Annotated in this window: 44 protein-coding genes, 1 tRNA gene and 1 riboswitch (2 of these 46 only partly in view); of the genes, 22 read left to right on the plus strand and 23 right to left on the minus strand. The window is 65.4% G+C overall.

Annotation, left to right across the window (positions count from 1 at the left end; genetic code table 11):
• The 3 genes from FA87_RS01060 to FA87_RS01070 all read left to right on the plus strand — a co-directional run.
• A protein-coding gene (locus FA87_RS01060) for a M61 family peptidase (protein WP_239709140.1) crosses the window boundary here: on the plus strand, positions 1-1,719 show its 3' portion. 138 nt of this gene lie to the left of the window's left edge; only the last 1,719 of its 1,857 coding nucleotides appear in the window; its start codon lies off the left edge, out of view; its stop codon occupies positions 1,717-1,719.
• Between the two features lie 159 nt (positions 1,720-1,878).
• The gene (locus FA87_RS01065) at positions 1,879-2,718 is read left to right on the plus strand and encodes a LytTR family DNA-binding domain-containing protein (RefSeq protein WP_239709141.1); all 840 of its coding nucleotides are present in this window, start codon (positions 1,879-1,881) and stop codon (positions 2,716-2,718) included.
• A 55-nt stretch (positions 2,719-2,773) separates the two neighbouring features.
• Positions 2,774-2,850: transfer RNA gene (locus FA87_RS01070), tRNA-Arg, on the plus strand.
• A gap of 53 nt (positions 2,851-2,903) precedes the next feature.
• On the opposite strand, the gene FA87_RS01075 is transcribed toward FA87_RS01070, so the two are convergent.
• On the minus strand, positions 2,904-6,170 hold the full coding sequence (locus tag FA87_RS01075; RefSeq protein WP_197062350.1) for a protease pro-enzyme activation domain-containing protein: 3,267 nt from the start codon (positions 6,168-6,170) through the stop codon (positions 2,904-2,906).
• A 173-nt stretch (positions 6,171-6,343) separates the two neighbouring features.
• Here FA87_RS01075 and FA87_RS01080 point away from each other — a divergent pair, with 173 nt between their 5' ends.
• Positions 6,344-7,786, plus strand: a complete 1,443-nt coding sequence (locus tag FA87_RS01080) for an ATP-binding protein (protein WP_052191074.1) — start codon at positions 6,344-6,346, stop codon at positions 7,784-7,786.
• Here the strand turns inward: FA87_RS01080 and FA87_RS01085 are convergent.
• Complete coding sequence (locus FA87_RS01085; protein WP_239708938.1) at positions 7,739-8,449, minus strand: response regulator transcription factor; 711 nt, start codon at positions 8,447-8,449, stop codon at positions 7,739-7,741. The two genes, FA87_RS01080 and FA87_RS01085, sit on opposite strands and share 48 nt — an antisense overlap.
• A gap of 138 nt (positions 8,450-8,587) precedes the next feature.
• Complete coding sequence (locus tag FA87_RS01090) at positions 8,588-9,622, minus strand: aldo/keto reductase (protein ID WP_043691793.1); 1,035 nt, start codon at positions 9,620-9,622, stop codon at positions 8,588-8,590.
• Between FA87_RS01090 and FA87_RS01095 the strand changes: the two genes are divergently transcribed.
• Both FA87_RS01095 and FA87_RS01100 read left to right on the plus strand, forming a co-directional pair.
• Entirely contained in the window at positions 9,621-9,911 is a 291-nt protein-coding gene (locus FA87_RS01095; RefSeq protein ID WP_043691795.1) for a hypothetical protein, read from the plus strand. The two genes, FA87_RS01090 and FA87_RS01095, sit on opposite strands and share 2 nt — an antisense overlap.
• A 23-nt stretch (positions 9,912-9,934) precedes the next feature.
• Complete coding sequence (locus FA87_RS01100) at positions 9,935-10,585, plus strand: MarC family protein (RefSeq protein WP_043691798.1); 651 nt, start codon at positions 9,935-9,937, stop codon at positions 10,583-10,585.
• An 85-nt stretch (positions 10,586-10,670) separates the two neighbouring features.
• On the opposite strand, the gene FA87_RS01105 is transcribed toward FA87_RS01100, so the two are convergent.
• From FA87_RS01105 to FA87_RS01145, 9 genes are all read right to left on the minus strand, one after another.
• Entirely contained in the window at positions 10,671-11,168 is a 498-nt protein-coding gene (locus FA87_RS01105) for a DUF4142 domain-containing protein (protein WP_051944070.1), read from the minus strand.
• Positions 11,169-11,266: 98 nt separating this feature from the next.
• Positions 11,267-11,440, minus strand: coding sequence for a DUF1328 family protein (locus FA87_RS20135; protein ID WP_036116509.1), 174 nt, complete (start codon positions 11,438-11,440; stop codon positions 11,267-11,269).
• A gap of 258 nt (positions 11,441-11,698) precedes the next feature.
• Entirely contained in the window at positions 11,699-12,292 is a 594-nt protein-coding gene (locus FA87_RS01115; RefSeq protein WP_036116508.1) for a hypothetical protein, read from the minus strand.
• 129 nt (positions 12,293-12,421) lie between these two features.
• Entirely contained in the window at positions 12,422-13,249 is an 828-nt protein-coding gene (gene queF / locus FA87_RS01120; RefSeq protein WP_043697110.1) for an NADPH-dependent 7-cyano-7-deazaguanine reductase QueF, read from the minus strand.
• An 87-nt stretch (positions 13,250-13,336) separates the two neighbouring features.
• On the minus strand, positions 13,337-14,329 hold the full coding sequence (locus FA87_RS01125; protein ID WP_043691801.1) for an aldo/keto reductase: 993 nt from the start codon (positions 14,327-14,329) through the stop codon (positions 13,337-13,339).
• Positions 14,326-14,805, minus strand: coding sequence for a MerR family transcriptional regulator (locus FA87_RS01130; RefSeq protein WP_043691804.1), 480 nt, complete (start codon positions 14,803-14,805; stop codon positions 14,326-14,328). The genes FA87_RS01125 and FA87_RS01130 overlap by 4 nt, the downstream gene beginning before the upstream one ends.
• Before the next feature lie 47 nt (positions 14,806-14,852).
• Entirely contained in the window at positions 14,853-15,248 is a 396-nt protein-coding gene (locus tag FA87_RS01135; RefSeq protein WP_036116503.1) for an acyl-CoA thioesterase, read from the minus strand.
• 54 nt (positions 15,249-15,302) lie between these two features.
• Positions 15,303-16,331 carry a ribonucleotide-diphosphate reductase subunit beta gene (locus tag FA87_RS01140; protein WP_036116501.1) on the minus strand — a complete coding sequence of 343 codons (1,029 nt, stop codon included), beginning with the start codon at positions 16,329-16,331 and terminating at the stop codon, positions 15,303-15,305.
• Positions 16,332-16,483: 152 nt separating this feature from the next.
• Positions 16,484-19,000, minus strand: a complete 2,517-nt coding sequence (locus FA87_RS01145) for a ribonucleoside-diphosphate reductase subunit alpha (RefSeq protein WP_043691807.1) — start codon at positions 18,998-19,000, stop codon at positions 16,484-16,486.
• 156 nt (positions 19,001-19,156) lie between these two features.
• Positions 19,157-19,368, minus strand: a riboswitch (cobalamin riboswitch).
• Positions 19,369-19,562: 194 nt separating this feature from the next.
• Between FA87_RS01145 and FA87_RS01150 the strand changes: the two genes are divergently transcribed.
• The gene (locus tag FA87_RS01150) at positions 19,563-22,403 is read left to right on the plus strand and encodes a response regulator (RefSeq protein WP_052191075.1); all 2,841 of its coding nucleotides are present in this window, start codon (positions 19,563-19,565) and stop codon (positions 22,401-22,403) included.
• A gap of 42 nt (positions 22,404-22,445) precedes the next feature.
• Here the strand turns inward: FA87_RS01150 and FA87_RS01155 are convergent, their stop codons facing one another.
• Both FA87_RS01155 and FA87_RS01160 read right to left on the minus strand, forming a co-directional pair.
• A complete protein-coding gene (locus FA87_RS01155; protein WP_043691809.1) occupies positions 22,446-23,351 on the minus strand; it encodes an SDR family oxidoreductase in 906 nt (301 codons plus the stop codon).
• Positions 23,352-23,432: 81 nt separating this feature from the next.
• Positions 23,433-23,942: a DUF2501 domain-containing protein gene (locus FA87_RS01160; RefSeq protein WP_036116497.1), complete on the minus strand. Its 510-nt coding sequence runs from the start codon at positions 23,940-23,942 to the stop codon at positions 23,433-23,435.
• Positions 23,943-24,064: 122 nt separating this feature from the next.
• On the opposite strand from FA87_RS01160, the gene FA87_RS01165 reads away from it, so the two are divergent.
• From FA87_RS01165 to FA87_RS01180, 4 genes are all read left to right on the plus strand, one after another.
• Positions 24,065-26,701, plus strand: coding sequence for an alpha-L-rhamnosidase (locus tag FA87_RS01165; protein WP_197062351.1), 2,637 nt, complete (start codon positions 24,065-24,067; stop codon positions 26,699-26,701).
• Positions 26,702-26,751: 50 nt separating this feature from the next.
• Positions 26,752-28,443 (plus strand): methyl-accepting chemotaxis protein, encoded by a 1,692-nt coding sequence (locus FA87_RS01170; protein ID WP_052191077.1) that lies wholly within the window; start codon positions 26,752-26,754, stop codon positions 28,441-28,443.
• A 43-nt stretch (positions 28,444-28,486) separates the two neighbouring features.
• Complete coding sequence (locus tag FA87_RS01175; RefSeq protein WP_043691811.1) at positions 28,487-30,166, plus strand: AMP-binding protein; 1,680 nt, start codon at positions 28,487-28,489, stop codon at positions 30,164-30,166.
• A gap of 117 nt (positions 30,167-30,283) precedes the next feature.
• A complete protein-coding gene (locus FA87_RS01180; RefSeq protein WP_043691814.1) occupies positions 30,284-32,743 on the plus strand; it encodes a membrane-bound PQQ-dependent dehydrogenase, glucose/quinate/shikimate family in 2,460 nt (819 codons plus the stop codon).
• A gap of 93 nt (positions 32,744-32,836) precedes the next feature.
• Here FA87_RS01180 and FA87_RS01185 read toward each other — a convergent pair whose 3' ends face one another.
• A complete protein-coding gene (locus FA87_RS01185; RefSeq protein ID WP_043691818.1) occupies positions 32,837-34,042 on the minus strand; it encodes an MFS transporter in 1,206 nt (401 codons plus the stop codon).
• A gap of 70 nt (positions 34,043-34,112) precedes the next feature.
• Between FA87_RS01185 and FA87_RS01190 the strand changes: the two genes are divergently transcribed.
• Positions 34,113-34,901 (plus strand): helix-turn-helix transcriptional regulator, encoded by a 789-nt coding sequence (locus tag FA87_RS01190; RefSeq protein ID WP_052191078.1) that lies wholly within the window; start codon positions 34,113-34,115, stop codon positions 34,899-34,901.
• A 5-nt stretch (positions 34,902-34,906) separates the two neighbouring features.
• On the opposite strand, the gene FA87_RS01195 is transcribed toward FA87_RS01190, so the two are convergent.
• Positions 34,907-35,413: a gluconokinase gene (locus FA87_RS01195; protein ID WP_043691821.1), complete on the minus strand. Its 507-nt coding sequence runs from the start codon at positions 35,411-35,413 to the stop codon at positions 34,907-34,909.
• A gap of 86 nt (positions 35,414-35,499) precedes the next feature.
• Between FA87_RS01195 and ltaE the strand changes: the two genes are divergently transcribed.
• Positions 35,500-36,513: a low-specificity L-threonine aldolase gene (gene ltaE / locus FA87_RS01200; RefSeq protein WP_043691824.1), complete on the plus strand. Its 1,014-nt coding sequence runs from the start codon at positions 35,500-35,502 to the stop codon at positions 36,511-36,513.
• Here ltaE and FA87_RS01205 read toward each other — a convergent pair.
• The 4 genes from FA87_RS01205 to FA87_RS01220 all read right to left on the minus strand — a co-directional run bounded on the left by FA87_RS01205 (position 36,507) and on the right by FA87_RS01220 (position 39,628).
• Positions 36,507-37,322 carry an N-acetylmuramoyl-L-alanine amidase gene (locus FA87_RS01205; RefSeq protein WP_239708939.1) on the minus strand — a complete coding sequence of 272 codons (816 nt, stop codon included), beginning with the start codon at positions 37,320-37,322 and terminating at the stop codon, positions 36,507-36,509. The two genes, ltaE and FA87_RS01205, sit on opposite strands and share 7 nt — an antisense overlap.
• Positions 37,286-37,726, minus strand: coding sequence for a hypothetical protein (locus FA87_RS01210; RefSeq protein WP_043691826.1), 441 nt, complete (start codon positions 37,724-37,726; stop codon positions 37,286-37,288). Before FA87_RS01210 ends, FA87_RS01205 begins: the two co-directional genes overlap by 37 nt.
• Before the next feature lie 91 nt (positions 37,727-37,817).
• Positions 37,818-38,933: a cell division protein ZapE gene (gene zapE / locus FA87_RS01215; RefSeq protein ID WP_043697129.1), complete on the minus strand. Its 1,116-nt coding sequence runs from the start codon at positions 38,931-38,933 to the stop codon at positions 37,818-37,820.
• Positions 38,930-39,628 (minus strand): alpha/beta fold hydrolase, encoded by a 699-nt coding sequence (locus FA87_RS01220; RefSeq protein ID WP_043691829.1) that lies wholly within the window; start codon positions 39,626-39,628, stop codon positions 38,930-38,932. Before FA87_RS01220 ends, zapE begins: the two co-directional genes overlap by 4 nt.
• 48 nt (positions 39,629-39,676) lie before the next feature.
• Between FA87_RS01220 and FA87_RS01225 the strand changes: the two genes are divergently transcribed.
• Positions 39,677-40,264 (plus strand): ACP phosphodiesterase, encoded by a 588-nt coding sequence (locus FA87_RS01225; RefSeq protein WP_036116489.1) that lies wholly within the window; start codon positions 39,677-39,679, stop codon positions 40,262-40,264.
• 42 nt (positions 40,265-40,306) lie between these two features.
• On the opposite strand, the gene FA87_RS01230 is transcribed toward FA87_RS01225, so the two are convergent.
• Positions 40,307-40,804, minus strand: a complete 498-nt coding sequence (locus FA87_RS01230) for a c-type cytochrome (RefSeq protein ID WP_036118559.1) — start codon at positions 40,802-40,804, stop codon at positions 40,307-40,309.
• Between the two features lie 355 nt (positions 40,805-41,159).
• Here FA87_RS01230 and FA87_RS01235 point away from each other — a divergent pair, with 355 nt between their 5' ends.
• The 4 genes from FA87_RS01235 (at position 41,160) to FA87_RS01250 (ending at position 51,489) form a co-directional block, all read left to right on the plus strand.
• On the plus strand, positions 41,160-42,419 hold the full coding sequence (locus FA87_RS01235) for an efflux RND transporter periplasmic adaptor subunit (protein WP_043691833.1): 1,260 nt from the start codon (positions 41,160-41,162) through the stop codon (positions 42,417-42,419).
• Positions 42,420-42,490: 71 nt separating this feature from the next.
• Positions 42,491-45,739, plus strand: coding sequence for an efflux RND transporter permease subunit (locus FA87_RS01240; RefSeq protein ID WP_036116487.1), 3,249 nt, complete (start codon positions 42,491-42,493; stop codon positions 45,737-45,739).
• Between the two features lie 133 nt (positions 45,740-45,872).
• Entirely contained in the window at positions 45,873-48,995 is a 3,123-nt protein-coding gene (locus tag FA87_RS01245; protein WP_036116486.1) for an efflux RND transporter permease subunit, read from the plus strand.
• Between the two features lie 256 nt (positions 48,996-49,251).
• Positions 49,252-51,489 carry an NADP-dependent isocitrate dehydrogenase gene (locus FA87_RS01250; protein WP_043691836.1) on the plus strand — a complete coding sequence of 746 codons (2,238 nt, stop codon included), beginning with the start codon at positions 49,252-49,254 and terminating at the stop codon, positions 51,487-51,489.
• Between the two features lie 119 nt (positions 51,490-51,608).
• Here FA87_RS01250 and FA87_RS01255 read toward each other — a convergent pair whose 3' ends face one another.
• Positions 51,609-52,556, minus strand: a complete 948-nt coding sequence (locus FA87_RS01255; RefSeq protein WP_043691839.1) for an aldo/keto reductase — start codon at positions 52,554-52,556, stop codon at positions 51,609-51,611.
• A gap of 64 nt (positions 52,557-52,620) precedes the next feature.
• Positions 52,621-52,818: a hypothetical protein gene (locus FA87_RS01260; protein ID WP_036116483.1), complete on the minus strand. Its 198-nt coding sequence runs from the start codon at positions 52,816-52,818 to the stop codon at positions 52,621-52,623.
• A gap of 120 nt (positions 52,819-52,938) precedes the next feature.
• Here FA87_RS01260 and FA87_RS01265 point away from each other — a divergent pair, with 120 nt between their 5' ends.
• The 4 genes from FA87_RS01265 to FA87_RS01275 form a co-directional block, all read left to right on the plus strand.
• Positions 52,939-53,847, plus strand: coding sequence for a LysR substrate-binding domain-containing protein (locus tag FA87_RS01265; RefSeq protein WP_036116481.1), 909 nt, complete (start codon positions 52,939-52,941; stop codon positions 53,845-53,847).
• Between the two features lie 276 nt (positions 53,848-54,123).
• On the plus strand, positions 54,124-54,297 hold the full coding sequence (locus FA87_RS20595; protein ID WP_156108810.1) for a hypothetical protein: 174 nt from the start codon (positions 54,124-54,126) through the stop codon (positions 54,295-54,297).
• 159 nt (positions 54,298-54,456) lie between these two features.
• Positions 54,457-57,084, plus strand: a complete 2,628-nt coding sequence (gene mgtA / locus FA87_RS01270; RefSeq protein WP_043691842.1) for a magnesium-translocating P-type ATPase — start codon at positions 54,457-54,459, stop codon at positions 57,082-57,084.
• Positions 57,085-57,202: 118 nt separating this feature from the next.
• Positions 57,203-57,671: the 5' portion of a hypothetical protein gene (locus FA87_RS01275; protein WP_043691844.1), read on the plus strand. Its footprint extends 11 nt past the window's final position; 469 of the gene's 480 nt are visible here — the first part of the coding sequence; its start codon is at positions 57,203-57,205; its stop codon lies beyond the right edge, outside the window.

Here is a 57,671-nt window from a genome sequence, read left to right on the forward strand (position 1 = left end):
CCCGCGCAGGCCGGTCCGCTGACCCTGCTGTTCCCCGAGTGGATCCCGGGCCACCATTCGCCGACCGGCCCGATCGACCAGTTCGCCGGTCTCATCGTGACCGCCGGCGGCAAGCGCCTCGAGTGGAAGCGTGACGAGTACAACGTCTACGCCTTCCACGTCGACGTGCCGGCCGGCGCCTCGTCGGTCGACGTCGAGTTTCAGACGCTGACCCCGCAGGACACGCGTCAGGGTCGGATCGTCATGACCCCCGACATCGTCAACGTGCAGTGGAACCAGGTCTCCCTGTATCCGGCCGGCTACCGTGCCGATCGCGTCAACGTCGAAGCGTCCGTGAAGCTGCCGGCCGGTTTCCAGTTCGGCACCGCCCTCGAGGAGGCCAGCAAGAATGGCGACACGGTGACCTTCAAGGAGATCAACTACGACGACCTCGTCGATTCGCCGATCTTCGCCGGTCGCTATTTCAAGCGCGTCGACCTCGACCCGAACGGTAAGTCGCCGGTGCACCTGAACATCGTGGCCGACAACGCGAAGGCGCTCGAGATCAAGCCCGAAGCGCTCGAGATCCACCGCAAGCTCGTCCAGCAGATGGATAAGCTCTACGGTGCGCGTCACTACAACCATTACGACTTTCTGCTGGCGCTGACCGACAAGCTCGGCGGCATCGGTCTGGAGCACCACCGTTCGTCCGAAAACAGCGCACAGCCCAACTACTTCACGGAGTGGGACAAGAGCTGGCTGGGACGCGACCTGCTCTCGCATGAGTACAACCACTCATGGGACGGCAAATACCGTCGCGGCGCCGACCTCGCCACGCCGAGCTTCAACGTGCCGATGGGCGACAGCCTGCTCTGGGTGTATGAAGGCCAGACGCAGTTCTGGGGCAACGTCGTCGCCGCACGCTCGGGCCTCGTTTCGCAGGATCAGGCGCGTGACGTGCTCGCACTCGTCGCCGCTACGTACGACAAGGGTCGCCCGGGTCTGTCCTGGCGCACCATCGGTGACACGACCAACGATCCGACGATCGCGCAGCGTCGTCCGCTGTCGTATCGCAATTACCAGATGAGTGAAGACTATTATTCGGGCGGCCAGATGGTCTGGCTCGACGTCGACACCAAGCTGCGCGAACTGACCAGAAACAAGCGTAGCCTCGACGATTTCGCCAAGGCCTTCTTCGGCATGAAGGACGGTGACTGGAAGGTCAATCCGTATACCTTCGAAGACGTGGTCTCGACGCTCAACGGCATTTCGCCGTACGACTGGGCGACTTACCTGCACGACCGCATCGACGGTCACAAGGGCGACCTGGAAGGCATCGAGCGCGGCGGCTGGAAGCTCGTCTACAACGACAAGCCGTCGGAAGCGGTCAAGGCGTTCGAAGGCCGTCGTCACTACGTCGATCTCACCTATTCGGCCGGCTTCGCCGTGTCGTCCAAGGGCGATATCTCCGACGTGCGCTGGGACGGCCCGGCCTTCAATGCCGGGCTCTCGCCGGGCATGCACATCGTCGCGGTCAACAACAAGGAATTCGATGGCGACGCGCTGAAGGAAGCCGTCACCACCGCGAAGACCGACAAGGCGCCGATCGAGCTGCTGGTCAAGAACTTCGATGACTACAAGACCATCAAGATCGACTACCACGGCGGCCTGATGTACCCGCACCTGGAACGCGACAAGAGCAAGCCCGACTGGCTGGGCGAGCTTTACAAGACCAAGTGATGCACCGAAGGGCCCCGCAAGGGGCCCTTCTTCTTTACGTAGGAGCGCGCCCCGCGGGCGATTCCAACCCGCGACACGGCTATCATCCGGCGGATGGAAGCCACCCCCACACCTCCCGGCAAAGAACTCGACCAGGCTCACCGCCGTCGTCGCCTCTTCATGATCGTCTTCTGGGGCACGGTCTTCGGTGCGGCCGCGATCGGCAACACGATGACCGCGCGGATCGATGCGGACCGTTACGACATCCACGTCGCCACCTGGCAGATCGCCGTCAACGAATTCAGCAGCGTCCTCGTCTCGCTGCTCATGCTGCCCTTCCTGCTGCGTGCGTGCGACCGCTGGCCGCTGCATGCGGATACGTGGCGACGCTATCTGCCGCTTTACTTTGTGGGCAGCCTCGCCTGGTGCGTGGGTCACGTTGTCGGCATGGACCTGCTCCGGCTGCTCGGCTTCACGCTCGGCGGCGCCCACTACGATCCCGGGTCGCTGGGCCTGCAGTTCGTCTACGAATATCTGAAGGACATCCGCACGTTCTTTACGATCGTCGCCGTCGGCCACATGGTCGAGTGGTTCGGCCGACACGTCAAAGGCGAGGCCAGTCTGCTCGACATCCCGGATGAAGGGCCGCCCGTGGAGCCGGTCGACCGCCCGGAGCGCTTTCTCGTCCGCAAGCTCGGACGCGACTTCCTGGTGGCCACCGCCGATATCGAGTGGGCGCAGGCGTCGGGGAACTACGTGAATCTGCGGGTGCGCGGTCGCGACTACCCGCTGCGGACGACCCTGGCCGCGCTGGAGGCCAAGCTCGACCCCGCCGTCTTCGTCCGCGCGCATCGGAGCTACGTGGTGCAACTGGCTCAGGTCACCTCGATCGAGCCGCTGGACGCGGGCGAAGCCCGCCTGCACATGGCCGACGGCACGGTCCTGCCGTGCAGCCGGCGTTACAGGGAAAGCCTTCGCGCCACGGCGGCCGGCGCTGAGCCCCTGGCGGCCAGGGCCTGACACTGAGGCTAGGCCGCCCCGGGGATTCCCGCTACAATGCCCGACCGCAGCATCAGCGCCTGTAGCTCAGCCGGATAGAGTAGTGGCTTCCGAAGCCATTGGTCGGGGGTTCGAATCCCTCCAGGCGCACCATTCAGAAAAGACGGACGGTTTCCCGTCCGCCTCTCCGCGGAACCTCTCCCGAGTCAGTGCGAAACCGCGGCGATCTGCGCCCTGGCGGCGTGCGCGGCGATGGGGTTGGCCACGCCCTGCAAACGGTTCATCTGCACCTTGTAGCCGGCTGGCACCACGTAAGGCGTGCCCGCCCCGTCGGCGACCTGCTGTGAGATGAAGCCGCCGCCGGTGCCCTGCCAGACATACGCCGTTCCCTTGGCGTTGGTCCAGAACACGTCCGCCAGACCGTCACCGTCGAAGTCCTCGATGGTGGCGACGCTGTAACCCGCCGGGCCCGCCGTGGTCTTGCGGCCCGTCACCGTCGTGCCGTCCATCAGCCACCAGCCGATGTTGCCGGTCGCGGCGTTGAACCAGATCAGGTCGGTCCTGCCGGTGCCGGCGATCTCGCCCGCGCCGATCAGGTCGAAGCCGTTCGGTGACGCGTCCGGTGCATCGGTCTTGGTGAAGCGGTCCTTGCCGGTGTTGACCCAGTACTTCACCGCGCGGCTGGCGCCGGTCCAGACGATATCGATCACGCCGTCGCCATTGAGATCGGCCAGATGCGGGGTGAAGCCGGCCGGAGCGGGTACCGTGCGGTCGACGGCCTGCGTGCAGTCCAGATCGTTCAGACGGCCAAACAGGAGGCCACCGCTGCACTTGATCGTCCAGAACGACAGCTGGCTGGTGCTGGCGTTGAACCAGATCTGCTGCGGCGTGCCCGCGTCATCCACATCGCCCGCGCCGACCAGCGTCCAGCCGGCTGGGTACGGAAAGCGGAACGCCTCCCAGCCATAGCTGTAGATCGCGAGGTTCATGGTGTGCGTGGTCGGGTTATCGCTTTCCATCACCGTCTGTCCGGCGAGCGTGCCGCCGAAGATGTCGTACGGAATGGCCTTGATCTGGTCGCCGGCCTGGAAACCGTCGACGATCGTGTCGCCGCCATCGCGGCTGCCCGGGAACCATGTGTCGGTGCTGAGCACCGTGCTGCCGTTCATACGGACAAACGTGGCGTTGCCGGTCTTCGGACCGACCAGCAGCAAGGTGCTCTTGCCGTCGAGGATCGCGTTGAGACCGACGCCGGGGTTGCCGCTGTCGTCGCGGCCGGCCAGATCCCATGTGCGCGAGATTGTCTTGCCGCGTGCCGACCGGGCGGCCACGGCGTTGGCGAGATGGGTCACGTCGACCGAGCCCAGGCCTGTCGCATAGTCGTAGCCCTTGCCGGCCTTCCATGCGGTGACGAGGGATGCACGACCGCCATCGCTGACGATGCCGTACGACTGTCCGCTCTTCACGTAGCAGTCGCCGGTGCCGGCGAAGCAAGGCACGTCGATATCCCCCGTGGCGACGTCGTGGAACACACACGTGGCGTCCGTGGCGGCGCACCCGGTGCCGGGCGAAGCGATGGTGCCGTACTGGCTGCGGGCCAGGCTGTACAGCGTTGGCGCGACGTTACCCAGGCGAGCCGCGCTGGACTGGTTCACCAGGGCCTGCACGCCGGCCATCGCGGGCGCCGCGAACGATGTGCCGCCCGCGCTGTTGTAGATCGAGTCCGTGGGGCTGAGGTAATTACAGGGCGTACCGCCTTCGTCGGCGTCCGACATGCAGAAGATCAGCGCGTGACCGTAAATGCCGTTGGCCGCGAACAGCGAGACGTCCGGTGTGGCACGGGTGACGTTCTGATCCATGCCGGCCAGACCCTGCTGCCAGGTGGGCTGACTCCAGTAGTAGCTTGGTCCGCCGCTTCCGCCCGCCGTGTTGAGGAAGTCGAGCCCGGCGGATGAGTTGCAGGCCGTGTTGGGGTCGCTGTATCCCAGGATCGTATCCAGCTGCGCGCTGGCGCAGGAGTCGTTCCAGGTCTGCTCCGGGATATAGCCGATGGCGCTGGCGCCAAGTTCGCCGTTACCGGGCAGCCAGTACTTGCTGGTCTGCTTGTAGTCGTTGAAGTCGGTACCGCCGACGGCCACGTTATACGGCGTGCTGCCCAGGCCGTTGACGGCTAGGCCGTAGCTGGAAGCCGACTGTCCCTGGTCGCAACCCGCGGATCCGGAGTCACCGGTCGAGACGAACACCGAAACGCCTTCGGCCGCGGCGGTCGCCCACAGCGCGCTGGCCTCGTCGATGTCACCCACCGCCGCGCTGACGAGTTCGCACTCGCCGTAGCTGAGGCTGAGGATCGCTGGTGGGGCGGCTTGCTCAAGCAGGTTCTGCGCGGCGAGAAACGCACCGAAGTCCGCGCCGGTGTCCTGGCACGAGGCGAGCGTGATGTCGGCATCGGGTGCGGCGGCGCCGGCCCATTCCGCGTCGAGCGCGGCCTCACCTTCATCGCCGTTGGTACCGGGATTCACGCAGCTGGTGTCGCCGGTGAAAGCCGCGGGATGAACCTGGGTGAAGACACCTTTGGCATCCGTCGGGAGGAATACCTGGCGGAAGGTCTTGATGTCGGCGTCGAGAACGTTGGTTCTTTCCAGCACGGCCACAGTCTGTCCGGCGCCGCGCACGGGGCTCGCCTGATTCCACAACGGATTGACGTTGTAGATCGTCGCGAAATCCGCGGGTACCAGATCGAAGAACGTCTCTCCCTGATAAACGAAGTTGAAGTCGCCGGAGGGCGCGCCGGCGGCGATCCATGCCCCTTGCTTGTCGCGCTTCACCGGCCGTACGTTCTTCACCTGCGGCTCCGGGAAGAAGTCGGTCAGGGATGCGACGCCACGGACCACCGGTATCAGTGCGGTCGGCAGCTTCTGTTCGGCGGCGTTGGCGAAGTGCGTTTTTCCGTTCGCACTGAAACGGTGCAGCGAGGTACCGAAGGCCTGCTGCACGGCGCCGACCGAGCCGGTGAAACGAATCAGCATGCCGTCGGCGGAGATGGTCTTCACGCCGAGACCCTGGCTGCCCAGCCACGTCTTTACCGCGGCAATGTCCTGCCTGCTCGGACCGAACCGTTCGCCCACCTGGCGCGCGGTCAGCCACTGGTGGAAGTTGGGCGACGAGGGGTTATCCAGCGACGCGAGGTAGGCATCGAACCGCTTCTGCTGTTCCGCGCTGCGCTTCAGTACCAGGGTCATCGAAGGGATGACCTCGGCGGTGCCCATCGGCCCCGCGTCGACACTGGTATGGACTCTCGCCGGGATGCTTCCCGGCAGCGTGGTCATCTGGTGGCTGTCGACCGTTCTGGTGATCAGCGGTGTCGCCGTGGTGCTGCCCGCGGTGTCGACGGAAGCGTGTGCCTCGCACGCGCCGCCGGTGGCGATGAGCATCGCCGCGCCGGCCAGCCAAGGCCTGGAAAGAATTGCTGACATAGTACCCCCGAAGGAAAGAGCCCGTAACGCCGTGACGTCGCTCGTGCCCAGCCCGGAGGACTGCCCCTCGGCACGCTGTCCCACCATAGCTTTACATTCCCGGCAAAGTCACACACGCTCGACTGGCACGTTTCTCACCGAATTCTCACCGTCGGTTGCCTGGGAGCCGCACGATGATGTCCCGTATCCGTCAGTGGCTCGCCGACACGCCGATCCGTGATCCGGTCGACCGGCGCAATGCCACCTTCATGCAGCTGTTGCTGATTTTCGAAGGTGTCCGGATACCGGTGACCAAGCTCTATCTGTTCGGCCTTCACTGGTCGTATCTGCAGGATCGTTTCTACGGCAAGGCACGCATCGGCGCGCCTGCCGCCATGGCGATAGATATCGGTACCGACCTGGCGATGACCGTGTCGGCGTGGCTGGGTCTCTGCCTCATCCGTCGCGGTCGTTTTTCGCAGGCCGTCGCACAATTCGTGGCGACGATGCTTGCGTGCGGCGCGGTGGCCTATGCCGCCTTCGGTTATCGCGCGACCGACGGCAACCTGACGCTGATGATGATTCTGGCGCTGAGCGGTCTGATGCTGGGCCGAAGGGCGCTGTGGATCACTTACGGCGTCGAAGCGCTCATTCTCGTGATGAGCGTGGATCCGCTGAAGGCACCGGCAACCAGCCATCTTCCCGGGATGATGATGGCCGTCTACGACGTCCTGCCCCTGCGCGCTCTGACCAGCTACCTGCTCATCGCCCTGATCGTGGATCGCAGTATCCATGCCTTGCGCGACAGCCTGATCGAATCGGAACACCGGCGCCTGCAACTGGTCCGCGAGATCGCCGAGCGTGAACGTACGCAGGAGCAACTGCTGCACGCGCAGAAGATGGACGCGGTGGGCAAGCTTGCCAGCGGCGTGGCGCACGACGTCAACAACGTCTTCGACATCATCCTGGGGTTTTCCACGGAGCGGGACCGCCTGCCGGAAAGCGACGATCTGCCCCCGGGCGACATGCGGACCATCGCGGATGCCCTCGAAGGGATCGAACTGGCCGCCCGCCGTGGCACCGCGGTGTGTCGCAAGCTGCTCAACTTCAGCCGCCGCGATGTGGCATTCACGGAAGAGTTCGACATGGTCGCGGCATTGCGCGAGCTGCATCCGCTGCTGCGGCAGTCGCTTTCCTCGCACAACGAGTTAAGGCTGCGGCTGCCCGATGCGCCTCGACTGATCCGCTTCGATCGCAGCCAGTTCGAGCTGGCCATCATCAATCTGGTGACGAACGCGCGAGACGCCATGCCGGATGGGGGGTGTTGCACAATCGCCATCGAGGATGGCGCGGAGCACACGGTGCTGTCGGTGAGCGACACCGGGATGGGCATGGCGGAGTCGATACGCGCGCAGGTGTTCGAACCCTTCTTCACGACCAAGCCGGCGGGGCGCGGTACGGGTCTCGGACTCAGCGTGGTGCAGGGGCTCGTAGTACAGGCCGGTGGATGGACCGCGGTCGAGAGCACGCCGGGGCAGGGCACGACGATCCGGCTGTCCTTACCGCGGGCGGGCGTCTCGGCCGTGGAATCAGGCTTCCAGGATGTATCCGGTCCCATGTACCGCGTTGAGGGGTAACGGCTCGCCGATGGCGGCCAGCACCTTGCGGCGCAAACGATGGACCATCGAGTCCAGACGGTGCGGGTCGAAGGCGTGGACGTCATCGGTCAGGGCGGCGATCAGCGCCTCACGCGGCACCACCTCATCGGCGTGTTGAAGCATCGCTTCCAGCAGCTTGCGCTCGTTTTTGCTGAGCATCACGCGCGCACCGGAAGGCGAGAGCAGAAACCATTCGTCCGGACTGAGCGCCCATCGTTCGTGGGTTCGTGGCGAGGGATGCAGACGTCGAGCGACGCTGTACAACGTGGCCACAAGCACGTCGATCTCTACGGGTTTGGACAGGTAGGCGTCGGCCCCTTCGAACAGGCCTCGCACGCGATCCACGTTATTGCTCCGGCCGGTGAGGATGACGATGCCCGCAGCCGGTATCGCCGCGCGCAACCGTCGTGCGACCTCGAACCCGTCGCCGTCCGGCAAGCCGATATCGAGCAGGAAGATATCCGGTACGTTTCGCCGTATCGCCTCATCCAGCGCTGCCGCGCTGGCGTAAGCCGTGACCTCGAACCCAAACTGCGCGAGTTTCGGCGTCAGTACGCGTTCGCGCAGCAGGTCGTCGTCTTCCAGCATGGCCAGCCGCAGCGCATGCGCACGCGCATTCGGCACCGGGTTGAATGTCGTCACGCAAAGACCTCGTAGCCACCAGGGCCCATGGGCTGCCCTCACCGAGATTGCCCGCCCGGCGGGGCTAAATCCAGCGACGCCGTCGCACGTTCGTAGATGGGGCGGATCGCAGGATTCTGCGACCCGCACCGCGATCGCTTACTTGCCCAATGTCACCGGACTCGGATTGCGCGACGCCAGAGTCGCCTGCTGATGCCAGTACGGATAGATCGGACGCGTGGCGCTGGCGTCGTCGAGACGCTTGATCTGGTCGGCGTCCAGCTTGAACGACGTGGCGCCCAGGTTGTCGCGCAGCTGAGTCACGTTACGTGCGCCGATGACGATGCCTGACACGGTGGGACGCGAGAGCACCCAGGCGAGGGCGATCTGGGGCACGCTGTGGCCGGTCTCTTTCTCGAGGGCTTCAAGCACGTCGGTGATGGCGAAGAGGTGCTCGTCCGGCACCGCCCACGTCGCGTCGGTTGCGGCGCGGCTGCCTTCGGCGGGCTTCTTGTGGCGACCGACCTTGCCGGTCAGCTTGGCGCCGGCAAGCGGGCTCCAGACAAGTGCACCTACGTTCTGGTCGAGGCCGAGCGGCATCAGCTCCCACTCGTATTCGCGGTCGGTCAGGGCGTAATAGACCTGGTTGATGACCGGCCTGGTGAAGCCGTGGCGGTCGGCCAGTGCCAGCATCTTCATGAGGTGCCAGCCCGAGTAGTTGGACACGCCGAAGTAACGGATCTTGCCGGCGCGCGTGAGCGTATCGAGGGCATGCAGCATTTCTTCGATGGGCGTGAGCGCGTCGAAGGCATGCAGGTGGTACAGGTCGATGTAGTCGGTACCCAGACGCTTCAGGCTCGCTTCGCAGCTGCGGATGATCTTGTCACGGGACGTGCCGATGTCGTTCGGGCCGGCACCCATGCCCATGCCGGTCTTGGTCGACAGCAGCACCTGATCGCGACGGCCGGCGATGGCCTTGCCGAGAATCTCTTCCGACAAACCGCCCGAATAGGCGTCCGCGGTATCGAACATGTTGCAACCGAGTTCGAGCGAGGCGTCGATCATGGAGGTTGCCTCCTTGACGTCGGTGTCGCCCCATTTCTTGAAGAACTCGTTGCCGCCACCGAAGGTCGCGGTGCCCAGGATCAGGGAGGGAATCTGCAAGCCGGAGCCGCCAAGCGAACGGTATTCCATGGGTCATCTCTCTGTGGTTGGAAGCCCGTCGAGCGTACACCCGTCGAAGTTAGCGGAAGATATCGCTCGCCCCGGGTTGCGCCGATACGGCGCGGGCGGCGTGGATCGCCAGTCCGTAACTTTCCGTGCCCGGGTCGACCGGATCGGTCAGCACCAGCTGGATGTGCTGCTCGTCGCGGGTGGTGGGGCGAAGTCCGTCGACATGGGCGAGGTAACGATGGCTGGCTTCGTGGCGCAGCTGTTACCTGCTATCGGGCAGGCCGTCACTGAGGTATACAACGCTGCATAGTGGCGACCCGGAGCGATGCGCGCATGTGGATGGACATCGGTAAGGCCATCTTCGTCATCGTGGCAGCCTTGCTGCCCATCGTGAACCCGCCCGGCTCGGCGCTGATGTCGCTGGGCATCGTGCCTGTAGCCACGGCGGAAGAGCGCGAGCGCCTTGCGCGACAGGTCGCCCTCAACAGCCTGCTCCTGCTGACCGGATCGCTGTTCATCGGGGCTTATGTGCTCGCCTTCTTCGGCATCTCGATTCCGGTGCTGCGGGTCGGCGGTGGTCTGGTCATCGCCGCCGCTGGCTGGCGCATGCTCAACGGCTCGGACGACGATGATGAGGACGACGCTAAAGTGCACCGGCACCATGGCGACCCCTCGTTCTACCCACTGACGCTGCCGTTCACCGTGGGGCCGGGCTCCATCGCGGTGGCCATCGCCGTGGGTACCGGCTCACCGCGCCATGGCGTCGACTGGGTGCACTTCGGGGCCGCAGCGGTCGCACTCGCTGCGATCAGTGTCAGCATTTATCTGAGCATGCGTTACGCCGACCGGATAGGGCACCGGCTGGGCAAGGAGCGCACCAAGGTCATTCTGCAGCTGCTGGCCTTCGTGATTTTTTGCATTGGCATCCAGTTGCTCTGGGGTGGACTGTCGGAACTGCTGGGTATGCCCAATCACGCCACTTAGGGCTCAACTGCTTCGGTGCTGACATCCGGAGCGTGTGAGTTTCTGAAGCGGCATCCGGCCTGATCGACGGCGCCTCGCGGCGACGTCAGAACGGCGGCAGGCTCTGTGCCAGCTTCTCGTGTTCCTTCAGCATGGGCAACTGGCCGCGCGCGTAATCGCGGATGTCCACGTCTTCGCCTTTTTCCGCTTCGAGTTCGTAGAGGCCTGTAGCCAGCTTGTGGTCCCGAACCATCGCATCGGAGTAAGCGCGGTCGAACTTCGCACCGTCCAGGCCCTTCATCCGGTCGATGTCCTGTTGCTGCGCCGGCTCCGGTGCGACCGCAATCTGCACGCCCTTGCTACCCGCAAGCTTGCCCAGCGACTCGTTCGCCTTCGTGTGGTCGGCGACCATGCGTTCGGCGTATTTCTTCACGTCGCTGGACGACGCCTGATCGGCGGCGAGTTTGCCCAGTGCGATCTCGGTCAGGCTGGCACTGCTGGCGCGCCGGATAAAGTCGGTATCGGTGGCAGTCGTCTTCGCCTGCTGGGCGATGGCGGTGCCGGTCATGGACAACGCAAGCAGCGTCACGAGAATGCGATTCATGGCCTGGGCCCTCAGTGTGCGAAATCCGTACCGCGGACAGAACAACGCCCCGGTCTGGGGCCGGGGCGCTCTTCTTTCTTACCTGGGTGTGTCGAGGCTTATATCCTCGGCCCGCGACGCAGGCCGCCGAACAGCAGCGACAGAATGAACAGGATCAGGAAGACCACGAACAGGATCTTCGCAATGCTGGCTGCGCCGGCGGCGATGCCGGTGAAACCGAAGATCGCTGCGATCAGCGCAATGACGAAGAAGATAACGGCCCACTGAAGCATGATGTTTCTCCTAGGGATGCGGGTTGGTTGATGGCGCCCCGCCGGGCGTCCATCGCCGCGTCGAGTCGGGTGCCATTCGACCATCGCCGGTCTGAAAGGAGCGTCTTCACGCGGTGAGGCGTGTTCTCACCGCTCGCTGACACGGTCTACACGCATCCGGGCGGGCGCGCGACCCTGTTGCCTCATCGGCAATGCACGCCGGACCCAAAAAAAAGGGCAGCTTTCGCTGCCCTTTTCCATCGCATCGGGGTCGATGAATTACTTCTTCTTGACCTCGAAGGCTTCGTTGCCCACGGCCTGGCCGTTGAGCGACACGGTGACCTTGTACTTGCCTTCCGGCCACTCGTTCGGATTCTGAATCTTGAACGTGGTGACGGCCGGGCCGTCGGTGCTGATCGACTGGCTGATGTCGCTGACCGTGGTGGTCGTTTCGCCGTCCTGGAAGGTCCACTTCGCGTTCAGCGTAGCGCCGGCAGTGGTGCCTTCGGTGGCGACCGAAGCGTAGATGGTCTTGTCGCCCGGGGCGAAGGCGTTCTTCGCCTTGGCGACCTTCTTGTCGGCGCCGACGGCGCTGCCGAGGGTGACCGAACCGACCTTCAGCGACTCGCTGGCGGCGGCGGGCGCAGCCGGGGCGGCGGCCGGAGCAGCCGGAGCGGCAGCGGCGGTGGGCGAGGTGGCAGGCGCGGCCGGCGCCGTGGTCGCCGCCGCAGGGGCGGCAGCCGGAGCCGGGGCGGTCGCGGCAGCGGCCGGCGCGGTGTTCTGCTGCTCTTCCTTCTTGCCGCAGGCGGTGAGGACCAGCAGGCCGGCGACGGTGGCCGTGCAGAGGGCGTACGAGCGGAAGGAAAGCTTCATGTCTGGATTCCGGAATGACGAGTCAGGTTCGAACGGGGCGGTATCGGGGCCGATCCCCTTGGCCGCCGCAGAGTACAGGCTACACAACTAAAGGCAAGACCAATGAAGAACGCATGAATGTGTCATTCATTATTGGCGGGCGCCGCGCGGGTTGGCCGGCACGGCGGCCGGGTCCGTGCTGCGGAACGGATTGATGTCCAGGCCGCCACGACGGGTGTATCGGGCGTACACGGACAACTCGCGGGGCGCGCAGCGGGCCGTGACATCCATGAAGATGCGCTCGACGCACTGCTCGTGGAATTCCGTGTGGTTACGGAAGGAGACGAGGTAGCGAAGCAGGCCCGCGCGGTCGATCGGCGCGCCGGTATAGGCGATCTGCACGCTGCCCCAGTCCGGCTGGCCGGTGACCGGGCAGTTGGAGCGGAGCAGGTGCGAAACCAGTACTTCGCGGGCGTCCCCGTCGTTCGTGACGAGGAAATCCGCCCTGGGCGGGCCGTAGCTGTCGAAGTCCAGCTCCTGCGTGTCCAGCAGCAGGCCTTCCGGCTCCGAGATTGGAGTGCCGTCCAGCTCGCCGGGCGCGTGCAGGACGATGCCGACCGGACCACCCGCGGCGGCTGAGAGATCGCGGACCAGTGTCTGGCGCAGTGTCGCCGCATCGGCCACGCGTTCCTGGGCAAAGCTGTTCAGATACAGCTTGAACGACTTCGATTCAACGATGTTGGGCGTCGTCGCCGGAAAGCGGAATTCAGCCACCGCCACGTGCGGCTTGCCGCGTTTATCCAGCCACGAAAGCTCGTAGCCGTTCCACACGTCCACCCCGTGGAAGGGCAACGCGGCTTCCGCCACGCCGATCTCATCGCGCTTGCCCTGGCGGGGAATGGGAAACAGCAGGCCGGCGTCGTAGCGATCCGCGTAGACGGTGGACTTGCCCAGGGGCGAATGTTCGGGGGACGACATGGCGGCAACGGCGGCGGTAAAGGCCGCCATTATAAGGGACGACCGCCCCGCGACCGGGTACCGGTATCGGGGCGGCTGTCCGGGCGTTCAGGCGTTGACGAAGCCCATTATGCTGCTCTGATAACGATCGCCAAGCGCCGCATCCGGCGGGAACACCGCGTCGATCTCGGCGATCTCGGTAGCCGTAAGGCTGACGTCATCGGCGCCGGCGTTTTCCTTCAGGTACTTCACACGCTTGGTGCCTGGGATCGGCACGATGTCCTCACCCTTCGCCAGCACCCACGCCAGCGCCAGCTGACCCGGCGTGCAGCCCTTGTCGGTGGCGAAGCGGCGGACCTTTTCGACGATCTCGAGGTTCTTCGTGAAGTTCTCGCCCTCGAAACGCGGATTGTTGCGGCGATAGTCGTCCTCGGCGAAGTCGTCCGGCGAGGTGATCGCACCGGTGAGGAAGCCTCGGCCCAGTGGGCTATACGCGACCAGCCCGATGTCGTGCTCGCGGCAGGCGGCCAGCGTGCCGGTGGTTTCCGGATCGCGCGTCCACAGGGAGTACTCGCTCTGCAGGGCGGTGATCCGGTGTACGCCCGCCGCCTTGCGGATCGACTCGGCCGAGGCTTCGGAAAGACCGAGGTAACGCACCTTGCCTTCCTCGACCAGCCGCGCCATGGCGCCGACGGTTTCCTCGATGGGCACGTTGGCGTCCACGCGGTGCTGGTAATACAGGTCGATGTGATCGGTCTTCAGGCGGCGCAGGCTGCCTTCCACCGACTCGCGCACGTATTCCGGGCGACCGCTGATGCCGCGCTTCGACGGGTCGTTCGGATCGCGCACGATGCCGAACTTGGTGGCGAGGAACACCTTGTCGCGACGACCGCCGAGAAAGCGGCCAATCAGTTCTTCATTGGTGTGCGGGCCGTAGGCGTCGGAGGTGTCCCAGAAGGTGATGCCCAGATCCAGCGCCGTTTCCAGTGTCGCGATGGACTCTTTCTCGTCGCCGGGGCCGTAGAACTCGCTCATGCCCATGCAGCCGAGGCCCTGAGCCGATACGTCCGGTCCGTTCTTACCGAGTTTGCGTGTCTTCATGCCTGTTTCCTGCGCGGGGAGGTGGGGGTCTTTTCGCGGGGCCGCGCCGTGGGCGGCGGGGGCGCCGTCACGGCGGGAGGCGCCGGTTCAGGGAATGACACACCTTCCTCGCCATACGCGGAGCGGTACATGGCGATCTTCTTGTCCAGCCGCGCGATCGTCTCGGTCAGGGTGACCAGTTCGTCGCGCAGAAAAGCGGCGTGGCGTGCCAGCAGGTCGCCGCGCAGGCGGATGCTGTCGGGCGTCTCACCCTGGCGGCGCAGCTCGGAATACTCCTGCAGCGTACGCATCGACATGCCGGTGGCGCGCATGTGGACGACGAAACGCAGCAGGGCGAGCTCGTGCTCGCCGTATACCCGCTGGCCGCTGCGGCGCGGCACCGGGTCGATCAGGCCGATCTGCTCGTAATAACGCAGGGTATGGACGGTCAGGCCGGTCGCCAGGGCGGCCTCGGCGATGGTCAGGTAGGTGGTCATGCCGAAAGCCTACGCCTTCGAGTGCGCTCTAGGTCAAGCGCCTCTTTTTATGCGGCTGCGGGCAGCGGCTGCACGGGTGTCGGCTTGTACTCGCTGTCCAGCGCGATCATCGTGAACGTACCCCGCGTGCACAGCTCGCGCGCGCCGGTGATCAGATCCTCGGTGTACATCGCCACGTCGATCTTCATCGACGTACGGCCCACCGAAATCACCGTGGCGATCAGCTCGACCATCTGGCCTTTGCGGACGGGCACGTGGAAGTCGACCTGCTCCGAACGGGCGGTGACGACGATCTGGCGGGAGTAACGCGAGGCCGCCAGAAAGGCGGCCTTATCCATCCACGCCAGCGCCTGGCCGCCGAACAGCGTGCCGAGGTGGTTGGTGTGGTCGGGGAAGACGATTTCGAGGACGCGAGCCTCGGTGGGGCGGTCGATAGCGGTCATGGGGGACGAGTCCTGTTGCAGTGCAGCATGCATCATACAGGGTCCCCCGTTCCCTCAGAACGACTGGTCGAACGCGACCTCGCCCTGCACGCCGACCTGGTACGACGACACGCGCCGCTCGAAGAAGTTGGTCAGTTCCTGCACGTCCTGCAGGTCCATGAAGTCGAACGGATTCTTCGAGCCATACTTCTTGGGCATGTCCAGCTGGACCAGACGCTGGTCGGCGCAGTATTCGAGGTACTGGCGCATGTCGTTGACCGACAGGCCGGCCACGCCGCCCGAGAGCACGTCGGCGGCGAACTGGGTCTCGCAGGCGATGGCGTCCTCGAGCATCGCTTCGACTTCCTGGCGCATCTGGTCGTCGAAGAGGTCCGGCTCCTGCTCGCGCACGGTGCGCACGACCTCGAAGGCGAACGCCATGTGGCCGGACTCGTCGCGGAACACCCAGTTGGTGCCCGAGGCCAGGCCGTGCAGCAGCCCGCGCGAACGCAGGTAGTACACGTAAGCGAAGGCGGCGAAGAAGAACAGACCTTCGATGCACGCGGCGAAGCAGATCAGGTTGAGCAGGAACTGGCGACGGTGCTCGCGCGTCTCGAGACGGTTGAGGTTCTGGATCGAGTCGATCCACTTGAAGCAGAACTCACCCTTCTGACGGATCGACGGGATGCTCTCGATCGCGGCGAAGGCCTTGTTGCGCTCGGCCGGTTCCGGAATGTAGGTGTCCAGCAGCGTGAGGTAGAACTGCACGTGCAGCGCTTCTTCGTACAGCTGGCGCGAAAGGTACATGCGCGCTTCGGGCGAGTTCACGTGCTGGTACAGATTGAGTACCAGGTTGTTCGACACGATGGTGTCGCCGGTGGCGAAGAACGCGACCAGACGATGGATCAGGTGACGGTCCGCATCCGACATCTTCGACTTCAGGTCGGTGGTGTCGAGCGAGAAATCCACTTCTTCCACGGTCCAGGTGTTGCGGATCGCCGCGCGATACATCTCGTAGAACTGCGGGTATTTCATCGGCCGCAGGGTCAGCTCGAAGCCGGGATCGAGAATATGGGTATCGCGGGTGACGGGAGAAGCGGACATCGGGCTACCTCGAATTAATTACGTGTAGGAGCGCGCCCTGCGCGCGAAAAACCAACGAAGCGGCGATGCTGGAACGTTTGGCGCAGGCAGCGGCTTCGCGCGCGGGGCGCGCTCCTACAGGGGTGCTGCGCCCCTGTAGGGGCGCGTTGCTTTTATTGGCAGGCTTCGCAGTACTCGGGGTTCTCGAGCGAGCAGAACACCGCGGCTTCGGCCTGTTCCTGCGCATCGGCGACCGGAGCGGCCGGCGTGGGCAGCGAGGCCGACGACGAGCTCACCGTGGTCTTGGCGATGCGGGTGGCGGGACGCGAACGCAGGTAATACGTCGTCTTGATGCCCGACTTCCACGCGTACATGTACATCGAGGACAGCTGACCGATGTTCGGGTTTTCCATGAACAGGTTCAGCGACTGGCTCTGGTCGATGTACGCACCACGCGCGGCGGCGAGATCGATCAGTGCCTTCTGCGGCAGCTCCCACGTCGTGCGGTAGACCTCGCGCAGCGCGGCCGGAATCGCGGCGATGCCCTGCACCGAACCTTCGGCGAGCTTGATCTGATCGCGCACGTCGGCGGTCCACAGGCCCAGCGTCTTCAGCTCATCGACCAGATAACGGTTGACGACGAGGAAGTCGCCCGAGAGCGTCTCGCGCTTGAACAGGTTGGACACCTGCGGCTCGATGCACTCGTAGCAGCCGGCGATCGAAGCGATCGTGGCGGTCGGAGCGATGGCGATGACCAGCGAATTGCGCAGGCCCTTGGCCTTGATCTTCTCGCGCAGCTCGGCCCAGCGGCCCTCTACGCCGGTCGGCGTGGCCGCCGGCCAGTAGTCGAACTGAAGCTCGCCGTTGGCGGCGCGGGTTTCGTCGAAGCCCGGGTGGGCACCGTCGCGCTCGGCGATCTCGTTGGACATCGACAGCGCGTGGAAATAGATCTCTTCCTGGATGCGCGTGGACAGCTTGCGCGCTTCTTCGGAGTCGAAGGGCAGGCGCAGCTTGAAGAACACGTCCTGCAGGCCCATCACGCCCAGACCCACCGGACGCCACTTCATGTTGGCCGTCTTCGCCGTGGCGATCGGGTAGAAGTTGAGGTCGATGACGCGGTTGAGCTGACGCACGGCGGTGCGCACCGTGGTACCGAGCTTCTCGTAGTCGAACTGACCGTCCACCACGTGGCGGGCCAGGTTGACCGAGCCGAGGTTGCACACGGCGGTCTCGCCCTCGGAGGTGACTTCGAGGATCTCGGTGCACAGGTTGGACAGGTGAATGACGTTTTCCGGACGCGCGGTCTGGTTGCTCGTGGCGTTCGAGCGGTCCTTGAAGGTCATCCAGCCGTTGCCGGTCTGTGCCAGCGAGCGCAGCATGCGGGCGTACAGCTCGCGCGCCTTGATCGACTTGGCAGCCAGGCCCTCGGCCTCGGCCTTCTCATAGGCGGCCTCGAACGTCGCGCCCCAGGTGTCGACGAAGTGCGGCACGATCTTCGGATCGAACAGCGACCAGTCGCCGTCGGTCTCCACGCGGCGCATGAAGAGGTCGGGTACCCAGTTGGCCAGGTTGAGGTTGTGCGTGCGGCGCGCGTCGTCGCCGGTGTTCTCACGCAGCTCGAGGAATTCCTCGATGTCGGCGTGCCAGGACTCGAGGTACACGCAGGCGGCGCCCTTGCGCTTGCCACCCTGATTCACCGCCGCGACCGAGGCGTCCAGCGTCTTCAGCCAGGGCACGAGGCCGTTGGAATGACCGTTGGTGCCCTTGATCAGCGAACCGCGCGAACGGATGCGCGAGTAAGCCAGGCCGATACCGCCGGCGAACTTGGACAGTTGGGCCACGTCGCCGTACTTGGCGTAGATCGACTCCAGGGCATCCTGCGGCGAGTCCAGCAGGAAGCACGACGACAGCTGCTCGTGCGCCGTACCGGCATTGAACAGGGTCGGCGAGCTGGCCAGGTATTCCAGCGACGACAGCATGCGATACAGCTCGAGCGTCTCGGCCACGTCGTTTCCGCCGAGCGCGCAGGCGATGCGCATGAAGAAGTACTGCGGCGTTTCGATGACGAAGCGCTTCGTCGGGTGACGCAGCAGGTAGCGGTCATAAACCGTGCGCAGGCCGAAGTACTCGAAGCGGCGCGAACCGGTCGTGTCGATGGCGTCGTTGAGCTTGCGCGCATTGACCTGGACGAAGTCACGCAGACGCTCGTTGAGGATGCCCAGGTCGAAACCGGTGGAGATCGACTGCGAGAACGACTGGATGTCCTGACCGGATACTTCCTTGTCGACGAAGGCGGCGAGCAGGCGTGCGGCCAGTTGGCCGTACTCCGGTTCCTCGGCGGTGAGCGCCGCGGCGGTACGGATCGACAGCTGGTCGAGTTCCTGCGTGGTGGCGCCATCGTAGAGTCCGCCGATAGTCTTCAGGGCGACGCGCATGGGGTCGACCGCGAACAGGCCGTCGGCGCTGCGGGTCACCGCGCGCACGATCTTGTTCACGTCGACGACTTCCTGGCCGCCGTTGCGCTTGGTGACGCGCATCTGGCCAGGGTTGTGCGGGGGCGTCAGCGCGAACGCCGGCGGCGGGTCGTTGCGGTAGCCGGCGGCAGGCGCCTTGTCCGTGGTGTTATTGGCGGAGACGGCGGCATCGGCCGTCTCGGTGCGCTCGCGCGCGGAAGAATCCATCGTGGTCATTGTCTTGGCTCGCCCCAGGTTCTATCACCCGTTCCCGGTCGGCTGGCTCGTGAGGGATGGGGCTGATGCGGGAAACGGCCGGGGACGGAGCGCGCCGCGAAGGGGCTCCGGTCCGCGACGTGCTTCCCCGCGGAAGCCGTCACCACTATCGAGGCCTCCCGGGCACCGATTGCTGGCAGGTCTTCGGACTCATGGACATGGACCTTTCGGTCCGCCTACCCGTCGCTTCCCAGCCCCCGAAGGACCAGTGCATTGAACGGGATCGTTTCCATTTACCGCTGCGGGGCAGTTCCGGATTCGCACCGGATTCCCTATTAAGTCCGACGGGCAGTCGCGCCTCTCCGGACACCAACGGGACACACCATATAGGCGGGGGTTGGCAGCGTCAACACAAGATGTAGGGTGTCGCCGCTATGTGCTTGATCCGCCGCAAGTGATTTTTTGCAACCCCTTTCCCGTCCCGCGACGAAGAGGACCATGAGGGTTTTGTGAAGATCGTCTACACAAAGCGCATGACCTCTAACCGATAACATCTGCGATCCCTCATAGGATCGCTCGCTAGATGACCTTGACGTTCGCGCTGCAGGAACATGCCCTGGTCACCGATGCGTTCGACGCGCTGCCCTTCGGCTTCACCGCCGTCACGGCGGATGGCGAGCTCCTGTATGCCAATGCCTGGATGACGGCACGCCTCCGCGACGCGGGTGCGTGCGGCTTTCTGACCTGGTGGAATGAGGAAAGCCGGTCTCGCCTCGAGACCGCCTTGTCGCTTGCTGACGCCGGGGGCGTCCGAGAGCTGGCCCTGGGCTCTGTGGAGGGCGCCACCTGGCGGGTCTCGATCGAGCCGTGGCGCGCTTCGGCGCTGGGCCAGGCGTCCTTCGTGGTGAGCATCCGCCCGCTGTCCGGGCAGACCGAGGCCGCGCGCACCATCGAAGAGCGTCGTGTGGCGCTGATCGAGGTCAGCGACATCCTCCGCGAAGTCGAAGATCCCGCCGAGATCGCCTACCGCGTGGCCGAGGTACTCGGCCGCGCGCTTCATGTCAGCCGTGCGGGCTATGGCTCGGTGGACACGATCGCGGAGACCATCACGATCGAGCGCGACTGGAACGCGCCGGGCATCGTCACGATCGCCGGTGTCCTCAACTTCCGTGAATACGGCTCCTACATCGACGATATCAAGGCCGGCCGTACCGCGGTCGTGTCCGATGCGTACAAGGACCCGCGCACGATCCATACGGCGGACGCGCTGGCGTCGATCAGCGCCACCTCGTTCATCAACATGCCGGTGACCGAGCGTGGCGGCACGGTGGCGCTGCTCTATCTGAACCACGAAAGCCCGCGGGAGTGGCCGGAAGAAGAGATCGACTTCGTCCGCGAGGTCGCCCATCGCACGCGCGTCGCGGTGGAGCGCCGTCGCGCCGAGGCCGAGCTGCTCGAGTTCGCGCACAGTCTGGAGCGTCAGGTCGCCGAACGTACGCTGGAACGCGACCGCATCTGGCGCCTGTCGAGCGACATCCTCGTCGTCGCCGACACCGACACCCGCCTGCTCTCGGTCAACCCGGCGTGGACCGCGATTCTCGGCTGGAGCGAGCGCGACACCATCGGCCGCTCCTATCTGGACTTCGTGCATCCGGACGACACCGGGCGCACTGGTGAGGAAACCGAGCAGCTGGCCGACGGTGTGGCTACGCTCCGTTTCGAGAACCGCTACCGCACCGCGGACGGTGGCTTCCGGCACCTGTCCTGGCGGGCGGTCCCGAGTGAGGGCATGATCTTCGCCGTGGCGCGTGACGTCACCAGCGAGCGCGCACGCGACGCTGAACTGGATGCCGCCCAGGAACAGCTGCGCCAGGCGCAGAAGATGGATGCGATAGGCAACCTGACCGGTGGCGTCGCGCACGATTTCAATAACCTCCTGCAAGTCATCAGCGGCAATCTGCAGCTGCTTGGCGCGGATGTGTCGGGCAACGAACGGGCCGAGCGGCGCGTCGCCAATGCGATGGCCGGCGTCACCCGTGGCTCCAAGCTGGCCGCCCAGTTGCTCGCCTTCGGCCGGCGTCAGCCGCTCGCGCCCAAGGTCGTCAACATCGGTCGCTTCATCCGCGACATGGACGAACTGTTGCGCCGCGCGCTCGGTGAGGCCATCGAGGTCGAGACCGTCATCGCCGGTGGCTTGTGGAACACGCTGGTCGATCCGTCCAATGTCGAGAACGCGCTGCTGAATCTCGCGATCAATGCACGCGACGCGATGCACGGGCAGGGCAAGCTCACCATCGAAGCCGGTAACGCCTTGCTCGACGAGGCCTATGCCACGGCACACGGCGACCTGCGTCCGGGCCAGTACGTCATGCTCGCCGTGACCGATACCGGTACCGGTATTCCGCACGACATCCTCGACAAGGTGTTCGATCCCTTCTTCACGACCAAGCCGGAAGGGCGTGGAACGGGCCTTGGCCTTTCGATGGTCTACGGCTTCGTCAAACAGTCCGGCGGCCACGTCAAGATGTATAGCGAGGCCGGTGAAGGCACGACGGTCAAGATCTACCTGCCGCGTTCGACGCAGAGCGAAGATCGCGTGGTAGCCATCGAGGAAGAAGCGGTGCGCGGCGGCGACGAAACGATTCTCGTCGCCGAGGACGACGAAGCCGTGCGCGAGACCGTGGTCGGCATGCTGGGTGAACTCGGCTATCGCGTGCTCAAGGCGCGTGACGCGGAGAGCGCCCTGTCGATCATCGAAAGTGGCATCGCCATCGACCTGCTGTTTACCGACGTGGTCATGCCCGGTCCGCTGCGCAGTCCGCAGCTGGCGCGCAAAGCCGTCGAGCGCCAGCCGGGGATCGCTGTGTTGTTCACCTCGGGCTACACGGAGAACGCCATCGTCCACGGTGGCCGTCTCGACGAAGGCGTTGAACTGCTCAGCAAGCCGTACACGCGCGAGCAGTTGGCACGGCGTGTGCGTCAGTTGTTGAGCTCGCGCGTCCCGCGCACGATCGCCGAAACGGTATCGGCACCGGCTGCCGGTTCCTCAGCGTCGTCTTCTGCCGCGCTGCGTCCTCTGCGTGTCCTCGTCCTCGAAGACGATGCGCTGATCCGCATGTCCATTGCGGAGATGCTGGAAAGCCGCGGGCACACGGCGTTCGAGGCGGGCGACGGCAACGAGGCGATCCGCCTGCACGGTGTCGAGGGCATCGACGTGCTGCTCGCCGATGTGGGCCTGCCCGGCATGAGCGGTGTCGAAGTGGCGGAGCGCCTGCGCGAGAACCAGCCGGAGCTTCCGGTGATTTTCGCTACAGGCGATCACCTGGCGAATGGCGTTCAGCGCGATTCGCATACGGCGGTCATCATCAAGCCCTACGGCGTCGCCGATCTGATGGAAGCGCTGGGACGGATTACCCGGGGCTGACGGCGGCCAGTACACCGGCCGCCACGAGGACGACACCGGAAGTCAGGGCAGGGTATTGCCCCCCGTCACCCCGTACGTCTCACCGGTAATGAAGCTCGACTCCTGGCTGGCGAGCAACACGTACAGTGGCGCACATTCCACCGGCTGGCCCGGACGTCCCAGCGGTACGTTCTTGCCGAACTCCACCACCTTCTCCTGCGGCTGACCACCGCTCGGCTGCAGCGGTGTCCAGACCGGACCCGGCGCCACGGCATTCACGCGGATGCCCTTCTCGATCACCTGCTTCGACAATGCCTTGGTGAAGGCGACGATCGCCGCTTTCGTCGGCGCATAGTCCAGCAGGATGTCCGACGGCTCATAAGCCTGAATCGAGGCCGTGTTGACAATCGTCGCGCCCGGCGGCATGTGTTCCAGCGCAGCCTTGCTCAGCCAGAACAGCGCGAAGACGTTGGTGCGGAACGTCGCTTCGAACGACGCGGTGTCCAGTTCGTCGATCGACTTACTGAACTGCTGACGGCCTGCCACGTTGGCGAGGATGTCGAGGCCACCGAGTTCCTTCACGGTGCGCTTGACCAGATCCTTGCAGAACGCCTCGTCGCTCAGGTCACCCGGCACGGCGACGATGGTGTGACCTTCGCCGCTGAGCAGCGCGACGACCTCGTCGGCATCCTTCTGTTCGGACGGAAGATAGTTGATCACCACACTGGCACCTTCCCGCGCGAACGCGATCGCCGCCGCGCGGCCGATGCCGGAATCACCGCCGGTCACCAGTGCCTTACGGCCTTTCAGGCGACCGTTACCGCGATAGCTGGTTTCGCCGTGATCGGGTTTCGGTGACATCTCCTTTGCGAGACCCGGCGCGGGCTGCGGCTGTTTGGAGAAGTCGGGTTGCGGATACTGCGTGCGTGGGTCGCGCATCGCATACGGGTCGTTCATGACATCGGTCATGGGGAAGTCCTCTTGGGTGGGGAGGACGTCAGGTGTACGGGGCGGCGCGTCCATGCGCCGTCCACGCACTGTCAGTGTTCGTTACATGCCGGCCATCTTCCTGCCTTGCTTCAGTACGGCGTCGCACACCTTGCGGGTGAGCTGCGCCTTCAGGTCACCGTTGCCCGATGACGCGCCGCTGGCGCCACCCAGATTCAGCGACTTGCCGTCGCCCGACGTCAGGATGCCCCGTGCGCCATCCAGGTACCCTTTGTCCTGGGTGGGCGCGGTGTCGGTTTTCGTGTTCGATCCGCCCGTAAATTTGCCGAGCATCGAGCGGGTCGAGGAGCTGCCGGCGTCGTTGTCCGCCGCCTGGTGGTCGCCGCTCAGGCTGCCGAGCAGCTTGTCCTTGACCCCGCTGGCGCCGCTGTCGCCACCGAGGTAGTTGTTGGTCATGCAGTACTGGAGAATGCCTGCGGCGTTGCTGGCGCTGCCCGAGGTGAGCGATCCGGATCCTCCCATCATGCCCTTGAGGCTGTCGAGCTGGGCTGCGGCGGCGCCGCCCGAGGCAAGCGTGGCGGCGAGGACGATGCCGGCAATGGCGGTCTTCATGACGTGGCTCCGGTGGCGAAGGTGGGAAAGGGATAAACCTTTTCACGTTAGATGGATGTATGCGGTCTCCTCACTGCGCCTTCGCGATATGCTCGGAAGTCATCGCGCCCGAGGCCATCCGCTTGCACGCACTCCGCCGGTTCGCTTTCGTTCTTCTGCCCTTCGCTCCGCTGGCCCATGCCACCGTCAGCGTCCATGCGCCACGTGTCGAGCGCAGCGACACTCCCACGTATGTCGACGTGGCCAAGCCACGTTTTTCGTGGATCGTCCGGAGCGATCGCAACGGCACGGTGCAGACGGGCTATCGCATCGTCGTCACGCAAGCCGGAAGAACCGTGTGGGACAGCGGCGACGTACGTTCGACCCGATCCTTCGACATCGACTACGCGGGACCCGCGCTGGCACCAGGCGAACGTTACGACTGGCGTGCGCAGGTGCGTACGTCGGACGGCCAGGGTGTGGTGAGCTCGCACTTCGACACCGCGCTCGATGACTCAGGCTGGCAGGGCGCGCGCTGGATCGGCAAGGCGGACGCCACGAGCCTGCCCGCGCCGCTGTTGCGCAAGACGTTTCGGGTAAACGGCAAGGTCGATCGCGCCACGCTCTACGTGGCGGCTGGCGGATACGCGGATATGTCGATCGACGGGCAGCCCGTGAGCGACGCGGTGCTGTCGCCCGGCTTCACCGACTACGACAAGCGCGTGGAAGTCGTCGCCACCGACGTGCGGCTCGATGCCGGGGAGCATACGCTGAGTGCCGAGCTCGGCCGCGGCTTCTATGGCATGACCAACCCCAACGTCTGGCATTGGGAGAAAGCCCCGTGGCACGGGCAGCCGCGCTTGCGAGCACTGCTGCGCATCCGCTATGCCGACGGTCACCGGCAGGACATCGTCAGCGACGCGGGGTGGAAGCTCGCCGATGGCCCGACACGGCTCGACGATCTGTACGGCGGCGAAAACTACGATGCGCGTCTCGCATCCCCGTCGACATGGGCCGCCGCAAGTGAGCTGCCCGCCCCGCGCGGAACGCTCGTCGCGCAGACCGAGCAGCCCATACGGGTCGTGGATACGTTGAACGCCGTCGAGGTGACGGAGCCGAAACCCGGTACGTATGTTTTCGCTTTTCCGCGCGTTATCGCCGGCTGGGCGACGTTCGACGTGTCGGGACCGTCGGGAGCGACGGTCACGGCGCACTACGGTGAGAAGCTGATGCCCGACGGCACGGTCGACGCACGCGATGAGCATCATTATTTCAGGCAGGGTTTCCAGACCGACCGGCTTACCCTGGCTGGCGTGCGTGAGCACTGGCATCCGCATTTCTCGTACAAGGGCTTTCGCTATGTACAGGTCGATGGATGGCCTGGCGGCAAGCCGCTCCCCGGCGCGGTGACCGCACAGGTCATACACACCGACGTCGCCGAGACCGGGCACTTCGACAGCGCGAATGCGTTGCTCGACTGGATCCACCGCGCGGCCGTCGACACCATGCTCAACAATCTCTACGGCATTCCGACCGATACGCCGATGTACGAGAAGAATGGCTGGACCGGTGACGGCATGGTCGGTGCGGACATGTTCCTGCGGAACCTCGACACGGGACGCCTGCTGGCGAAATGGGTCCGCGATATCGCCGACACGCGCGGGCCCGATGGTGCCCCGTTGCTGATCGCACCCAACCCCGGCTGGGGCAAGGTGCGCGCGCCCACCTGGCACTCGGCGTACGTGTTCATCCCCTGGTCGCTGTGGATGCAGACGGGAGACCGTCGACCCATGGAGGAACACCTCGATGGCATCTCGCGCTATGTCGCGATGGAGGATGCCCGGTCGCCGGGAGGCATCGCGGACACCGAACTGGGTGACTGGGTCAGTCCCGAGACCGACCCGGGTGGCGAGAACGCGCCCGAGGACAAGCATGTCGCAGCGACAGCGTACCTCTACGGCATGGAGCGTACGGTGGCGAGCATGTATCGCCTCCTCGGCGACACGAAGCGCGCGGATGGTTTCGACGCGAAGGCTGAGATCGTGCGCGACGCGTTCAATGCGCGCTTCCTCGACCGCGACGCCGCCCGATACCGTGGGGAAGGAGACAGCGGCTACCGCCAGGCGCACAACCTGCTGGCGCTGTCGTTCGGTCTCGTGCCAGACGCGTTGCGCGAGCGGGTCGCCGCCGGCGTGGCGGCGGATGCGAAAACGCGGGGCGATCACCTCGACACGGGTGCGCTCGCGACGAAGGTGATTCTGCCGGTGCTCACCGCGACCGGTCACGCCGATGAAGCCTGGCGTATCGCGACGCAGACGACGTTTCCGAGCTGGGGGTTCTGGCGCGACCACGGGGCGACCAGCTTGTGGGAGCACTGGAAGCTCGCATCGCGCTCCAGGGGCCATTACTTCCTGGGCACCGTGGACGACTGGCTCTTTGGCGATGTCGCGGGCCTGCGTCCGCTGGAGGCGGGATGGCGCCGGTTCGAGGTGCGTCCCGCGCTGACAGCATGGCTGGACCACGCATCGGCATCGGTGATGACGCCTTATGGCGAGGCCTCGGTGGCCTGGAGCAAAGAGGGTGGGAAAGTGGTGGCCGAGGTGCTTGTGCCGGTGGGGGCGGAGGCGGTGGTGCGGTTACCGGGGCGGGGCGAGGTGGTGGTTTCCTCGGGGAGGCATCGCTTTTCCACGCCGCAGGTGAGTCGCGTGAGGGAGGCGCCTGCTCTTTACCGGATGATGCGCTGCCGCATTGTCCCTTCACATCTCTGCAATAAAGTTTGACGCCCGGCTTGCCGATAACGCCTATACGGGGAATCACGGGGGTGAGGGGCATGTCGTCGATAAAAAACTGGTTTGGCCGCACGCGGCTGAATACGCGCGTTTGGATGGTGATGACGGTCGTGGTGCTCGGCCTCTTGGCGCAGACCGTGATGTCGGGCATCGAAAGCCGCGCGGTGCAGATGCGCGACCTGCAGGACACGCTGACCCAGCACGTGGACGCGGCGATCGCCATCGTCGACGGCTACCACGCGCGAGCCGCCCGGGGTGAGATGAGCGACGTGGAAGCCCGTGTCGCCGCCCTTGAGGCGGTCGAGTCGATGCGCTGGGACGACGGCAAGGGCTACGTGTTCGCTTTCGATTCGACGCTGGCCATGCGTATGCATCCTCTGCGCCACGACGAGGTCGGCCAGAACATCCGCGACGATGCGGATGGCAAGGGCTTCCACCATTACGAGGCCATGCTCAAGGCGGATATCGCCGCCGGCCACGGCGTCACGCGTTACACGCAGATCATGCCCAAGACGAAGGAGCTGCGCGACAAGATCAGCTACTCGTCGTGGTACAAGCCGTGGGATCTGCATCTGATTTCCGGTGCCTACTTCGATGATATCGACGCCGCCTTCGCCGCGCAGCTGAAACGCGACCTGATGAAGTCGGGCATCATCGCGGTGCTCGCGATGTTCATCGTCTGGCTGTCCATGAGCAGCATCCGTACCACGGTGGGCGGCGAGCCGCGTGACGCGGTGGAGATCGCCGGGCGTATCGCCGGGGGCGATCTGCGCACCGATGGCACCACGTTCGCGGCCGCCAGCCTGCTCGGCGCGCTCGAGCGCATGCGCGCCACGCTGTCGTCCATCGTGACCGAGGTACAGGAAGGCGCACATGTCGTGTCGACCACCTCGGGCGAGATTGCCCGTGGCAACGACGACCTGTCGCAGCGCACGCAGGAACAGGCGTCCAGCCTCGAAGAAACCGCCGCGTCGATGGAAGAGATGACCGCGACGGTGAAACAGAACGCGGAGAACGCCGTCGCCGCGGATCGCCTCTCCCGGCATGCGCGTGGCGAAGCGGAGAAGGGCGGCGACGTCGTCGCCCAGGCGATGGACGCGATGATCCAGATCGGCGATTCCAGTCGTCGCATCGCCGACATCGTCGGCCTGATCGACGAGATCGCTTTCCAGACCAATCTGCTGGCATTGAATGCGGCGGTGGAAGCGGCACGTGCCGGCGAGCAGGGGCGTGGCTTCGCGGTAGTCGCCGCCGAGGTGCGCCGCCTGGCTCAGTCCAGCGCGTCCGCGTCCAGGGAGATCAAACGCCTGATCGTCGAAAGCGGCGAGCGTGTCGAAGCGGGTGCCTCACTGGTCGAGCAGTCGTCGACCGCCCTGACGAGCATCGTCGCCAGCGTCAAGAAGGTCACCGATATCGTCGCGGAGATCGCCGCCGCGAGTGCCGAGCAGTCGGCCGGCGTGGATCAGGTCAATACCGCGATCGCACAGATCGATCAGGTCACCCAGGAAAACGCGGCACTGGTCGAGGAGGCCGCGGCCGCCGCCAAGTCGATGCAGGACCAGGCCCAGTCGCTGCGCGATCAGGTGGCGTTCTTCACCGTGGACGCGGTCGAGCGGCCGGCGCTGAAAGCCTCGCCCGCCGAACGCGCCGCGCACGATGCCCGTTTCGGTCAGGTCGGCAAGGCGACCGCACCGGCCGCGACCGGCAGCGACGCCTGGGTGGAGTTCGCCTGAGGGTGTTTTATGCTGGTGCCATCGCACCGGCACGAGACCCCGCATGCACCACGCTCCCAGCTACGTCCACGGCGCAAGCGCCACGCCCCTCCTCGGGGAGACGGTCGGTGCGCTCCTCGACCGTATCGCCGGGCGCTGGCCCGACCGGCCCGCGCTGGTCGTGCGTCAGCAGGGTGTGCGCTGGACGTATGCGGAGTTCCAGGCCGAAGTCGCCCGCGTGGCGGCCGGGCTGCTCGCCCTCGGTCTGGATCCGGGCGATCGCGTCGGCATCTGGGCGCCCAATCGCGCGGAGTGGGTGGTGGCCCAGTTCGCGGCGCCCAAAGCCGGACTGATCCTGGTCAACATCAACCCGGCCTATCGTTCTCACGAACTGGCTTATTCGTTGAACAAGGTCGGTTGTCGCGCGCTGATCCTGCCCCGCGTCTTCAGGAGTTCGCATTACCTGGAGATCCTTACCGGTCTCGCGCCCGAGATGGCCTCCGCCCCGCCGGGCGGTCTGCGTGCGGCTGCGTTGCCCGATCTGCGCCACGTCATCCTGCTGGACGATGAAGCCGCCCCCGGCACGCTGCGTTGGCAGGACCTGCGCGCGGATGACGCCGCACGTGCCCGACTGCGGGCGATCGAACCGGAGCTGGGTTTCGACGACGCGGTGAATATCCAGTTCACCTCCGGCACCACGGGTGCGCCCAAAGGCGCCACGCTGACCCACCACAACATCGTCAACAATGGATTCTTCATCGGTGAGGCGATGCGTCTGACTGAGGAAGATCGTCTGTGCATTCCGGTGCCGTTCTATCACTGCTTCGGCATGGTGCTGGGTAATCTGGCCTGCGTGACGCACGGCGCCTGCATGGTCATCCCGGGCGAAGGGTTCGACGCGCTGACGACGCTGGAGACCGTGGCCGAGGAACGATGTACCGGCTTGCACGGCGTGCCCACCATGTTCATCGCGGAGCTCGAGCATCCACGCTTTCACGAGTTCGATCTCAGCACGCTGCGTACCGGCATCATGGCGGGCTCGCCCTGTCCCATCGAGGTGATGCGACGCGTGGTTCGTGAGATGCACATGAGCGAGGTGACCATCGCCTACGGCATGACCGAGACCAGCCCGGTCAGTTTCCAGACCATTCCGGAAGACCCGCTCGACCTGCGTGTGTCGACGGTGGGCCGCGTACACCCGCATGTCGAGGTGAAGATCGTCGACGAGCAGGGCCGCGTGGTACCGCGAGGCATGACGGGCGAACTGCTGACCCGCGGCTACTCGGTCATGCGCGGCTACTGGAACGACGATGCGAACACGCGCATGGCGCTCGACGAGGCGCGCTGGATGCACACGGGCGACCTGGCGACGCTGGACGATGCCGGTTACTGCACCATCGTCGGCCGGCTGAAGGACATGATCATCCGCGGTGGCGAGAACATCTATCCGCGTGAGATCGAGGAGTTCCTCTACGGCCACCCGGACATCCAGGACGTGCAGGTGTTCGGCGTGCCCGACCCGCGGCTGGGTGAGCAGGTATGCGCCTGGATTCGTCTGCGTGAAGGCTCGCCGGCCACGGTCGCTTCGATTCAGGACTATTGCCGCAAGCATCTCGCGTACTTCAAGGTGCCGCATTACGTGCGCTTCGTCGACGCGTTTCCGATGACGGTCACTGGCAAGGTGCAGAAGTATCTGATGCGGGACACGATGATCGCGGAGCTTGCCGGAGGCGAGGCGATGTAAGCCCCGCGAAAGGATGTTTCTGGGCACGATCCGGATCATCCGCGCCTCCACCTCGGATTCACGTCTTCCGCACGAATCTGTCCGCCAGGGGAGGGCCGACGCCATGAGTGAGTCCGTATGAACCGAGTCAGGAGATTCCACCCGGCGACGCTGTTCAGCGCGCTGGTCTTCGCCCTCTGGGGTGCCGTGATGCTGCTGGGCGGCATCCGCCTCTTCGGATCCGGCGGCTCCGTGTATTACCTGGCCGCGGGCGCGATCACGTTGCTGGTCGCCGCGCTGCTGCTGTTCCGCGTGCGGCTCGCCGTACCGATCTACGCCCTGCTGCTGATCGCCACCGCGGCCTGGGCCGTGTGGGAAGTACGGTGGGACTGGTGGCAGCTTCTGCCGCGCCTGGATGTCTGGTTCGTGCTCGGCCTATGGCTCTTGTTGCCCTGGCCGCGACGCGGGCTTGGCCACGATCGCTTTGGCGAAACGGCACGCGGCACCGGCGGCGGTTTTCTCTTTCTATCGTTGCTGATCGTCGCCGCCGTCGGCATCGTCGGTGCGCTGCATATCGATCACGACCTGCCGGGCGAGCTTCCGATGGCCGATGTCTCGGGACCGCAGGGCGACCGTGCCGCGCGTCCGGACAGCGACTGGACCGACTACGGCGGCTCGCCCTACGGTCAGCGGTACTCGCCGTTGAAGCAGATCACCCCCGATAACGTCGGCCAGCTGCAGGTGGCGTGGAAGATCCAGACCGGCGACGTGCCCGGCCCGGATGATCCCGCCGAGACCACGGCCGAGAACACGCCGCTGAAGATCGGCGACACCGTGTATCTGTGCACGCCGCACAGCAAGGTGATCGCGGTGAATGCGGCCACCGGTGAGAAGCGCTGGGAGTTCGACCCGAAGATCCAGAGCCCCGTCGGCTTCAAACACTGGGAGCACATGACCTGCCGCGGCGTGTCCTATCACGACGATGCGAAGTATGCGGCGGCGGTGATTCCCGCTCCGGCGACCACGGCGGCCGGGGTACCGGCGGTCGCATCGACCGCACCGCTGCCGCCGTCGGCCATCACCACGGCAAGCTGCCCGCGCCGTCTGTTCCTGCCGACGGCGGATGCGCGCCTGATCGCGCTCGACGCGGACACCGGCCAGCCGTGCACGGACTTCGGCCAGCAGGGGACGGTGAACCTGCGGACGAACGTCGGCCCGTTCACTCCGGGTGGCTATTACTCGACGTCGCCACCCGCGGTGACGAAAGACCTCGTGATCATCGGCGGTCACGTGACCGACAACGAGTCGACCAACGAGCCGTCCGGCGTGATCCGTGCCTTCGACGTGCATGACGGTCACCTCGTCTGGAACTGGGATCCGGGCAATCCGGACGCGACCGCGCCGATCGGGCCCGACGGCATCTACACGCGCAACTCGCCTAACGTCTGGTCGCTCTTCAGCGTCGACGAAGGCCTCGGCATCGTCTATCTGCCGATGGGCAACCAGACGCCGGATCAGTTCGGCGGCGGTCGTACGCCGACGTCGGAAAAGTACAGTGCAGGTCTCGTCGCCCTCGACGTCGCCACGGGCAAGGTGAAGTGGAACTACCAGTTCACCCACCACGATTTGTGGGACATGGATGTGGGTGGCCAGCCGACCCTGATCGACCTGCAGACCGCGGACGGCGTAAAGCCCGCGGTGATCGCCTCGACCAAGCAGGGTAGCGTGTACGTGCTGGACCGCCGCGACGGGACACCGATCGTGCCGATTCAGGAAGTACCGCGCCCGCAGGGTGCCGTGGCGGGCGACCATACGGCACCCACGCAGCCGTTGTCCGACCTGAACTTCGCGCCGCCGCAGGTACGCGAGAGGGACATGTGGGGCACCACGCCGCTGGATCAGCTCTGGTGCCGCGTACGTTTCCGCTCGCTGCGTTACGACGGTATGTTCACTCCGCCCTCGCTGCAGGGATCGCTGGTGTTTCCGGGTAACTTCGGCGTGTTCGACTGGGGTGGCGTGTCGGTCGATCCGACGCGCCAGCTGATGCTGATCAATCCGAGTTACATGGCCTTCCAGTCGAAGCTGATTCCAAAGGAAGAGCTGGCGAAGATGGAAGTCGGCCCGGCGAAGAGCGAGACCGAGGGCGTCAAGAAAGCCGAAGGCATTCCCTACGGCATCGAGCTGTCGGCCTTCCTGTCGCCGCTGGGCATTCCGTGCCAGGCACCGCCGTGGGGCTATGTCGCGGGCGTGGACCTGCGCAGCGGCAAGATGATGTGGCGGCACAAGAACGGCACCATCGTCGACAGCGCGCCGCTGCCGATCCCGATGCCGCTTGGCGTGCCCAGCCTTGGCGGTATGGTGACCACGGCTGGCGGTGTCACCTTCCTCAGCGGCACGCTCGACTATTACGTGCGTGGGTACGACGTCCGTACGGGCAAAAAGCTCTGGGAATCGCGTCTGCCGGCCGGCGGCCAGGCAACGCCGATGACCTATGCCGACAGCAGCGGCCGGCAGTACCTGCTGGTGGTCGCCGGCGGACATGGTTCCCTGGGCACGAAGCAGGGCGACTGGGTGATCGCTTACGCGTTGCCGAAGTAAAAAAACGTCGCGGGGCCCGCTCCTGTAGGAGCGCGCCCCGCGCGCGACCGGTCTGCCATGCCGATGTCGCGCGCAAGGCGCGCTCCTGCAGGATCAGGCCTTTCTGGGCTCCGGCAAGAACGCCGCCAGCAACCCGATCAACGGCAAGAACGCACAAACCTGATACACCGCCTCGATCCCGAGGTGGTCGGCCAGCTCGCCCAGCCCCGCGGCACCCAGCCCGCCCATCCCGAACGAAAAGCCGAAGAACAATCCCGAGATCATCCCGACCTTACCCGGCACCAGCTCCTGCGCGAACACCACGATCGCCGGAAACGCCGAGGCCAGAATCAGCCCGATCGCCACCGTCAGCGGCGCCGTCCAGAACAGGCTGGCGTGCGGCAGCAACAGGGTGAACGGCAGGGTGCCCAGGATCGAGAACCAGATCACCCGCTTGCGCCCGAAACGGTCGCCCAGCGGACCACCCAGCACCGTCCCGACCGCGACCGCGCCGAGGAAGACGAACAGGTGCAGCTGCGCGTTCTGCACGGACACGTTGAAACGGTGGATCAGGTAGAAGGTGAAGTAACTCGTCAGACTCGCGAGGTACACGTACTTGGAGAAGATCAGCGCGAGCAGGACGGCGATGCCGCGCTTCGCATCCTTGCTGCTCGGCGCGATGGACGCGTGCTTGCCGGCGCTCGCCTTGAGGCGTGGCAGGCCGTGATGGCGATACCACTGGCCGACGTTCCACAGCACCGCGCCGGAGAGAAGGGCCAGCATGGCGAAGAAGGCCAGGCTCGACTGGCCCCAGCGGACCACGACGATCGCCGCGGCAAGCGGACCCAGTGCCTGCCCGGCGTTGCCGCCGACCTGGAACAGTGACTGGGCCAGACCATGACGACCACCCGAGGCCATCCGCGCCACGCGCGAGGATTCGGGGTGGAACACGGACGAGCCCATGCCGAGCAACGCCGCGCCGATCAGCAGCATCGGGTAGGTATGTGCCGCCGACAACACCAGCAGACCGGCCAGCGAGAACAGCGTGCCGCCCGGCAGCGCCAGCGGTGTCGGCCGGCGGTCCGCATAAAGGCCCACCAGCGGCTGCAGGATCGACGCGGTGATCTGGTAGGTCAGCGTGATCAGACCGATCTGGCCGAAGTCCAGATGAAAACCGGCCTTCAGACCCGGATAGATGGCGGGCAGCAGCGACTGCATCATGTCGTTGAGCAGATGGCAGAAGCTGATAGCGAAGATGACGCCGTAAACGGTCGGGTCGGCGCGCGGCGTGTCTGCCGCGGCGCTCGCGGGCGCTTGCATGCGGGTGTCCTGGGGCGGGGGAGGCTTATGAGAACACGAGGCCACCCTGTCCCGCGCTAGGATATGGGTCATGAGTATTGGAGATCGGGACACCGCAGACATCCCGTTTCGCGACGTCTTCGACGATACGCCGCGGGCGGTCGTATCGAGCGGCAACGAATACCCCTCGTCGTTCGAGCTGGCGACACACCGGCACCGTCGCGGCCAGCTGCTCTACGCGTCCGCCGGCACGGTCGCCGTGACCACGCCCGACGGGGCCTGGCTGGCGCCGTCCGAACGCGCGGTGTGGATTCCGGCCACCACGCCCCATTCCGTGCGCATGATCGGCACGGTCAGCACGCGCAGCGTCTACATCGAACACGATGCCGCGAGCCCGCTGGGCGATGTCTGCCGTGTACTTGCCGTCTCGCCCCTGCTGCGCGCGCTGCTGGTCGCGGCGGTCGAGGTGCCTCGCGAATACGATCTGGTCGGCCGCGACGGCATGCTGATGTCGCTGCTGGTGGCCGAAGTGGGCAGCGCCCGGACGATACCGCTGGCGTTACCGCTCCCTACCGATACGCGGCTTGCTGCGCGCTGCGCGCGCTTTCTGGAGCACCCGCGGATGACCGAGGGCATCGACGACTGGGCGGATGAGCTGGGTACGCACCGGCGAAGCTTTACGCGGCTGTTCCGGCGGGAAACCGGCATGAGTTTCGCGCAATGGCGGCAGCAGGCATGCCTGCTTGCGGCATTGCCGCGCCTCGGCGCGGGAGCGACGGTGACGACGGTCGCGCTGGATCTGGGCTACGAGAGTCCGGCGAGCTTCTCGACGATGTTCCGGCGGGCGCTGGGCAAGCCACCGAGTCACTACCGCGGCTAGAACCGTCACACGTCCTGCTCATCGTGACACCCCGCCCGGACGATTTTCTCGATCGCCTCGGCCGGAGGCATTCCCACATTGATCCGCAGCGCCTCATCCGCTGACGGTTCCTCCAGCGTCGCCAGCTGACTGTCCAGCAAGGTCGGATCGAAGAAGTGCCCACTACGATGACCGAGCCGTTCCGCCAGCAACTCGCGCGAAGCATGCAGGTAGACGAAGCGCACATCGTCATGTCCATGCCGCAGGAAATCGCGATAGCGTTTCTTCAGCGACGAACACGCCAGCACCATCGATTCGCCGAGCGCGCGATGGCGATCCATCTCGGCGACGATGGCCTCCAGCCAGGGCTGGCGGTCCGTATCGTCGAGTGGAATGCCACGGGCCATCTTGTCGCGATTGGCCTGGGGATGAAGAGGGTCGGCATCCACGAAAGGCTGGCCAAGGCGCGCGGCCAGGCCCTCGCCGATCGTACTTTTGCCACTGCCGGAGACGCCCATGACGATAGTGATCATCGGACAAGCATGCCGCGGCGTCGGCCACTGATTCGTGAACGGCTTCGCGTACCATCGGCGATACGTCTTCCTTGCCGACAACGCTCATGAACCTCATCGATCTGCGCAGCGACACCGTTACCCGTCCCACCGACGCCATGCGCGAGGCCATGCTGCGTGCGCCGGTCGGTGACGATGTCTATGGCGAGGACCCCACGGTCAACGCGTTGCAGGAGCGCCTCGCCGGTGAGCTCGGCTTTGCCGCCGCGCTGTTCGTGCCGACCGGCACGCAGAGCAATCTGCTGGCGCTGATGGCTCACTGCGAGCGCGGCGATGAGTACATCGTGGGTGCGGATGCCCACACCTATCGTTTTGAAGGCGGCGGCGCGGCGGTGCTCGGTTCGATCCAGCCGCAGCCGATTCCGCAGGCCGCCGACGGTACGCTGCCGCTGGATAAGGTCGAGGCGTCGATCAAGCCGGTGGACCCGCACTTCGCCCGCTCGCGCCTGCTGGCGCTGGAAAACACCTGGCACGGTCGGGCATTACCTTTCGACTATCTGGCGCAGGCGCGCGAAGTCGCGACCCGTCGCCGTCTCGGCCTGCATCTGGATGGCGCGCGCCTCTACAACGCGGCCACCGCCTACGGTCGCCCGGCACGCGATGTCGTCGCAGGTTTCGACAGCGTCTCCGTCTGTCTCTCGAAGGGTCTGGGCGCGCCCGTGGGCTCGGTGCTGCTGGGCGACACGGCCCTGATCGAACGCGCCCGCCGCTGGCGCAAGGTCGCCGGTGGCGGCTGGCGTCAGGCCGGCATGCTTGCCGCCGCCGCGATGTACGCGCTCGATCACCACGTGGAGCGCCTCGCCGACGACCATGCCCGTGCCGCGCGACTCGCTGACGGACTGCGCGCAATCGATGGCCTCGATGTCACCGGTTGCCATACGAACATGGTTTTCGTCGACGTTCCGTCCCCGCGGCTGAAGGATCTGGCCACGCACATGGCGAACGCCGGCGTGCGACTGAGCATCGGTTATCTGCCGTCGGTCCGCCTCGTGACCCATCTGGACATCGACGATGAAGGCGTGGACCGGACCATCGCCGCGTTCGCGTCGTTCGCTTACTGACGCGGCGCCATCAGCTTGCGCTGAAGCGAATACAGGATCGCCGCGTCGGTCACGTCCAGCGCATCTGTTTCGGTGGCGCGGTAGTGCCGGTGGAACGCGATGATGGCGCTGCGAGGATTGGATACGTCGTAGCCGACAAGGCGCATGGCCGCGAGGCTGTCGAAGCCGGCCGGTGCGGGTAGCAGCGTGGCATCGGGCCACAGACCGAAGCCGTAGCGTGACAGCGTGGCCCATGGGAAGCGTGCGCTGGGGTCGTTCTTCCGGCCCGGCGCGATATCTCCATGGCCGACCACGGCCTGTCTCGGGATGCCAAGGCGTGAGGTCAGATCGGCGAGCAGGTTGATCAGTGCCTGGATCTGCGGTTCGGTGAAGGGCGACACCCCGTCGTTGTCGATCTCGATGCCGATCGACGATGAATTGAGGTCGGTCATGTCGCCCCAGCGCGCCGCACCCGCATGCCAGGCGCGGTTGCCATCGTCGACCAGCTGGTCGATGCGGCCATCCATTTCCACCAGGTAATGCGCGCTGACGGGGCCTTCGCTGTTACGCGTGCGCAGGACGCGGAGCGCGGCGCTCGCATCGCCGATGGACGTGTGGTGAAGCACGATGAGCTGGGGCTTGCGCGCATTGAAGTTCGGCGACGGCGTCCAATGAGCCAGCGGACTGTGCTGCGGCGCGATGGCCGGCGCGGAGGCGCAGGCCGTGAGCAACAAGGCGAGCAGGACGCCTGAAGCGGCGCGCAGGCGCCCTGCCATCATGGCGCCATGGCCGATCATTCGACCCGGAAGTCGCTGCTGGTGATGACCCATTCGATCTCGTCGCCCGCGTCGCCGATATCGTCTCTGGACGCGACGACGATCTGCAGGTCGACACAGTCGTGCCCTTCGGACAGCCATTCCGTCTTCTCCAGCGCCATGCCGCCTTTCTTCAGGGCCGCGCGCAACGCGGGCATGCTGGTGGGAAGCAGATCGATGCCTTCGTGGGTGAGCTGGCCGCCCATGACCTCGATGTCGCAAAGCTTGTCGTCGAGGAAGCGCAGCCGGACCCAGTCGTTGCCTTCGGCGTCGCTGTATTCGTCTTCATCGTCCCAGATGTTGTCACCACCGGACTTCCAGCCGAGCGCGTCGCGGAGCTTCTTGCGCGTCATGCCAAAGAAAATGTCGGTGTCGCCGCGGCGAATGCCGCGACCCGGAATCAGCTCGCAATGTTCCATGGCGTTCCTCGTCAGGTGGCGCGGGTGACCCCGCCCGTAAAGCATGAAGCCCCAAGCATGCGGCCTTCCAGCCGTCGCTGTCCACGCTGGATCAAGGCTTATGGTCACGCCCGAGGTAGTCCTCGCTCTGCATCTCGATCAGCCGTGACTCGGTACGACCGAACTCCGCGCGCAGCTTCGTTCCGTCATAGAGCTCGGTGATCGGCGCCGCGGCGGATATCACCAGCTTGACGTGGCGGTCGTAGAATTCGTCGACCAGCAGCACGAAGCGCTTGGCTTCATTCTCGGTGAAGACGGTGAACTGAGGCACGTTGGACACGATGACGGCGGGGTAGGCCCTGGCCAGTTCGATGTAGTCCGCGACGGCACGGGGCCCCTCGCAGAGCGCGGCGAAGTCGAACCACACGATGTTCCCGGCACGCTTGCGCACCGGCACCTCGCGTCCGTTGATGGCGAGTTCGCCACCGTCGATCGTGTCGCCCTGCGCCTGACCCGAGAAGATCCGCGTCAGCGAATGCTCGGCTTCCAGGCCGGGCGGCACCAGATAGACGGACGCCTGGCTGAGTGCGCGCAGTCGCCAGTCGCGCGGCGAGACCATCTCGTGGACGACGCAGTGCTTCTCGATCGCCGCGATGGCGGGCAGGAAACGCGCACGCTGCAAGCCGTCCTTGTAGAGCCCGGATGGCGGTGTATTCGAAGTGGTGACGAGCGTGACGCCACGGGCGAACAGGCCGTCGAGCAGCCCGGCGAGGATCATGGCGTCGCCGATGTCCGACACGAGAAACTCGTCGAGACAGAGCACCCGGCACTTCGCGGCGAGCTGCCCGGCCACTTCGTCAAGCGGGTTCTGTCGTTCGCCCAGCTCGCGCAGCATGCCGTGAACCTCCAGCATGAAACGGTGGAAGTGCCGGCGCAGCGCCAGCCCAGGGGCGAGGCTCGAGACGAACAGATCCATCAGGAAGGTCTTGCCGCGACCGACGCTTCCCCACAGGTACAGCCCGGGAACCGCCTGACGCGGCTCGCCGCCGAGCATGTTGCGCAGGCGGCCGAACAAGCCCCCGGCCGGCGCCGATACCGGCGCGCAGAGGCCGGCGTGCAGCCGGTCGAACTCGGTGATCACCGGCAGTTGGGCGGGGTCGGATTCCCACCGGTGGCCGGCGATGCCGTCCCGGTAACGCTCGCCGGGTGTCGCTGCCGTGCCGTTCATGCGGCGTGCGGCGCCGGCGGCCATTCCTTGACCGCGTTCTTGATGGCGCCCCGCAGATCCATGAGACGGCGGTGGAAGAAGTGGCTGGTCTCCTCCATCTTCACCAGATGCGGCCGCTGCGCGTCGGGGATGCTCTCGATCCAGTCGTAGACGGCCTGCGGCTCGACGATTTCGTCGGCGTCGCCCATGACCACCAGCCACGGGCACGCGGGCAGCTCGACCTGTGAGAAATCCCAGCCGCGACCGGCGGCGGGAGGCGCGATGCTGATCAGCGCACGGGCGTCGAGGCGCACGGCGTTGCGGAGGGTCACGTAGCTGCCGAAGGAGAAGCCGGCGAGCCAGAGCGCGGCGCCCGGTCGCGCCTTACGCGCCCAGTCGACCACCGCGGCGAGATCGTCGCTCTCACCCTCACCGCCGTCGAACTCGCCTTCGGACTGACCGACGCTGCGGAAGTTGAAGATGACGGTGTCCAGGCCGGACTCGCGTAGCGCGCGCTCGACCATCGTGACCACCTTGTTATGCATGCTGCCGCCGTCGGTGGACAACGGGTGGCAGATGACGGCGATGGCATCGCGGCGGAGTTCGGCGTCGCTGGGCTTGGCTTCGCATTCGAGCTTGCCTGCGGGACCCGCCAGCGTGAAGCTCACGGTCTCGTCCGGAAAATGCTCCGGCGCTGTAGGTTGAAGTGCGCTCATGCCCTCCATGATAACCGGTGGCCGTTCGCGACGCGGCGGTGACACGCCATGAACGTCCTCGCCCACGCCCTGCTGGCGGGTGACGACGCGGCGTTGCGGCTGGGCGGAACGATGGGGGACTTCGTGCACGGCACCCCCGGCGATCACCTGCCGCCGCGCGTCCGCGACGGGATCCATCTGCACCGGGCCATCGACAGCTTCACCGACCGGCATGAGGAAGTTCGTGCCGCCCGCGAGCGTATGCCCGCGCCGTTCCGCCGCTACGCGGGAATCCTTCTGGACATGTGGTTCGACCATTGTCTGGCGCGCGACTTCGCCCGCTGGTCCGATGTGCCGCTGGAGACCTACTCGACCCGGCTACGCCAGGAGCTGCACGAGGCCGATGCCCTGCTGCCGGACCACCTGAAGCGGTTCCTCGGCTACATGGACGCCAATGACCTGCCGGCGGGCTATCGGAACGCCGAGGCGATCGGTAAGGCGCTGCGCGGGATTTCCCAGCGACTATCGCGGGCGAACCCGGTGGCCGATGCCATGCCGCTTCTGCTCTCGGAAGACGACGCGCTGAAGGGGACGTTCGAGCGTTTCTTCCCGGAACTCAGGGCCTTCGCGGCGAACTGGGTGCTCGGGCGGAGCTGATCGTCCGGCAAGCGGAACGGACCGGGGAAGCCCCGGCCGCGATCACTTGGCCTGGTCGGCCATCCACTTGACGGTGTTGGTGACCTGCTCGTCCGTCAGCGACGGATTACCGCCCTTGGCCGGCATGTGGTTGCCGTCCGGGCCCGTGTAGCCCTCGATGGCGTGCTTGGTCAGGGTCGCGATGCCCTCGGCGAGACGCGCCGACCAGGCGCCCTTGTCACCCAGCTTGGGCGCACCGGCCACGCCGGCCGTATGGCAGCTGTGGCAGAGGTTGTCGTAAATCGTCTTGCCGTCGGTGCTGCCGCCGTAGGCGACCTGCGCGGCGGCGGCCTTGGCGGCGGCCTCCTGCGCGGCCTGCATGGCCGCACGGCCCGTGTCGCCGGCATAGACCGCGCCGACGGGCGCGATACGGGCTTCGGTCCGCTTGGCGACGGCCGGGTCCTCATCCTTGGGGATGCGACTGTATATAAGGTACGCCACGACCATCAGGACGATGGCGAGGACGCTGAGGCCGGCGGTCAGCAGGGAAAACTGACGCATGAAGTTCTGGTCGGACTTGCTTGGAGAACCGCTCACGCATTCACTCCACTGGATTTGGGTGTGCCGGCCCCCTCCCCGGGATTCGGCGTGCCTGCAAGCCGCGATGCGGCGTCGAACCGGGCGAGTATAACGGAACCTCCCCGGGAGTCGGCGGTCTGCCGAAACGGCCTGCTCACCCGCCAACCCGTGCCGTCAGTCATGCTGTACCCCTGTCAACCGGCATTGTTCAATGCCGTTCCCCTAACCCTATATTGTCGGCGTCGAATCTTAACCTTCAGGGGCTATAAACCCCCTGGCGCACGGCGCGCACGGACGAGAACGCTGTTTCGTCCGGTTATCCACCTGGGAGTGTTTCATGTCGCGTTTCTGGAAAATCGCGCTGGCCGTCATTGTCGTCGTGCTGATCGCGGGCTTCTTTGTCGTTCGCAGCCACCGTGCCAAGGAGGGCGATCCCGCCCACGCGGCCAGTGCGCAGGCCAACGGCGAGGGGCAGGGCAAGGATCAGCCGCCGGTTCCGGTCACGGTCGTGCCCGTGGCCAGCCAGGATGTGCCCGTCTACCTGACCGCGCTGGGCACCGTCCAGGCGCGCAACACCGTCACGGTCCGCCCGCAGGTCGGCGGTCAGCTGATGAAGCTGAACTTTCAGGAAGGCCAGGAAGTGAAGAAGGGTGACGTGATCGCGGAAATCGATCCGCGCACCATCCAGTCCAACTACGACCAGGCCGTCGCGAAGCTCAGGCAGGACCAGGCTCTGGTGGCGACGGCCAAGAACAACCTCGACCGTTCCCAGAATCTGGTCAGCAAAGGCGGCCAGCAGTATGTGTCCAAGCAGGACCTGGATAACCTGAAGAACACCCTCGACCAGTCGGCTTCGACCGTGACGGCCGATCAGGCGGCCATCCGCGCCGCACAGGTGCAACTGGGCTTTACCAAGGTCATCGCGCCGATCGACGGCCTGGCCGGCATCCGCTCGGTCGACGCCGGCAACATCGTCGCGTCGGGCGATGCCATCGTCACCCTGACCGAGCTGCATCCGATCTACGTGATGTTCTACCTCCCTGAGAAAAACCTGGACCTGGTCCGCAGCTCGGTGAGTGGCGACGGTCTGTCCCAGCTCGAGGTGTCGGCGCTCGACCGTGTCGATGCGCATCCGATCGCCACGGGTCACCTCGACGTGCTCGACAACACCATCGACACCACGACCGGCACCTTCCGTCTGCGTTCGCTGTTCGACAACGAAAAGACCCAGCTGTGGCCGGGCCAGTTCGTCAACGTGCAGCTTAAGGTGCGCACCGTCAAGAACGGCCTCGTGGTGCCTTCGCAGGCCGTACAGCGTGGTCCGGATGGCGACTACGTCTACGTCGTGCAGGGCGACAACACGGTCAGGATGCAGACGGTGGAAACCGCCACGGAAGTGGGCGACAGCCACGTGATGCTGACCAAGGGCGTGAAGCTGGGCGACAAGATCGTCACCGAAGGCCAGTTCCGCCTGAAGCCGGGTTCGAAGGTGAACCCGCTGGCGCCGGGCCAGGTGCCAGCGGCGCCGACGGCGGAAGAACTGCAGAAGGCCAAGACGGGTCAGCAGGGTCGCCAGGGCGGCGGTCGCCGCGGCTGATAGCGCGCGTGGCGCGTCCATGACGGACGCGCCGCCAACGGACCGCAAGGTCCCGACACCAGGACTTACTCGTGGGTTTCTCGACACTCTTCATTCGCCGGCCGATCGCGACCTCGCTGCTGATGGTGGCGGTGCTGTTGCTCGGCATCCTTGGCTACCGCCAGCTGCCGGTTTCGGCGCTGCCGGAAATCGATGCCCCGAGCCTGGTCGTCACCACGCAGTATCCCGGCGCCAGCGCGTCCACGATGGCGGCGCTGATCACCACGCCGCTGGAACGTAACTTCGGACAGATCTCCGGTCTGGCCTCGATGAGCTCGGATTCGTCGGCGGGCCTGTCGACGATCATCCTGCAGTTCAACATGGACCGGGATATCGACATCGCCGCGCAGGACGTACAGGCGGCGATCAACCAGGCACGCGGTACGCTGCCCAACAACCTGCCGTATCCGCCCGTCTACAACCGCGTGAATCCGGCCGATGCGCCGATCATGACGCTGATGCTCACGTCCGACAGCCTGCCGCTGCGCGACGTCAACAATTACGCGGACTCGATCATCGCGCAGAAGCTCGCCCAGGTTCAGGGCGTGGGCCTGGTGTCGATCGCCGGCAACGTGCGCCCCGCCGTGCGCATCCAGGTCAACCCGGCACAGCTGGCCAACCTCGGCCTGACCATGGAAGACGTGCGCAGCTCGCTCACGGAAGCCAACGTCAACGCGCCCAAGGGCACGCTCAACGGCAAGACGCAGTCCTACAGCATCGGCACGAACGACCAGCTGGCCGACGCCGCCGATTACAAGGGCACGATCATCAGCTACAAGAACGGTGCGCCCGTGCGCCTGTCGGACGTGGCCAATGTCATCGATGGTGTCGAGAACGATCAGCTGGCGGCCTGGGCCAACGGCAAACCGGCCGTGCTGCTCGACATCCGTCGCCAGCCCGGTGCCAACATCGTGCAGACGGTGCAGTCCATCCGTCAGACCATTCCCGATCTGCAGAAGGTGCTGCCGGCCGACGTCCACCTGAAGGTCTTCTCGGATCGCACGATCACCATCCGCGCCTCGGTGGAGGATGTGCAGTTCACGCTGATCCTCACCATCTGCCTCGTCGTCGCGGTGATCTTCGTCTTCCTGCGCCGTCTGTGGGCCACGGTGATTCCGTCCGTGGCGGTGCCGCTGTCGCTGATGGGCACGTTCGGTGTGATGTCCTTCGCCGGCATGTCGCTGGACAACCTGTCGCTGATGGCGCTGGCGGTCGCGACGGGCTTCGTGGTCGACGATGCGATCGTGATGATCGAAAACATCGTCCGCTATATCGAGCAGGGTCAGGACGCGAAGACCGCCGCGGAAGTCGGCGCGAAGGAAATCGGCTTCACGGTGCTGTCGCTGACCGTCTCGCTGGTGGCCGTGTTCCTGCCGCTCCTGCTGATGCCGGGTGTCACGGGTCGCCTGTTCCACGAGTTCGCCTGGGTGCTGACGATCGCGGTCATCATCTCGATGCTCGTCTCGCTGACGCTCACGCCGATGATGTGCGCCTACCTGCTCAAGGCCGACGAACTGCCGGACGCGGAAGACGCGCACGAGCACGCGGCCGCCTCGGGCAAGCACAACGCGTGGTCGCGCATCGTCGAAGGTTACGGCAGCAGCCTCGACTGGGTGCTCGATCATCGCCCGCTGACGATGATCGTCGCCGCGCTCACCGTCGCCCTCACGGTTGTGCTCTACATCGTCATTCCGAAAGGCCTGTTGCCCGAGCAGGACACCGGCATGATCACGGCCGTCGTGCAGGCCGATCAGAACGTCGCTTTCCCGCAGATGGAAGTCCGCACTAAGGCCGTGGCCGATGCCCTGGCCAAGGACCCCGCCGTGGCCGGTGTGGCCGCCTTCATCGGTGCCGGTTCGATCAACCCGACACTCAACCAGGGTCAGCTGTCGCTGGTGCTGAAGGACCGCGGCGACCGCGAAGCGCTCGACACCGTCCTGCCACGTCTGCAGCGGGCGGCGTCGGGTATCGCCGGCGTCGCGCTCTACCTGAAGCCCGTGCAGGACGTGACGCTGGACACGCAGGTGTCCGCCACGGAGTACCAGTACTCGCTGTCGGACGTGAGCTCGACCGAACTTGCCGGCTACGCGCAGCAGATGACTTCCGCGCTGCGTAAACGCAAGGAACTGGCCGACGTCGACAACAACCTGGCCGATCAGGGCACCGCGCTCAAGCTGACCATCGATCGTGACAGCGCCAGCCGCCTCGGCGTGCCGGTGCAGACGATCGACGACACGCTGTACGACGCGTACGGCCAGCGCCAGATCTCGACCATCTTCACCCAGCTCAACCAGTACCGCGTCGTACTCGAAGTCGCGCCGGAGTTCCGCAACAGCAACGATCTGCTGAACAAGCTGACGGTCCGCGGCAACGGCAACGGCGCCCTGACCGGTTCCAACGCGACCAGTTTCGGTCAGCTGGCGTCGAGCAACTCGGCGACCCCGTCGGGCATCGGCAACACGGGTAACGTCGGCTTCCAGGTCGGTGCAGGCGGCAACATTCCCATCGCCTCTCTTGCCAGCGCGGTCGTCACCACGGCACCGCTGGTGGTCAGCCACCTGCAGCAGCTGCCCGCGGTGACGATCTCCTTCAACCTGGCGCCGGGCGAATCGCTTTCCAGCGCGGTGGACGCGATCCACGAGGTCGAGCAGCAGCTCAACTTCCCGCCGCAGGTGCGCGGTCAGTTCATCGGCAAGGCCGCGGAGTTCTCCTCGTCCGTCGGCGACGAAGTGTTGCTGCTGCTGGCGTCGATCATCGTGATCTACATCGTGCTGGGCGTGCTCTATGAGAGCTACATCCACCCGCTGACGATCATTTCGACGCTGCCGCCCGCGGGTGTCGGCGCGCTGCTCGCACTGATTCTCTGCGGCATGAGCCTCTCGGTCGACGGCATCGTCGGTATCGTGCTGCTGATCGGTATCGTGAAGAAAAACGCGATCATGATGATCGACTTCGCCATCGAGGCGAAGCGGACCGGCCTGAACGCGCACGACGCCATCCGCCGCGCCTGCCTGCTTCGCTTCCGTCCGATCATGATGACCACGGCGGCGGCGCTGCTCGGCGCGCTGCCGCTGGCACTGGGCAACGGAATCGGCTCGGAACTGCGCAAGCCGCTGGGTGTGTCGATCGTCGGCGGCCTGCTGCTTTCGCAGCTGGTCACGTTGTACACCACGCCGGTCATCTACCTCTACATGGAGCGGTTCTCCGACTGGCTGGCGGAGCGCAAGCGACAACGCGCCCTGGCACTGGAAGCCTCGCAGGCCCGGCCGGCTAGCCGATGACGCCAGGCTTCGAAGCCCCTGGAAACCCCCTTTTTCGCCGGACGGTTCGCCGCCCGGCGAAACCTTTTTCCGGATGGCGCGTTAGGAACGGATCACTCCGCGCCATCCCGAGCACGATGTCCCGTTCCCATCCATGAATATCTCCGGTCCGTTCATCCGTCGTCCCATCGGTACATCGCTCCTGGCGATCGGTATCTTCGTGATCGGCGTCATCTGTTATTCGCTGCTCGGCGTGGCCGCGCTGCCGAACATCCAGTTCCCGGCGATCTTCGTCCAGGCGCAGCAGTCGGGTGCGGACGCCAGCACGATGGCATCGACGGTAGCCGCGCCGCTGGAACGCCACCTGGGCCAGGTGCCCGGTGTGGAGTCGATGCGGTCGAACAGCTCCGAGGGCAGCAGCTTCGTGCTGCTGTTTTTCCAGAACGGCACCAATATCGATGCCGCGGCACGCGACGTTCAGTCCGCGATCAATGCCGCCCAGCCGGACCTGCCCAGCGGGTTGCTGAATGCGCCGTCGTACCAGAAGGCCAATCCCAACGACGATCCGGTGATCGTGCTGGCGCTGACCTCGGACACCGTCGCGCCCACCGCTCTCTACAACGTCGCCGACTCGATCCTCGCCCAGCGCCTTCGCCAGCAGGAAGGCATCGCCTCGGTGGACATCGCGGGCAGTGCGACGCCCGCGATCCGTGTCGACGTCAACCTTCGCGCGCTCAACGCCATGGGCCTGTCGCCGGATCAGCTGCGTAATGCGCTCACCGCGGCCAACGTCACCTCACCGCAGGGCTTCCTTTCGGACGGCAAGACGACCATGGCGGTGACCGCCACCGACTCACTGCATACGGCGGAGGAGTTCGGCAAGCTGATCATCGGCGTGAACAACAGCGTGCCGATCCGCCTTTCCGACGTGGCCAAGGTATACGACGGCCAGCAGGACGCGTATCAGGCGGCGTGGTTCAACGGACGCCCCGGCATCCTGATGTACGTGTTCCGCAAGTCGGACGCGAACGTCATCGACACCGTGGATCGCATCAAGGCGCAGATCCCCACGATGCAGACCTGGCTTCCCGCCGGTGTCCAGCTGCATTCGTTCTTCGATGGCACGCCCACGATCCGCGCGTCGCTGCACGAAGTACAGGCGACGCTGCTGATCAGTCTCGCCATGGTGATCATGACCATGGCGCTGTTCCTGCGCCGACTGGCACCGACCGTGATCGCCGGGCTTGCCGTGCCGCTGTCGCTGGCCGGCGCGTTCGTCGTGATGTATGCGTTCGGATACACGCTGAACAACCTGACGTTGCTGGCGCTGGTCATCGCGATCGGCTTCGTCGTCGATGACGCCATCGTCGTGATCGAAAACGTCATCCGTCATATGGACGAAGGGATTCCCCGATTCGAGGCCGCGTTGCTCGGTGCGCGCGAAATCGGTTTCACCATCGTTTCGATTACCGGCTCGCTGGTCGCGGTGTTCATTCCGCTGCTGCTCGCGCCGGGCATCATCGGCATGTTCTTCAAGGAGTTCACGGTCACGCTGGTGGCGGCGATTCTCGTCTCCGCCGTGATCTCGCTGACGCTGACACCCTCGTTGTGCGCGCATTTTCTCACCGCGCATAAAAACGACGAGCCGGAGTCGAAGTTCGGGCTGGCTCTCGAGCGCATGCACGAGCGCATGGTCGGCGTCTACCGCCGTGCGCTCGACTGGACCTTGCGTCACGCCTTGCTGATGGCTCTCACGCCGTTGGTGCTGATCGGCATCACGATCGTCCTCTTCGGCATGGTGAAGGGCGGCTTTTTCCCGCCCCAGGACACCGGGCTCATCGGTGCGCGTGCGACATCCAGCTCCACCGTGTCGTTCGGTGAGATGCAGACGCGCCAGGCCAGACTGACGACCATGCTGCTCGACGATCCGGACGTGAAGGCCGTGGGCTCGCGCCTGGGTACGAGCCGCACGGGTTCCACCGGTCAGTTCAATATCGAGCTGAAGACGGTGGCCGAGGGCCGCAAGGGTACGACGTTCGACGTGCTCGACCGTCTCTCCGCGGCGGCGAACAAATACCCCGATCTCAACCTGCGCCTGCGTCCGATCCAGGACCTGCCGACCGGTGGCGGTGGCGGTTCGACGCAGGGCGGTCAGTATTCGGTGTCGCTGAAGGGCAACGACATCGTCGAACTGCAGACCTGGCTGCCGAAGCTGGTCGATGCACTGAAGAAGAACAAGATGCTGACCGACGTGGGCAGCGACATCGACGCGCAGGGCCTGCGTCAGAACATGGTGATCGACCGCGACACGGCGTCCCGCCTCGGCGTGTCGATCGGCAACATCGACGGGGCGCTATACAACGCCTTCGGCCAGCGCGCGGTGTCCACGATCTATTCGGATATCAACCAATACCGGGTGATCGTCAACTCGCTGCCGCAGTTCGCGGCCACCCCGGAAGCGCTCAACCAGATCTACGTGCGCTCCGACAACGGCGCGATGGTGCCCATGTCGGCCGTGACGAAGCAGGAGGCGGGCCTCGCTCCCAGCCAGATCGTGCACGAGGATCAGTACACGAGCATGGGCGTCAGCTTCAATCTCGCGCCCAACGTCAGCATGGGTGAGGCGATGGAGATCATCCAGAAGACGATCGACGGCATGCGCATGCCGGGCGACATCCGTCTGGATACCGGCAGCGACTTCCGGCGCTTTCAGCAGTCGCAGAGCGATATGCCGCTGCTGATTCTTGCCGCGATCGTCGTGGTGTATCTGCTGATGGGCATGCTTTACGAGAGCCTGATCCATCCGGTGACGATCATCTCCACGTTGCCGGCCGCGGGTGTGGGTGCACTGGCCGCGCTCGTGATCACCGATACCGAACTGTCCGTGGTGGCGATGATCGCCCTGGTGCTGCTGATCGGTATCGTGAAGAAAAACGCGATCATGATGATCGACTTCGCCCTGGTCGCCGAGCGCGAGCATCACCTCACCTCGAAGGAGGCGATCCGTGAGGCCTGTCTGGTGCGCTTCCGTCCGATCATGATGACGACGATGGTCGCCATTCTGGCGGCACTGCCCTTGGCGATCGGCCTGGGCGAGGGTTCGGAACTGCGTCGCCCGTTGGGTATCGCCATGATCGGCGGCTTGCTGATTTCGCAGAGCCTGACCCTGTTGTCGACGCCGGCGTTGTACGTGATCTTCGCCTGCCTGTCGGAACGTTGGAAAGCGCGTAAAGCACGTAGGAAGGCCCGGCGGCTCGCGCTCGATACCGGCGCCTAAGGCATCGCCAGCGGGTTCGCTCCCACGGGAGCACGGACGCGTCTCCACCGGCTCGACGCAGACGGGTGGCAGGCAGGCCTGCTGGCGACAGGGGCCGGTCTCAGTCGGACAGCTTGCGGTGGCGCCCGGGCCTGTTGGCGATAGTCGCCCAATCGGGCCACAATGGTCCGGTTTCCCGCTCGCCGGTGCGCCCCTTGAGGCTTGCGCCGGCCAGCCCCCATGACCTGGCCCACTCAAGCATAAGGCTCGCCGAATCATGTCCAGCTCGCCCAAGATCGTCTACACGCTCACCGACGAAGCGCCGTTCCTGGCCACCGCCTCCTTCCTGCCCATCGTTGAAGCCTTCGCCGGCACGGCGGGTGTGGCCGTCGAAACGCGCGACATCTCGCTCGCCGCTCGTATCCTCGCGCAGTTCCCCGACCGCCTCACGGCTGAGCAGAAGATCGGCGACCACCTTGCCGAACTCGGCGAGCTGGCGACGATGCCCGAAGCCAACATCATCAAGCTCCCCAACATCAGCGCCTCCGTGCCGCAGATGAAGGCCGCCATCCGGGAGCTTCAGTCGCAGGGCTACAAGCTGCCCGATTACGTCGACGCGCCGTCGACCGACGAAGAGAAAGAGATCAACGCGCGCTATGGCAAGGCCATGGGCAGCGCTGTCAATCCCGTGCTGCGCGAAGGCAACTCCGATCGCCGCGCACCGCTTTCGGTCAAGAACTACGCGCGCAAGCATCCGCATCGCATGGGTAAGTGGTCGCCCGAGTCGAAGTCGCATGTCTCGCACATGGAAGGCGGCGATTTCTATGGCAGCGAAAAGTCGGCGACCATCGATAAGGCCGGCAGCCTGCGCATCGAATTTGCCGGCAAGGATGGCAGCAGCAAGGTTCTGAGAGAAAAGGTCGCGGTGAAAGCCGGCGAAATCGTCGACGCCGCGGTCATGAGCCGGAAGGCGCTGGCGTCGTTCATCGATGCGCAGATTGCCGACGCGAAGGCTAAGGGCGTGCTGTTCTCGTTGCACCTGAAAGCCACGATGATGAAGGTCTCCGACCCGATCATGTTCGGTATTGTGGTGCGCGAGTTCTACAAGGACGTGCTGGCAAAGCACGCCGACGCGCTGAAGCAGGTCGGCTTCGACGCCAACAACGGCATCGGTGACCTCTACGCCCGGCTCGGCAAACTCGATGAAGCCACCCGCGCCGCGATCGAAGCCGACCTGACGGCCGAATACGCCAACCGTCCGTCGCTGGCCATGGTCAACTCGGATAAGGGCATCACCAATCTGCACGTGCCCAGCGACGTGATCGTCGACGCGTCGATGCCGGCGATGATCCGCGACTCCGGCGGCATGTGGAATGCCGAAGGCAAGTTGCAGGATACGAAGGCGGTGATTCCCGATCGTTCGTACGCTGGCGTCTACCAGGCGGTGATCGAGGATTGCATCGCCCACGGGGCGTTCGATCCGGCCACGATGGGCAGTGTGCCCAACGTCGGCCTGATGGCGCAGAAGGCTGAGGAATACGGTTCGCACGACAAGACGTTCCAGGTGCCCGCCGATGGCTCTGTACGCGTCGTCGCCGACGACGGCACGGTCGTGTTCGAACATGCCGTGGAGCAGGGCGACATCTGGCGCATGTGTCAGACCAAGGATGCGCCGATCCAGGACTGGGTGAAGCTCGCCGTGCAGCGCGCCCGTCTTTCCGAAACCCCGGCGGTCTTCTGGCTGGACAGGAACCGCGCGCACGACGCGCAGGTGATCGCCAAGGTCGAGCGTTACCTGAAAGATCACGACACCAGTGGCCTCGATCTCCGCGTGCTCGACCCCGTCGCCGCGACGACGTTCTCGCTGGAGCGCATCCGCCAGGGGAAAGATACGATCTCGGTCACCGGCAACGTGCTGCGCGACTACCTCACCGACCTGTTCCCGATCATGGAGCTGGGTACATCGGCGAAGATGCTTTCCATCGTGCCGCTGATGGCGGGTGGCGGCCTGTTCGAGACCGGCGCGGGTGGTTCGGCGCCGAAGCACGTCCAGCAGTTTGTCGAAGAGGGTTACCTGCGCTGGGATTCGCTCGGTGAATTCCTCGCCCTGGCAGCGTCGCTCGAGCACCTCGGCGAGCGCTACGACAACAAGCATGCCCGCGTGCTGGCGAAGACGCTCGATATCGCCAACGGCCGTTTCCTCGACAGCAACAAGTCGCCCGCTCGCAAGGTCGGCGAGATCGACAATCGCGGCAGCCACTTCTACCTGGCGATGTACTGGGCCGAGGCGCTGGCGGCACAGAGCGACGATGCCGACCTCAAGGCGAAGTTCACGGCGGTGGCGAAGACGCTGGCTGAAAACGAGGACAAGATCATCGGGGAGCTCAACGGTGCGCAGGGCAAGGCCGTCGAAATCGGTGGTTATTATCATCCGGACATGGCGAAGGTCAGCGCGGCGATGCGCCCGAGCGCTACGCTCAACGCGGCACTGGATGCGCTGAACGCCGCACGCTGATCATGTAGGAGCGGCCTCTGGCCGCGAAACGCACGGGCCCCGGTCGTCATCACGACCGGGGCCCGTTTTTTTATACACGGCCGACGTCTGACGACGCGGCAGTCACTGATCGCCAGACCTCAGCTATCCGACGCCTGCTTCAGTGCGTCCAGCTGCTCGCTGGACAGCGTGAGCTCCGCGGCCTTCGCCAGTTCCGCCAACTGCTCCACCGTCGTTGCGCTGGCAATGGCGGCAGCAATGGAAGGCTGCGCCATCACCCAGGCGAGCGCCACCTGCGCGGGCTTTGCGCTGTGGGCTTCGGCAACCTGATCCAGCGCGGCAAGGACGCGATAGCCCCGGTCGTTGAGGTAAGCCTTGACCTTGCCGCCGCGTGCCTTGCTCTTGCCCAGATCCGCTTCGCTGCGGTACTTGCCGCTGAGGAACCCGCTGGCCAGCGAGTAGTAGCTGATCACTCCAACGCGCTCCCTGACGCAGAGCGGTTGCAGAGCGCTTTCGAACCCCGCGCGATCCATCAGGTTGTATTCGGGCTGCAGCGATTCGTAGCGTGAAAGGCCTTTTTCCTCGCTCGTCTTCAATGCATCGTCCAGGCGCGCCGCTTCGAAATTGGATGCGCCGATGACGCGTACCTTGCCCGCCTGCACGAGGTCGTCGAACGCGCGTAGGGTTTCCTCCAGCGGCACCTTCGGATCGTCTTCATGCGCCTGATACAGATCGATGTGATCGGTCTGAAGCCGACGCAGCGAATCCTCCACCGCCTCCCTGATGTTGATCGGCGACAGGCCGGGATAGCGGTCCCATTTGGCCACCTTGGTCGCTATCAGCACCTTGTCACGCTTGCCCGACTGTTTCAGCCAGCGGCCGATGATGGCTTCCGACTCGCCCCCTTCGTTACCCTCGACCCAGCGCGAATAGACGTCCGCCGTGTCGATCAGGTTGAGCCCGTGATCGACGAACGCGTCCAGCAGTTCGAACGAGCGCGCTTCGTCCGCACTCCAGCCGAACACGTTGCCACCGAACGCCAGTGGCGCGACCTGCAGGGACGAGCGTCCCAGTTGACGATGCTTCATGCGTCTCTCCGATGTGGGCGGAAACCCCCATGGTGAAGCACGCAAGGTTCACGTGATGTGTCGGTCAGCAGCAGGTGGGGCACGCGGCGTGCACCGCGGTTGCGTCGACGGTTCGGGGCCATTCCTTTCGCGGACGGGCGACCGGCGCCGGGGCCCCTGCACCTGCCTGCGGCGTCGGCTCATCGCGACCCAGGCGCATGACCAGATCGCGGTCCACGATGTGACCGTGCATGAAGGCGAGGCCGGTGAAGATCGATGCCATGAGAGTGCTCCCGTGCGGTGGAGTCGCAACCCCTTGCGACTATCAGTGAGCTAAAGGGTGCCCGTTCCGCAAGACGCCAAAAAGCGATATGTTTGCAACCCGGCCTTGAGGAAAATTCACATGTCCCGCCTCCCGCTCGGTCTGCTTCAGGGGTTCGTCCTGGTCGCCCGCACGGGCAAGCTGTCGCGCGCCGCGGAACAGCTGAACCTCACGGTCAGTGCGTTGAGCCATCAGATCCGCAATCTGGAGGAGCGTCTCGGGCGGTCGCTGTTCGACCGGGGTCCGCGCGGCGTGACCCTCACGGCGGATGGCGCCCATCTGCTCGATGCGATCGGCCATCATTTCGAGGGAATCGAGCACGCGCTCAATCGTTATGAGAGTCGCCACGAGGACGCCGTGACGCTCAGCGTGATGCCTTCCGTGGCCTCGAGCTGGCTCGTACCGCGTCTGCCGAAACTGGTGGGCGCGCATCCCGAACTGGAGCTCAGCCTCTCGTCATCCGTCTCGGTGGTCGATTTCGATCGCGAGCCGGCGATCGACGTGGCGTTCCGCTACGGGCTCGGGTCATGGCCGCGTACGAAGTCGGATCGTCTGTTCGGCGAGTACATCGTTCCGATCGCCAGTCCTTCGCTGGTGCGCAAGATGGGCGGCCTGCCGGACGTGTCGCTGGCAGGCTGGCCGCTGCTGGGCGATCCGTCGGGTCGATGGAACGACTGGGCCGAGGCGTTCGGCATGCCACTGCCTTCCCGATATGTCGCCCGCTTCGACAATACCGAGCACCTGCAGCGCGCGGTGCTCGAAGGCATGGGCGTCGCGCTTGGACGTCTGGTCATGGCGCGGTCGCTGATCGAGTGCGGCGCGCTGACCGTGTTGTGCAAGGAGCGGCTGCGCGTGGCGGAAGCGTATTACCTCGTGTATCCGAAGCGGTCCGAGTCACACAGTGGCGTAGGGCGCTTCCGCGAATGGTTGTTGGGCGAGGCGCGTGAGTATGAGGCCCGAATCACCGACGCCGCCCCGCTACCGGCGTAGGAACGTCGCCACCCCTTGACCGATCTTCGCTGCGGCGCGACAATTGCCCGGCTACCGAGCCGTCTCAGGTTCGGCTGGCACCCTTCTTAGCTTACCCAGGCATATGGACGTCTACCCTAGTCGACGCGCCGGCTCCCGCACGCATCGGGTCCCGGCGCTGGCAAACAACAACGCCTACGGCGACCGTACCCGGTCGGCCGGCGCTTTCCTCCGCTAGGGAAAGTCCGGCTCTCCCCGGTCGGAAGCCGTGAGCTTCCGCTATCCGAGGATTGAGCCATGAATCTCCAGATCGAAAAGACCGGCCCGCGCATGTTCGGTCGCCGTCTCGCTTTTGCTCTCGCCCGCCGTCGTGGCGCTGCCTCCGCCCCGGCCAAGCGCACGATCACCGTGCCGCGTCCGCTGGAACTTGCGGAAAGCCAGGCGAAACCGGCTGACGTCAAACTCCCGTAACGATGAACAGCGACATAGACACTACGGCGCGGCTTACGCCGTTCCTCACGTTTACCCGGAACACCGAACGTCGGCTCCGCGCCGGCGCGCACGCCTTCAGCTAAGCGCTGAGAGCCGCCCGCGCCCTGCCGGACACCGCGTCCGGAAAGGCAGCGAGTCATGAAGAAGCACACCTCGCAGGCGGCCGTCGCCGCCAAGACCTTCACCACCGTCGCCGCGGACGCCTACCGTCCGGCGGACGAGTTGCTGCGCGCGCTGCATTCCCGGCCGGACGGCCTGGATGAAGAGGCCATCGCCGAGCGGCTCGACCGCGACGGGATCAACGAGGTGGGCCACGAGAAGCCGCCGCACTGGTCGATCCAGCTGCTGCATGCCTTTCGCAACCCGTTCATCATCGTGCTGCTCGTGCTCGCGGTCGTGCAGCTGTTCACCGAGGACGACTACACCGGGCCGATCATCATCGGCGTGATGGTCGGCATCAGCGTGCTGCTGTCGTTCACCCAGGAGTTTCGCTCGTCGCAGGCCGCCGAGCGGCTCAAGGCTATGGTCCGCAATACCTCCACGGTGACCCGCCGCGCCGAGGACGGCCACGCCGAGCGTATCGAGGTGCCGGTCGAGGAACTCGTCGTCGGTGACATCGTTCATCTCGGGGCGGGCGACATGGTGCCCGCCGATCTCCGCCTGTTGGCGGCCAAGGACCTGTTCATCAGCCAGGCGATCCTGACCGGTGAGTCCATCCCCGTCGAGAAAGTCGCGCCCGCGGCCGGCGCCACTCTCGCCAGCGACGCCAACGGTCCGCTCGACCTGCCCACCGTCTGCTACATGGGCACCAACGTGGTGTCCGGCACCGCGACCGCCGTGGTGATGGCCACGGGGGCGCGCACCTACCTGGGCTCGCTGGCGCACACGCTCTCGGGCGAGCGCGTGCAGACCAGCTTCGACCGCGGTATCTCCTCGGTGAGCTGGCTGCTGATTCGCTTCATGGCGGTCATGGTGCCGGTCGTTTTCCTGATCAACGGCTTCGACAAGCACGACTGGCTGGGCGCCTTCATGTTCGGCCTGTCGGTCGCCGTGGGCCTGACCCCTGAAATGCTGCCGCTGATCGTCACCGCCAACCTCGGCAAGGGCGCCATCGCCATGTCGAAGCGCAAGGTGGTGGTGAAGCGCCTCAACGCGATCCAGAACTTCGGTGCCATGGACGTGCTGTGCACGGACAAGACCGGCACCCTGACGCTCGACAAGATCGTGCTCGAGCGTCACGTCGACCTCAACGGCGACGACTCCGACGACGCGCTGGAATACGGCTACCTCAACAGCCGCTTCCAGACCGGCCTGCGCAACCTGATGGACAAGGCCGTGCTGGCCCACCGCGACCTCGAGCCGGTGGCACGTCGCTTCCACGTTGTCGACGAGATTCCGTTCGACTTCCAGCGCCGCCGCATGTCGGTGGTGGTGGCGGACGGGCAGGGCGAGCAGTTGCTGGTCTGCAAGGGCGCCGTGGAAGAGATGCTGGCGATCTGCAGCGAGGCCCGCATCGGTGACGTCACGGAGCCGATGACCTCGGAGAAGCGCGCCGAGATCCGCGCCATGACAAATCGCCTCAACGAGGACGGGCTCCGCGTGCTGATCGTCGCCGTGCGTCGCGATCCCACCGGCGACCGCGCTTATGGCGTGGCGGACGAAGCGGGCCTCACGGCTGTCGGCTGCCTCGCGTTCCTCGATCCGCCGAAGGACTCCGCGGCGACCGCCATTCGCGCGCTGAACCACCACGGCGTGGCGGTGAAGGTCATCACCGGCGACAACGAGGCGGTGACGCGCAAGATCTGCACCGAGGTCGGTCTCGATGTGCAGGAGTCCGTCCTGGGCCGCGATATCGAGCAGCTCGACGACGATGCTCTCGACGCGATGGTCGAGCGCACCACGGTCTTCGCCAAGATGTCGCCCGTGCAGAAGGCGCGCGTGGTCAAGGCGCTGCAGCGCCGTGGTCACACGGTGGGCTTCCTCGGCGACGGCATCAACGACGCGCCGGCACTGCGCGACGCTGACGTGGGCATCTCGGTCGATACGGCGACCGATATCGCCAAGGAGTCGGCGGACATCATCCTGCTCGAAAAGAACCTGATGGTGCTGGAAGAGGGTGTGATCGAAGGGCGTATCACCTTCGGCAACATCATGAAATACATCAAGATGACCGCCAGCTCCAACTTCGGCAACGTGTTCAGCGTGCTGGTGGCGAGCGCGTTCCTGCCGTTCCTGCCGATGCTGCCGCTGCAGATCCTGGTGCAGAACCTGCTGTACGACCTGTCGCAGCTGTCCATCCCGTTCGACCGCATGGACGAGGAATACCTGCGTGTGCCGCGTAAGTGGGACGCGGGCGATATCGGTCGTTTCATGGTGTGGATCGGTCCGGTCAGCTCGGTGTTCGACATCACGACGTTCTGGCTGATGTGGCATTACTTCGGGGCGAACGATGTCGCTCACCAGTCGCTGTTCCAGTCCGGCTGGTTCATCGAGGGTCTGCTTTCGCAGACGCTGGTCGTGCACATGATCCGCACGCGACGCATCCCGTTCCTGCAGAGCGTCGCATCGGCGCCGGTACTGGCGCTGACCGTCGCGATCATGATCATCGGCATGTTCATTCCGTACACGGCGATCGGTGCGCGCATCGGCATGCAGCCGCTGCCGGGCATCTACTTCGCCTGGCTGGCGCTCACCCTGGCGTCCTACTGTGTGCTGACCCAGGTGATGAAGACGATCTACATCAAGCGCTACGGCCACTGGCTGTAGGGATCGCGTCCCACAGGACGCGTCGCCCGAACGCTACGATGTGCCCTGGGCGCGGCGGGACAGACCCGCCGCGCCGAACACGGTGTCATGTGTGCTCCTCAACCACGGAGTCACAACGATGCTTCGAAACACCCTCGCTGCCGCTCTTCTCGTCCTGCCGCTGGCGGCTTTCGCCCAGACGCCGCCCGCCGCCGATCGGTACGTCGACATCGTCAACTGGCCGACCGCGGAAGCCGGCCTCGACCGTTTCGCCGGTGTCGAAGCCACGCTCAACGGTGGCTTCGACAAGATCTGCGGCGACACCTTCTGCGAAGGCGAGTTTCACAACCTCCGCCCTATGCAGCTGACCTGTTCGGTCGACGCGACCAAAAGCAGCATGAAGCAGTGCGTGTGGACCTTTGCCGGGACCACCGCTTCGGTGGTCACCAAGTCCGGTGCCGTGCAGGCCGCCGGCAAGCTGTACAAGTGCAAGATCCGTCTGCCGAAGGACATGCTGGTGGAACAGTTCTACGAGGCCATGAAGGCGGACGACGCCCTCAACGCCAAGCTCCCCGGGTCCCGCAATTCCGTTTACGACAGCCTCGTCG

It is taken from the genome of Luteibacter sp. 9133, from assembly GCF_000800155.1.
Taxonomy (GTDB): domain Bacteria; phylum Pseudomonadota; class Gammaproteobacteria; order Xanthomonadales; family Rhodanobacteraceae; genus Luteibacter; species Luteibacter mycovicinus.

What these genes read in the sequence shown, in the direction of transcription:
- FA87_RS01095 (WP_043691795.1), top strand. Translation starts at nt 9,621, where the DNA reads ATGGGTCATCTCTCTGTGGTTGGAAGCCCGTCGAGCGTACACCCGTCG.
- FA87_RS01115 (WP_036116508.1), bottom strand. Translation starts at nt 12,292, where the DNA reads ATGAAGCTTTCCTTCCGCTCGTACGCCCTCTGCACGGCCACCGTCGCC.
- FA87_RS20595 (WP_156108810.1), top strand. Translation starts at nt 54,124, where the DNA reads ATGAATCTCCAGATCGAAAAGACCGGCCCGCGCATGTTCGGTCGCCGT.
- FA87_RS01190 (WP_052191078.1), top strand. Translation starts at nt 34,113, where the DNA reads ATGAGTATTGGAGATCGGGACACCGCAGACATCCCGTTTCGCGACGTC.
- FA87_RS01090 (WP_043691793.1), bottom strand. Translation starts at nt 9,622, where the DNA reads ATGGAATACCGTTCGCTTGGCGGCTCCGGCTTGCAGATTCCCTCCCTG.
- FA87_RS01135 (WP_036116503.1), bottom strand. Translation starts at nt 15,248, where the DNA reads ATGACCGCTATCGACCGCCCCACCGAGGCTCGCGTCCTCGAAATCGTC.
- FA87_RS01105 (WP_051944070.1), bottom strand. Translation starts at nt 11,168, where the DNA reads ATGAATCGCATTCTCGTGACGCTGCTTGCGTTGTCCATGACCGGCACC.
- FA87_RS01140 (WP_036116501.1), bottom strand. Translation starts at nt 16,331, where the DNA reads ATGTCCGCTTCTCCCGTCACCCGCGATACCCATATTCTCGATCCCGGC.
- FA87_RS01100 (WP_043691798.1), top strand. Translation starts at nt 9,935, where the DNA reads ATGTGGATGGACATCGGTAAGGCCATCTTCGTCATCGTGGCAGCCTTG.
- queF (WP_043697110.1), bottom strand. Translation starts at nt 13,249, where the DNA reads ATGTCGTCCCCCGAACATTCGCCCCTGGGCAAGTCCACCGTCTACGCG.
- FA87_RS01175 (WP_043691811.1), top strand. Translation starts at nt 28,487, where the DNA reads ATGCACCACGCTCCCAGCTACGTCCACGGCGCAAGCGCCACGCCCCTC.
- FA87_RS01225 (WP_036116489.1), top strand. Translation starts at nt 39,677, where the DNA reads ATGAACGTCCTCGCCCACGCCCTGCTGGCGGGTGACGACGCGGCGTTG.
- FA87_RS01220 (WP_043691829.1), bottom strand. Translation starts at nt 39,628, where the DNA reads ATGAGCGCACTTCAACCTACAGCGCCGGAGCATTTTCCGGACGAGACC.
- FA87_RS01150 (WP_052191075.1), top strand. Translation starts at nt 19,563, where the DNA reads ATGACCTTGACGTTCGCGCTGCAGGAACATGCCCTGGTCACCGATGCG.
- FA87_RS01075 (WP_197062350.1), bottom strand. Translation starts at nt 6,170, where the DNA reads ATGTCAGCAATTCTTTCCAGGCCTTGGCTGGCCGGCGCGGCGATGCTC.
- FA87_RS01160 (WP_036116497.1), bottom strand. Translation starts at nt 23,942, where the DNA reads ATGAAGACCGCCATTGCCGGCATCGTCCTCGCCGCCACGCTTGCCTCG.
- FA87_RS01145 (WP_043691807.1), bottom strand. Translation starts at nt 19,000, where the DNA reads ATGACCACGATGGATTCTTCCGCGCGCGAGCGCACCGAGACGGCCGAT.
- FA87_RS01205 (WP_239708939.1), bottom strand. Translation starts at nt 37,322, where the DNA reads ATGGGTCATCACCAGCAGCGACTTCCGGGTCGAATGATCGGCCATGGC.
- FA87_RS01210 (WP_043691826.1), bottom strand. Translation starts at nt 37,726, where the DNA reads ATGGAACATTGCGAGCTGATTCCGGGTCGCGGCATTCGCCGCGGCGAC.
- FA87_RS01245 (WP_036116486.1), top strand. Translation starts at nt 45,873, where the DNA reads ATGAATATCTCCGGTCCGTTCATCCGTCGTCCCATCGGTACATCGCTC.
- FA87_RS01265 (WP_036116481.1), top strand. Translation starts at nt 52,939, where the DNA reads ATGTCCCGCCTCCCGCTCGGTCTGCTTCAGGGGTTCGTCCTGGTCGCC.
- FA87_RS01235 (WP_043691833.1), top strand. Translation starts at nt 41,160, where the DNA reads ATGTCGCGTTTCTGGAAAATCGCGCTGGCCGTCATTGTCGTCGTGCTG.
- ltaE (WP_043691824.1), top strand. Translation starts at nt 35,500, where the DNA reads ATGAACCTCATCGATCTGCGCAGCGACACCGTTACCCGTCCCACCGAC.
- FA87_RS01185 (WP_043691818.1), bottom strand. Translation starts at nt 34,042, where the DNA reads ATGCAAGCGCCCGCGAGCGCCGCGGCAGACACGCCGCGCGCCGACCCG.
- FA87_RS20135 (WP_036116509.1), bottom strand. Translation starts at nt 11,440, where the DNA reads ATGCTTCAGTGGGCCGTTATCTTCTTCGTCATTGCGCTGATCGCAGCG.
- FA87_RS01255 (WP_043691839.1), bottom strand. Translation starts at nt 52,556, where the DNA reads ATGAAGCATCGTCAACTGGGACGCTCGTCCCTGCAGGTCGCGCCACTG.
- FA87_RS01260 (WP_036116483.1), bottom strand. Translation starts at nt 52,818, where the DNA reads ATGGCATCGATCTTCACCGGCCTCGCCTTCATGCACGGTCACATCGTG.
- FA87_RS01170 (WP_052191077.1), top strand. Translation starts at nt 26,752, where the DNA reads ATGTCGTCGATAAAAAACTGGTTTGGCCGCACGCGGCTGAATACGCGC.
- FA87_RS01125 (WP_043691801.1), bottom strand. Translation starts at nt 14,329, where the DNA reads ATGAAGACACGCAAACTCGGTAAGAACGGACCGGACGTATCGGCTCAG.
- zapE (WP_043697129.1), bottom strand. Translation starts at nt 38,933, where the DNA reads ATGAACGGCACGGCAGCGACACCCGGCGAGCGTTACCGGGACGGCATC.
- FA87_RS01065 (WP_239709141.1), top strand. Translation starts at nt 1,879, where the DNA reads ATGATCGTCTTCTGGGGCACGGTCTTCGGTGCGGCCGCGATCGGCAAC.
- FA87_RS01155 (WP_043691809.1), bottom strand. Translation starts at nt 23,351, where the DNA reads ATGACCGATGTCATGAACGACCCGTATGCGATGCGCGACCCACGCACG.
- FA87_RS01080 (WP_052191074.1), top strand. Translation starts at nt 6,344, where the DNA reads ATGATGTCCCGTATCCGTCAGTGGCTCGCCGACACGCCGATCCGTGAT.
- FA87_RS01180 (WP_043691814.1), top strand. Translation starts at nt 30,284, where the DNA reads ATGAACCGAGTCAGGAGATTCCACCCGGCGACGCTGTTCAGCGCGCTG.
- FA87_RS01230 (WP_036118559.1), bottom strand. Translation starts at nt 40,804, where the DNA reads ATGCGTCAGTTTTCCCTGCTGACCGCCGGCCTCAGCGTCCTCGCCATC.
- FA87_RS01130 (WP_043691804.1), bottom strand. Translation starts at nt 14,805, where the DNA reads ATGACCACCTACCTGACCATCGCCGAGGCCGCCCTGGCGACCGGCCTG.
- mgtA (WP_043691842.1), top strand. Translation starts at nt 54,457, where the DNA reads ATGAAGAAGCACACCTCGCAGGCGGCCGTCGCCGCCAAGACCTTCACC.
- FA87_RS01195 (WP_043691821.1), bottom strand. Translation starts at nt 35,413, where the DNA reads ATGATCACTATCGTCATGGGCGTCTCCGGCAGTGGCAAAAGTACGATC.
- FA87_RS01250 (WP_043691836.1), top strand. Translation starts at nt 49,252, where the DNA reads ATGTCCAGCTCGCCCAAGATCGTCTACACGCTCACCGACGAAGCGCCG.